The organism is Acidovorax sp. (assembly GCF_021287135.1).
In the GTDB taxonomy this organism is placed as follows: domain Bacteria; phylum Pseudomonadota; class Gammaproteobacteria; order Burkholderiales; family Burkholderiaceae_C; genus Acidovorax.
Map to the genome: position 1 here is coordinate 1 of NZ_JAJTBB010000026.1, position 54,753 is coordinate 54,753.

At 69.5% G+C, this 54,753-nt stretch carries 55 protein-coding genes; 34 read left to right on the forward strand and 21 right to left on the reverse strand.

Annotated elements, in window-relative coordinates; translation table 11 throughout:
* The 7 genes from LWW96_RS07120 to LWW96_RS07150 form a co-directional block, all read left to right on the forward strand.
* The coding region (locus LWW96_RS07120; protein ID WP_291485434.1) for an IPTL-CTERM sorting domain-containing protein at positions 1-444 on the forward strand (444 nt) is incomplete at its 5' end.
* A 198-nt stretch (positions 445-642) separates the two neighbouring features.
* Entirely contained in the window at positions 643-1,464 is an 822-nt protein-coding gene (locus tag LWW96_RS07125; RefSeq protein ID WP_291485435.1) for a SapC family protein, read from the forward strand.
* A gap of 75 nt (positions 1,465-1,539) precedes the next feature.
* Positions 1,540-2,160 carry a GNAT family protein gene (locus tag LWW96_RS07130; protein ID WP_291485436.1) on the forward strand — a complete coding sequence of 207 codons (621 nt, stop codon included), beginning with the start codon at positions 1,540-1,542 and terminating at the stop codon, positions 2,158-2,160.
* Complete coding sequence (locus LWW96_RS07135; protein WP_291485437.1) at positions 2,153-3,877, forward strand: AMP-binding protein; 1,725 nt, start codon at positions 2,153-2,155, stop codon at positions 3,875-3,877. The genes LWW96_RS07130 and LWW96_RS07135 overlap by 8 nt, the downstream gene beginning before the upstream one ends.
* Positions 3,878-3,897: 20 nt before the next feature.
* On the forward strand, positions 3,898-4,119 hold the full coding sequence (locus tag LWW96_RS07140; protein WP_291485438.1) for an acyl carrier protein: 222 nt from the start codon (positions 3,898-3,900) through the stop codon (positions 4,117-4,119).
* Complete coding sequence (locus tag LWW96_RS07145) at positions 4,119-4,910, forward strand: SDR family NAD(P)-dependent oxidoreductase (RefSeq protein ID WP_291485439.1); 792 nt, start codon at positions 4,119-4,121, stop codon at positions 4,908-4,910. Before LWW96_RS07140 ends, LWW96_RS07145 begins: the two co-directional genes overlap by 1 nt.
* 8 nt (positions 4,911-4,918) lie before the next feature.
* On the forward strand, positions 4,919-6,220 hold the full coding sequence (locus LWW96_RS07150) for a cytochrome P450 (protein WP_291485440.1): 1,302 nt from the start codon (positions 4,919-4,921) through the stop codon (positions 6,218-6,220).
* Positions 6,221-6,271: 51 nt separating this feature from the next.
* Here the strand turns inward: LWW96_RS07150 and LWW96_RS07155 are convergent, their stop codons facing one another.
* The 4 genes from LWW96_RS07155 to LWW96_RS07170 form a co-directional block, all read right to left on the reverse strand.
* Positions 6,272-6,559 carry a YkgJ family cysteine cluster protein gene (locus tag LWW96_RS07155; RefSeq protein WP_291485441.1) on the reverse strand — a complete coding sequence of 96 codons (288 nt, stop codon included), beginning with the start codon at positions 6,557-6,559 and terminating at the stop codon, positions 6,272-6,274.
* The gene (locus tag LWW96_RS07160; RefSeq protein ID WP_291485442.1) at positions 6,559-7,332 is read right to left on the reverse strand and encodes a thioredoxin domain-containing protein; all 774 of its coding nucleotides are present in this window, start codon (positions 7,330-7,332) and stop codon (positions 6,559-6,561) included. The genes LWW96_RS07155 and LWW96_RS07160 overlap by 1 nt, the downstream gene beginning before the upstream one ends.
* Positions 7,333-7,442: 110 nt before the next feature.
* Entirely contained in the window at positions 7,443-8,426 is a 984-nt protein-coding gene (locus LWW96_RS07165; RefSeq protein ID WP_291485443.1) for a hypothetical protein, read from the reverse strand.
* Positions 8,427-8,560: 134 nt separating this feature from the next.
* Complete coding sequence (locus LWW96_RS07170; protein WP_291485444.1) at positions 8,561-9,163, reverse strand: NAD(P)H-dependent oxidoreductase; 603 nt, start codon at positions 9,161-9,163, stop codon at positions 8,561-8,563.
* A gap of 174 nt (positions 9,164-9,337) precedes the next feature.
* Here LWW96_RS07170 and mnmG point away from each other — a divergent pair, with 174 nt between their 5' ends.
* The 13 genes from mnmG to LWW96_RS07235 all read left to right on the forward strand — a co-directional run bounded on the left by mnmG (position 9,338) and on the right by LWW96_RS07235 (position 23,023).
* Positions 9,338-11,311 (forward strand): tRNA uridine-5-carboxymethylaminomethyl(34) synthesis enzyme MnmG, encoded by a 1,974-nt coding sequence (gene mnmG, locus LWW96_RS07175; RefSeq protein ID WP_291485445.1) that lies wholly within the window; start codon positions 9,338-9,340, stop codon positions 11,309-11,311.
* A complete protein-coding gene (gene rsmG / locus LWW96_RS07180; RefSeq protein WP_291485446.1) occupies positions 11,308-11,988 on the forward strand; it encodes a 16S rRNA (guanine(527)-N(7))-methyltransferase RsmG in 681 nt (226 codons plus the stop codon). Before mnmG ends, rsmG begins: the two co-directional genes overlap by 4 nt.
* Positions 11,989-12,055: 67 nt before the next feature.
* A complete protein-coding gene (locus LWW96_RS07185; protein WP_291485447.1) occupies positions 12,056-12,670 on the forward strand; it encodes a LysE family transporter in 615 nt (204 codons plus the stop codon).
* Between the two features lie 23 nt (positions 12,671-12,693).
* The gene (locus LWW96_RS07190) at positions 12,694-13,506 is read left to right on the forward strand and encodes an AAA family ATPase (RefSeq protein ID WP_291485448.1); all 813 of its coding nucleotides are present in this window, start codon (positions 12,694-12,696) and stop codon (positions 13,504-13,506) included.
* A gap of 33 nt (positions 13,507-13,539) precedes the next feature.
* Complete coding sequence (locus LWW96_RS07195; protein ID WP_291485449.1) at positions 13,540-14,079, forward strand: alpha/beta fold hydrolase; 540 nt, start codon at positions 13,540-13,542, stop codon at positions 14,077-14,079.
* Positions 14,080-14,101: 22 nt separating this feature from the next.
* Positions 14,102-15,085 (forward strand): ParB/RepB/Spo0J family partition protein, encoded by a 984-nt coding sequence (locus LWW96_RS07200; protein ID WP_291485450.1) that lies wholly within the window; start codon positions 14,102-14,104, stop codon positions 15,083-15,085.
* Between the two features lie 238 nt (positions 15,086-15,323).
* Positions 15,324-16,685 (forward strand): hypothetical protein, encoded by a 1,362-nt coding sequence (locus LWW96_RS07205; RefSeq protein ID WP_291485451.1) that lies wholly within the window; start codon positions 15,324-15,326, stop codon positions 16,683-16,685.
* Positions 16,686-16,713: 28 nt separating this feature from the next.
* On the forward strand, positions 16,714-17,454 hold the full coding sequence (locus LWW96_RS07210) for a class I SAM-dependent methyltransferase (protein ID WP_291485452.1): 741 nt from the start codon (positions 16,714-16,716) through the stop codon (positions 17,452-17,454).
* A gap of 339 nt (positions 17,455-17,793) precedes the next feature.
* Positions 17,794-19,329 carry a hypothetical protein gene (locus LWW96_RS07215; protein ID WP_291485453.1) on the forward strand — a complete coding sequence of 512 codons (1,536 nt, stop codon included), beginning with the start codon at positions 17,794-17,796 and terminating at the stop codon, positions 19,327-19,329.
* Positions 19,330-19,390: 61 nt separating this feature from the next.
* Entirely contained in the window at positions 19,391-19,795 is a 405-nt protein-coding gene (locus LWW96_RS07220) for a YcfL family protein (protein ID WP_291485454.1), read from the forward strand.
* A gap of 179 nt (positions 19,796-19,974) precedes the next feature.
* Positions 19,975-20,589 carry a penicillin-binding protein activator LpoB gene (gene lpoB, locus LWW96_RS07225; protein ID WP_291485455.1) on the forward strand — a complete coding sequence of 205 codons (615 nt, stop codon included), beginning with the start codon at positions 19,975-19,977 and terminating at the stop codon, positions 20,587-20,589.
* Positions 20,590-20,797: 208 nt separating this feature from the next.
* On the forward strand, positions 20,798-21,760 hold the full coding sequence (locus LWW96_RS07230) for a hypothetical protein (protein WP_291485456.1): 963 nt from the start codon (positions 20,798-20,800) through the stop codon (positions 21,758-21,760).
* Between the two features lie 144 nt (positions 21,761-21,904).
* Complete coding sequence (locus tag LWW96_RS07235) at positions 21,905-23,023, forward strand: alpha/beta hydrolase (RefSeq protein WP_291485457.1); 1,119 nt, start codon at positions 21,905-21,907, stop codon at positions 23,021-23,023.
* A gap of 25 nt (positions 23,024-23,048) precedes the next feature.
* Here LWW96_RS07235 and LWW96_RS07240 read toward each other — a convergent pair whose 3' ends face one another.
* Complete coding sequence (locus LWW96_RS07240) at positions 23,049-24,011, reverse strand: helix-turn-helix transcriptional regulator (RefSeq protein WP_291485458.1); 963 nt, start codon at positions 24,009-24,011, stop codon at positions 23,049-23,051.
* 65 nt (positions 24,012-24,076) lie between these two features.
* Between LWW96_RS07240 and LWW96_RS07245 the strand changes: the two genes are divergently transcribed.
* The 4 genes from LWW96_RS07245 (at position 24,077) to LWW96_RS07260 (ending at position 27,626) form a co-directional block, all read left to right on the forward strand.
* Positions 24,077-25,345, forward strand: a complete 1,269-nt coding sequence (locus tag LWW96_RS07245; protein WP_291485459.1) for an MFS transporter — start codon at positions 24,077-24,079, stop codon at positions 25,343-25,345.
* A gap of 22 nt (positions 25,346-25,367) precedes the next feature.
* Positions 25,368-25,607: a helix-hairpin-helix domain-containing protein gene (locus LWW96_RS07250; RefSeq protein WP_291485460.1), complete on the forward strand. Its 240-nt coding sequence runs from the start codon at positions 25,368-25,370 to the stop codon at positions 25,605-25,607.
* A 101-nt stretch (positions 25,608-25,708) separates the two neighbouring features.
* Complete coding sequence (locus LWW96_RS07255; protein WP_291485462.1) at positions 25,709-26,221, forward strand: DUF1993 domain-containing protein; 513 nt, start codon at positions 25,709-25,711, stop codon at positions 26,219-26,221.
* Between the two features lie 13 nt (positions 26,222-26,234).
* The gene (locus LWW96_RS07260) at positions 26,235-27,626 is read left to right on the forward strand and encodes a hypothetical protein (RefSeq protein ID WP_291485464.1); all 1,392 of its coding nucleotides are present in this window, start codon (positions 26,235-26,237) and stop codon (positions 27,624-27,626) included.
* Between the two features lie 143 nt (positions 27,627-27,769).
* Here the strand turns inward: LWW96_RS07260 and LWW96_RS07265 are convergent, their stop codons facing one another.
* The 5 genes from LWW96_RS07265 to LWW96_RS07285 all read right to left on the reverse strand — a co-directional run bounded on the left by LWW96_RS07265 (position 27,770) and on the right by LWW96_RS07285 (position 36,454).
* Complete coding sequence (locus tag LWW96_RS07265) at positions 27,770-30,004, reverse strand: NADP-dependent isocitrate dehydrogenase (RefSeq protein WP_291485466.1); 2,235 nt, start codon at positions 30,002-30,004, stop codon at positions 27,770-27,772.
* A 204-nt stretch (positions 30,005-30,208) separates the two neighbouring features.
* Positions 30,209-30,937, reverse strand: coding sequence for a ligase-associated DNA damage response endonuclease PdeM (pdeM, locus tag LWW96_RS07270; protein WP_291485468.1), 729 nt, complete (start codon positions 30,935-30,937; stop codon positions 30,209-30,211).
* Positions 30,938-30,972: 35 nt separating this feature from the next.
* Positions 30,973-33,732: a ligase-associated DNA damage response DEXH box helicase gene (locus LWW96_RS07275; RefSeq protein WP_291485470.1), complete on the reverse strand. Its 2,760-nt coding sequence runs from the start codon at positions 33,730-33,732 to the stop codon at positions 30,973-30,975.
* Positions 33,729-35,420, reverse strand: a complete 1,692-nt coding sequence (locus LWW96_RS07280) for an ATP-dependent DNA ligase (RefSeq protein WP_291485472.1) — start codon at positions 35,418-35,420, stop codon at positions 33,729-33,731. Before LWW96_RS07280 ends, LWW96_RS07275 begins: the two co-directional genes overlap by 4 nt.
* On the reverse strand, positions 35,417-36,454 hold the full coding sequence (locus LWW96_RS07285; RefSeq protein ID WP_291485474.1) for a ligase-associated DNA damage response exonuclease: 1,038 nt from the start codon (positions 36,452-36,454) through the stop codon (positions 35,417-35,419). Before LWW96_RS07285 ends, LWW96_RS07280 begins: the two co-directional genes overlap by 4 nt.
* 222 nt (positions 36,455-36,676) lie before the next feature.
* On the opposite strand from LWW96_RS07285, the gene LWW96_RS07290 reads away from it, so the two are divergent.
* Positions 36,677-37,246, forward strand: a complete 570-nt coding sequence (locus tag LWW96_RS07290; protein WP_291485476.1) for a BON domain-containing protein — start codon at positions 36,677-36,679, stop codon at positions 37,244-37,246.
* Here the strand turns inward: LWW96_RS07290 and LWW96_RS07295 are convergent.
* Together LWW96_RS07295 and LWW96_RS07300 are read right to left on the reverse strand one after the other, a co-directional pair.
* Entirely contained in the window at positions 37,243-37,566 is a 324-nt protein-coding gene (locus tag LWW96_RS07295) for a YnfA family protein (protein WP_291485478.1), read from the reverse strand. The two genes, LWW96_RS07290 and LWW96_RS07295, sit on opposite strands and share 4 nt — an antisense overlap.
* Entirely contained in the window at positions 37,563-38,288 is a 726-nt protein-coding gene (locus LWW96_RS07300; RefSeq protein WP_291485480.1) for a winged helix-turn-helix domain-containing protein, read from the reverse strand. Before LWW96_RS07300 ends, LWW96_RS07295 begins: the two co-directional genes overlap by 4 nt.
* 92 nt (positions 38,289-38,380) lie before the next feature.
* Here LWW96_RS07300 and LWW96_RS07305 point away from each other — a divergent pair, with 92 nt between their 5' ends.
* Together LWW96_RS07305 and LWW96_RS07310 are read left to right on the forward strand one after the other, a co-directional pair.
* The gene (locus tag LWW96_RS07305; protein ID WP_291485482.1) at positions 38,381-38,725 is read left to right on the forward strand and encodes an NIPSNAP family protein; all 345 of its coding nucleotides are present in this window, start codon (positions 38,381-38,383) and stop codon (positions 38,723-38,725) included.
* Entirely contained in the window at positions 38,722-39,066 is a 345-nt protein-coding gene (locus tag LWW96_RS07310; protein ID WP_291485484.1) for an antibiotic biosynthesis monooxygenase, read from the forward strand. The genes LWW96_RS07305 and LWW96_RS07310 overlap by 4 nt, the downstream gene beginning before the upstream one ends.
* Before the next feature lie 66 nt (positions 39,067-39,132).
* Here the strand turns inward: LWW96_RS07310 and LWW96_RS07315 are convergent, their stop codons facing one another.
* The 4 genes from LWW96_RS07315 to LWW96_RS07330 all read right to left on the reverse strand — a co-directional run bounded on the left by LWW96_RS07315 (position 39,133) and on the right by LWW96_RS07330 (position 43,071).
* Positions 39,133-39,756: a hypothetical protein gene (locus tag LWW96_RS07315; RefSeq protein WP_291485486.1), complete on the reverse strand. Its 624-nt coding sequence runs from the start codon at positions 39,754-39,756 to the stop codon at positions 39,133-39,135.
* A gap of 296 nt (positions 39,757-40,052) precedes the next feature.
* A complete protein-coding gene (locus tag LWW96_RS07320; RefSeq protein ID WP_291485489.1) occupies positions 40,053-40,916 on the reverse strand; it encodes a class I SAM-dependent methyltransferase in 864 nt (287 codons plus the stop codon).
* Between the two features lie 88 nt (positions 40,917-41,004).
* The gene (locus tag LWW96_RS07325; RefSeq protein WP_291485491.1) at positions 41,005-41,550 is read right to left on the reverse strand and encodes a DUF4256 domain-containing protein; all 546 of its coding nucleotides are present in this window, start codon (positions 41,548-41,550) and stop codon (positions 41,005-41,007) included.
* A 96-nt stretch (positions 41,551-41,646) separates the two neighbouring features.
* Positions 41,647-43,071, reverse strand: coding sequence for an FAD-linked oxidase C-terminal domain-containing protein (locus tag LWW96_RS07330; protein ID WP_291485493.1), 1,425 nt, complete (start codon positions 43,069-43,071; stop codon positions 41,647-41,649).
* Between the two features lie 168 nt (positions 43,072-43,239).
* Between LWW96_RS07330 and LWW96_RS07335 the strand changes: the two genes are divergently transcribed.
* The 5 genes from LWW96_RS07335 to LWW96_RS07355 all read left to right on the forward strand — a co-directional run bounded on the left by LWW96_RS07335 (position 43,240) and on the right by LWW96_RS07355 (position 47,608).
* A complete protein-coding gene (locus tag LWW96_RS07335; RefSeq protein ID WP_291485495.1) occupies positions 43,240-43,914 on the forward strand; it encodes a TetR family transcriptional regulator in 675 nt (224 codons plus the stop codon).
* Positions 43,915-44,012: 98 nt separating this feature from the next.
* Positions 44,013-45,011, forward strand: a complete 999-nt coding sequence (locus LWW96_RS07340) for a tripartite tricarboxylate transporter substrate binding protein (RefSeq protein WP_291485497.1) — start codon at positions 44,013-44,015, stop codon at positions 45,009-45,011.
* Entirely contained in the window at positions 45,008-46,516 is a 1,509-nt protein-coding gene (locus LWW96_RS07345; protein ID WP_291485498.1) for a carboxylesterase family protein, read from the forward strand. Before LWW96_RS07340 ends, LWW96_RS07345 begins: the two co-directional genes overlap by 4 nt.
* A gap of 89 nt (positions 46,517-46,605) precedes the next feature.
* A complete protein-coding gene (locus tag LWW96_RS07350) occupies positions 46,606-47,178 on the forward strand; it encodes a hypothetical protein (protein ID WP_291485500.1) in 573 nt (190 codons plus the stop codon).
* Positions 47,150-47,608, forward strand: a complete 459-nt coding sequence (locus LWW96_RS07355) for a DUF2752 domain-containing protein (RefSeq protein WP_291485502.1) — start codon at positions 47,150-47,152, stop codon at positions 47,606-47,608. Before LWW96_RS07350 ends, LWW96_RS07355 begins: the two co-directional genes overlap by 29 nt.
* Positions 47,609-47,754: 146 nt before the next feature.
* On the opposite strand, the gene LWW96_RS07360 is transcribed toward LWW96_RS07355, so the two are convergent.
* Complete coding sequence (locus tag LWW96_RS07360; RefSeq protein ID WP_291485504.1) at positions 47,755-48,114, reverse strand: EF-hand domain-containing protein; 360 nt, start codon at positions 48,112-48,114, stop codon at positions 47,755-47,757.
* A gap of 361 nt (positions 48,115-48,475) precedes the next feature.
* Between LWW96_RS07360 and LWW96_RS07365 the strand changes: the two genes are divergently transcribed.
* Both LWW96_RS07365 and LWW96_RS07370 read left to right on the forward strand, forming a co-directional pair.
* The gene (locus tag LWW96_RS07365) at positions 48,476-48,919 is read left to right on the forward strand and encodes a hypothetical protein (protein WP_291485506.1); all 444 of its coding nucleotides are present in this window, start codon (positions 48,476-48,478) and stop codon (positions 48,917-48,919) included.
* 120 nt (positions 48,920-49,039) lie between these two features.
* The gene (locus LWW96_RS07370; RefSeq protein ID WP_291485508.1) at positions 49,040-49,609 is read left to right on the forward strand and encodes a cob(I)yrinic acid a,c-diamide adenosyltransferase; all 570 of its coding nucleotides are present in this window, start codon (positions 49,040-49,042) and stop codon (positions 49,607-49,609) included.
* A 286-nt stretch (positions 49,610-49,895) separates the two neighbouring features.
* Here LWW96_RS07370 and LWW96_RS07375 read toward each other — a convergent pair whose 3' ends face one another.
* The 4 genes from LWW96_RS07375 to LWW96_RS07390 form a co-directional block, all read right to left on the reverse strand.
* A complete protein-coding gene (locus tag LWW96_RS07375) occupies positions 49,896-50,318 on the reverse strand; it encodes a hotdog fold thioesterase (RefSeq protein ID WP_291485509.1) in 423 nt (140 codons plus the stop codon).
* Positions 50,319-50,378: 60 nt separating this feature from the next.
* Positions 50,379-51,530: an ABC transporter substrate-binding protein gene (locus LWW96_RS07380; protein ID WP_291485510.1), complete on the reverse strand. Its 1,152-nt coding sequence runs from the start codon at positions 51,528-51,530 to the stop codon at positions 50,379-50,381.
* A 184-nt stretch (positions 51,531-51,714) separates the two neighbouring features.
* Positions 51,715-53,244 carry an acetyl-CoA hydrolase/transferase family protein gene (locus LWW96_RS07385; protein ID WP_291485512.1) on the reverse strand — a complete coding sequence of 510 codons (1,530 nt, stop codon included), beginning with the start codon at positions 53,242-53,244 and terminating at the stop codon, positions 51,715-51,717.
* 138 nt (positions 53,245-53,382) lie between these two features.
* Positions 53,383-54,693, reverse strand: a complete 1,311-nt coding sequence (locus LWW96_RS07390; RefSeq protein WP_291485514.1) for a solute carrier family 23 protein — start codon at positions 54,691-54,693, stop codon at positions 53,383-53,385.
* Positions 54,694-54,753: the final 60 nt, after the last annotated feature.

Below are 54,753 nucleotides of genomic sequence, written 5' to 3' on the forward strand. Positions count from 1 at the left end.
GCCGGGGGAGCGGCGGCCTACAGCGGCAGCATCCCCTTCACGCTGAACTGCACCACGCCCAGCTACCAGTTCAGCGGCACCATCACCGTGACCAACAACACGGGCACGGCCGCGCCCATCACCGTGGCGGCGGGCAGCGTGTGCACCGTGAGCCAGGGCGCACTGCCGGGCGTGACGGGTGCCACCTGGGGCGCCCCGGTGTACGTGCAGCCCAGCGGGGCCATGCCCGGGGCGGGCTCGCAGACCATCACGATCACCAATACGCTGACCCTGAACGGTGGCGGCGGCAATGGCAATGGCAATGGGGGCAACGGCAACGGAGGCAATGGCCCCAACGGCAACGCCACGCCCGTGCCCACGCTGGGCGAGGGCGGGCTGGTGGCCCTGGTGGGGCTGATGCTGGCGGCGATGGCCGGGATGCGGCGGCGCGTGCTGCGGGCCTGAGCGGCTGGCCTGTGGACCGGCCCCGCCTTGGTGGCGCAATGCCTGCGTCAGCGTTGGGGCGGGTGCGGTGCAGCCGGCAGCACCCTCGCGCTGCCGGGGGCCGTGGCAGTGCGCCAAGCGCACAACGCTGGCGATGACGGGGTCGATGTTTTCCGGTCCGCCCTCCGAACGGGGGCACTTTCTATTTGCGAAAAGCGTATGCAAACTTCGTCCACCCAGGCTTCGACGCCGCCCCCGCTGCCCCTGTTTTACCGGGAGCTGCAGCCGCTGGACCCGCAGCGGTATCTGGGCCATGGCGTGCGCACGGGCCAGAACTTCACGGCCGCGGCCAAGGCCAATGCCGTGCCGCTGGGGGTGAGCGAGTTTCCGTGGGCCAGCAGACACTATCCGATCGTGTTCGGCCCCGAGGGCCCGGGCAGCATTCCAGTGGCGATCACGGCGGTGGTGGAGGGGCGCAATCTCTTCGTGGACGCGCACGGCGCCTGGGAGCCCGGCGTGTATGTGCCCGGCTACCTGCGCCGGTATCCGTTCTGGGCGCGGGTGGATGAAGGGGTGCAGCAGGCCCACCTGTGGTTCGACCCGCAGGCGGGATACGTGGTGCCGTTGCAGGACGACAGCGCCGCGCGGCCCTTGTTTGACTTTCGCGGGCAGCCCAACGCGGCACTGAACGAGATCGTGCAGTTCTGCCTGCAGTGCCTGCAGGATGAATTCGCGACGGCGCAGTTCATGGCCGCGCTCACCCGCGAGCGGCTGCTGGTGGACAGGCAGGCGCGCATCGAACTCTCGCCCGGCCGGTTCTATGAACTCGGTGGATTCCGCACGGTGGATGCCGAGGCGTTCCACCGCCTCCCGGAGGCCACGCTGGCGCAATGGGTGCGCAACGGCTGGGCGGCGCTGGTGGCGGTGCACCACTGGTCGCTTGCCCACAACTGGCAGCAGCTGCTGGCCCTGCACCATCGCATGGAGCAGCAGCAACAACAAGGCCCGGCCGTCGCGGGGCCTGCGCTGCACCATGCATAGCCTTTGCCGCGGCTTCCTGTGCCTTGTGGCACGGCACCGCACCCCCGCCAACCTTCTGTTCTGGACGGCACGACGATGAGTGGTTTCAGCTTTTCCCTCCGGCCTCCCGGCCTCCCGGCCCCCCGTGGCGTGCTGGTCCATGTGGAAACTGCCCAGTACGTGCTGCGCAGCATCACGGCCGCTGATGTGACGCCGGAGTTTGCGGCGTGGTTCGACGACCCCCTGATGCTGCAGGGCCTGAACCTGCCGGCGCTGCATTTCTCGGTGGAAGGGCTGCGGGCGTTTGTCGCGAGCTTCAACAACCTGGACAATTTTCTGATCGGTGCCTTTGCCCGGGACAGCGGCCAGCTGCGGGGGTTTTACAACTTCAGCGTCAACCCGGCCCACCGGCTGGCCACGCTGACGCTGGGGATGGAGCCGCGGTCCGGGCTGGGGCGCGCCATCTTGTGGGAGACGGCCGGACCGCTGTTCGACGAAATGTTTGCCAAGGCCGCCATCGACAAGATCTCCGGCCGCATCCTGGTGAGCAACCGCCGCGTGCTGTTTGCGTTGATGGACAACGACCATTTCGTCAGCGAAGGGCTGCTGCGCCAGGAGTGCATGGGCCGGGACGGCAAGCGGCTCGACGTTCTTGCCGTCGCCTGCTTCAAGGACGAGGCCCTGCGCCCCAAGAAGACGCCGCCCCACCATGGCTGACGCGGCAGTGCGCGCCGAGCGGCGCATGGGCGGCTTTTCGTCGCTGCCGCAGGCCTTGCGGTATGCGGCCACGGCGTTCCCGGAGCAGGGATTCAGCTACTTCGACGGCCAGGGGCAGTTGAGCGCCCGCATGGGGTATGGCGAGCTGTGGCGCCGCGCCTGCGCGGTGGCGGTCTGGATGCGCACGGGCATTGCCGCCCAGCGGGGCACCCGGATCGGGCTGCTGGCGCAGACGGGGCCGGACTTCATCGTGCATTTCTGTGCGTGCCAGCTGCTGGGGTGGGTTCCCTGCCCGCTGCCGCTGCCCGCCTCGTTGCAGGGCGCCAGCCGCTACCAGCAGGCCCTGGCCAACCTGCAGGCCGCGGCCGGCATTGAGCTGCTGATCGGCCCCCGGCAACTGTTGGCCTCGCTGCAGACAGGCCTGTCCGGGCTGGCGGGGCTGGACTACGAAGCAACGGCCCACCTGGGCGGCGACGAGGCCACCTGCGCTGCGGCCTGGCGGGCCGGTGGTACGCCCGAGCCGTCGGACGTGGCGTATGTGCAGTTTTCCTCGGGTTCGACGGCCCAGCCCAAGGGCATTGCGATTGCGCACCGGGCCTTGATGGCCAATGTGGATGACATCCTGCGCCACGGCCTGCGCGTGGTGCCGCAGGACCGGGCGTTTTCGTGGCTCCCGTACTACCACGACATGGGCTTGGTGGGCCTGCTGCTGGCGCCGATCTGCGGCCAGGTGAGCGTGGATTACCTGGCGCCGTCTTCCTTCGTGCGGCGTCCCCATGTGTGGCTGGCCCTGATGGAGCGGCAGGGCAGCACGATCACCTATGCGCCCGGCTTTGCCTACGCGTTGGCGGCCCGGCGGCTGCCGCCGGGAGCGCCGGTGCCCCGGCTGCACGCGCTGCGGATCGCGGGCGTGGGCGGCGACCAGGTCCACGCCGCCCAGCTGCAGGAATTTGGCCGCGCCCTGGCCCCCCACGGGTTCGACAGGAATGCGTTCAAGCCCAGCTATGGACTGGCGGAAGCTACCCTGGCCGTGACGATGTGCGATGCGCCGTTCGACCGGCTGCAGCGGCACTTTGCCATCGGCGATGACGGCGCGGTGCGGGAGGTGGACGCAGCCGAGCCCGCGGCGCGTGCGCTGGTGAGCTGCGGCAAGGCGCTGCCGGGCTGGACCGTGACCGTGGTGGATGCGCAGGGCCGGCCGCTGCCGCCCCTGCGGGTGGGGGGCATCGTGGTGAAGGGCGAGGCGCAAATGTCGGGCTTGCTGGAACACGGGCGCCTGGAGGCGGTGGACCGGTCGCGGGGCATCGAGACCGGCGACCTGGGCTTCAGGGCCGCCGATGGCGAATGGTTCGTCGTGGGGCGCGGCGCAGACCTGGTCATCGTCCGCGGGAGAAACCTCTGGCCCCTGGACCTGGAGCGGGTGGCTGCGCAAGTCCTGGGGGCCGACACCGACGACCTGATGCTGCTGCAAAAGGAAGGCCCCGGGGCGGAACTGGTGCTGCTGGTGCAGGAGAAGGCCGCGGCCCGTGTGCAGGGCGCGGAGCACCACGGCCATTTGGTGGCGGCGCTGGTGGCCGCCTGTGGCGCGGCCGTGCAGCCTTGCGTGGTGGCCAACGGGACCATTGAGCGGACGTCGTCCGGCAAGAAGGCCCGCGGCCCCACCCGCGCCCGGTTCCTGGGCGGCCGCATTGCGCACCGCCCCATTTTTCCCAGCTGATGATGAAGGACAAGGAAACCATGACCCACTTCGACACAATACAACGGCTGATTGCCGAGAGCCTGCTGATCCCTGCGGAGTCCATCCGCCCGGAGGACGGGATCGCGCAATTGAAGAACATCGACAGCCTGACGTTTGAAATGATTCTGGTCTCGATCGAATCAGAAACCGGCCGCACGATCGATCCCATGGATCTGATGCACGTGAGGACGGTGGGCGATCTGGCAAAGCTCCTGGACTGATGGAACGGCCTGCGCTGTACATCGTCACCGGCACCTCCCGGGGTTTTGGCGAGGCGCTGGCCGCCTTGCTGCTGGAGCAGCCGGGAACGCGGGTGCTGGCGCTGTCCCGGCAGGTCAGTCCGGCCCTGCAGGCGCGCGCCGATGCGCAGGGCGCGGCGCTGGAGCAATGGCCGGTGGACCTGCGCTATGGCGCGGCAGTGGCGCGCCGTCTGGCGCAGTGGCTTGCCGGGCAGCCGGCGCGCTGGCGCGAGGTGTGCCTGGTCAACAACGCCGCGCTGCTGCCCGCCAGGATTGCCCCCGTGTCCGAAAGCGCCGCGGACGACATCGACGACGTGCTGCGCGTGAACCTGCATACGCCCCTGCAGCTGACGGCGCAGTTCCTGCGCAGCACCGAGGCATGGCCGGTGCCGCGCAAGGTTCTCAACATCTCGTCCGGCCTGGCGCGCGCGCCCATGGCCTCCATGGCGCTGTACAGCGCTGCCAAGGCAGGCGTGGACCAGTTCACGCTGTGCCTGGCCCTGGAAGAAGCCCGCAAACCGTTTGGCGCCAAGGTCTGCGCCCTGGCGCCGGGCGTGGTGGACACGGGCATGCAGCAGCAGATGCGCGACACGGCCGAGGCGCAGTTTCCCGACGCGGCGCGGTTTCGCTTTCTGCACGCGTCAAAGCGGCTGATGCCTGCCGCGCAGGCGGCCCGCAAAGCACTCGACCTGCTGGAAAGCCCGGATTTCGGCGCGCGGCCGCTGGCCGAACTGCGCCAGGGGGCCGCAGCCGCCCCGCCCAAAGCGCCCTAGGAGAGCCCATGAAGCACATGAACACCGCGTCCGACTGCTGCACCTACCTGTACGAGCAGGCGCGCAGCGCCCCCGGGCGCAATTCCGTGATCGAATCCGACGGGCGGCGGGTGCTGGTGGTCCAGGACTGGGTCGATGCGGACCGCATCATGCGCCGCAACCTGGCCAACTACCCGAAGAACCTGCACTGGTTCGTGCAGGTGGCCGGCAACTCGCGCCTCACGGAGGAGGGCGAGGCGTGGAAGTTTCGCTGGGACCTGTCCCAGCCCTTCTTCAGCAAGTACGACCATGCCCGTGGCTGCGCGGTGAGCTTGCAGCACGCCCAGAACATGGCCCGGCATCTGGCGGCCTCCAGCGGGCGCGCGGTGCTCGACGAGGGTGTGATCCACGAGAGCATGCTGTCCATCTTCACGCAGATGTTTTTGGAGGTGGCGCTGCAGGACGTGCCCATGCCGCACGGCAATGCGTCCCGGCTGATTGAACTGGCCTCGGCGTTTGCGTTCAAGGCGCCTGGCAAGGAGCGGGGCGGGTACCCGCGCGAGCATCTGCGCGAGATCCTGGCGCTGAGAAAAGAGACCTTTGCCGCGCTGCAATCCCTGCGGGGGCTGCCCCAGCCGGCGCCCCTGCTGAAGAAATTGCTGGACGCCGAGCTGGTGGAAGGCGCGGATTTCCAGTTTGAAAAAGAGCTGGTCATGCTGTTTGGCGCCGGGACGGACACGGCCGCCTATTCCGTGGGCTGGGCGCTGCACCTGCTGGCCCAGTACCCCGAGGTCCAGGCGCGCCTGCAGCGCGCGGTGGATGCGGTGTATGCCGCGCACCCGCAGGGCCCGGCGCTGGCCGAAGCCCTGGCCTCGTGCCCCGAGCTGAAGTACTTCATCGCCGAACTGCTGCGGCTGTATCCGCCGTTGCCGTTCGTGACTCGCGTGGCCAAGGGGGCGGACCAGCTCTCGGACATGGCGGCGCAGCCGGGGGACGTGGTGATCGTGTCCCTGGTGGGGGTGAACCACAAAGGCCTGGCGCGCACCGACCCGTGGGTGCCCGATATCGACGCCGCCATGCGCGAGGGCATCGGGGCCGGCAGCGGCACCCATTCCAGCTTCATCTGGGGGCCGCGCGTCTGTGGCGGCCGGGATTTCGCGCTGCTGGAGCTCAGCGTCGTGCTGGGGGTGCTGGTGCACGAGCTTCAATGCACCGCCTCCTCGCAAGAGGCGCTGGCGTACGAATGGGTGGGGCAAATGCGCCGCAAGGGCGGGCACCGTGTGCGCGTTGCGCCGCGCAGCACGGTCGCGCCAGAGGCACATTTGCCATAAAGGGCCATGCCGGGCGGCGTTCCGCCAGGCCTCAGCCCGCGCCGGCGGTGGTCAGCCGGGCTGCGTCAGCTGCTCCAACCGCGCCAGGTAGTGCATGGCGTGCGCGGTGTCGGGCCCGCACATCTCCACCGACGGCATGAGTTCCGCGCACACGGCCGGGCGCTCGGGCTGCCCGAAGATGCGGCAGCGCGCGTCGTCCCCCAGCTGGATGCAGCGCACCCCCGCCGGCTTGCCCTGCGGCATGCCCGGGATGGGCGAGCTGATGGAGGGGGCGGTGCAGCAGGCGCCGCATCCCGGGCGGCAGGCAGGCGTGGCACGGGGTGCCCCGGTGCAGGGCATCAGGATTTGGACTTTGCCTTGGCCAGTTGTTCGTCGAGCCGGCGCTTGAGGGACTCGTAGGGCTGTACGCCCACCATTTTTTCCCCATCCAACGTGCCGGGCGCCGTGGCACCCAGCACGAACGTGGGGGTGCCGTTGAATCCCAGCCGCCGGGCCTCGGCCGCCGAGGCCTTGATCTTGGCCGTGTAGCGGCCTTCGGCTACGCAGGCGTCAATGCGGCTGCTGTCCAGCCCGGCCGCCTGCACCAGGCGCGCCATGACCGGGGGTGCCAGCGGTTCCGACACGGAGCCGAAGGCCTCCAGCAGCGGCCAGTGCTTGCCCTGTTCGCCAGCGCAGCGGGCGACCTCGGCCGCCCGCTGGGCGTTGGGGTGGATGTCCAGCGGAAGGTCGCGCAGGATGAGGCGGAGCTTGCCCGTATCGATGTAGTCCTGTCGCAGGCGCGACAGGGATTCCTGCAGGAAGCGCTTGCAGAACGGGCATTCGTGGTCGGTGAACATCACCAGCGTGAGCGGGGCGGTGGCCGCGCCCAGCGTGTGGCCTTCCTGGGACAAGTCCACCCGCACGGTGGTGGGGGCTGCCACCGGCGCAGCGGGCGCGGCAGCGGCCGCCCTGGGCTGCTGTTGTTGTTCCAGCAGCTGGCGGATGGCCCGCAGTTCCTGGAGGATGGCCGCGCCTTGTTCGCGGGACAGGGGTTCGGCGTGCGCGGTGCCGGCCAAGCCGGCCATCACCAGCGAGCAGGCCAGTGCGGTGTTGCGGAGGAAGAGGGAAGGCATGGACGTGTGAAGGAAAGGGCGAAGGGAAGCGGGTGGAGCGGGCCGGCCGTATTGTGCGCTGTGGCAGGTGCCGCCACCGCCGGGCTTGGCGGCGGCACCTCTGCGCGGGACTACTGGCAAATGCCGCTGTTGCAGGTGCCGCTCACGCAGTCAGCGGAGACGAGGCACGCATTGCCCGCGTTACAGGCTCCGCAGGTGCCGCCGCAGTCGGTATCGGTTTCGGTGCCGTTCTTGACCTGATCGGTGCAGCTGGCTGGCTGGCAGACGCCCGCGCCGCAGACGTTGCTTTGGCAGTCGGTGCCTGATGAACAGGTCTTGCCCGCTGCACAGGCGCCACAGACGCCGCCACAGTCGGTATCGGTTTCGCTGCCATTCTTGACCTGGTCATTGCAGGCGGCGGGCTGGCAGACGCCACCGGCGCCGCAGACGTTGCTTTGGCAGTCGGTGCCCACGGAGCAGGTTTTGCCGTCCCCACACGCGCCACAGGTGCCGCCGCAGTCCACATCGGTCTCGGTGCCGTTGCGTTGCTGGTCTGAGCAGGTGGGGCCCTGACAGGCGCCGTTGATGCAGGCGCTGCTGTCGCAGGTCTGGCAAATGCCGGGCTGGTAGGCCACGGTGATGGCGCAGTGGGCGCCGCTGCCCAGGAGGCTGCCGCAGCTGTTGGTCTGTGTGAAGCGGCCTTGGGTGCGGATGTCCTGGATATGGATGGGCTGGCCTGTCTGGTTGTCCAGCTGCAGTGTTTGTTGCGAACCGCTGCTGGCAAAGAGGGTGGGGGGCGTCAGGTGGAGTGGCCCCACAGCCTGTGCGTCTCCGTACCAGTGCAGGGCTGCCACCGTGGTGGCGAGAAGCGCGGCCGTCATCAGCGGCGTGGTGCTGCGAAGCCGCAGCAAGCGCTTGCGCGTGGCCAGCAGGATGAAAAGGGCAGCCGCCAGCAAGGTGGTCCAGGACGCGGCCGGCACTGCCATGGCCCCGGACGCCAGCGCCGCTGAGACGCTGCCAAAGCTGGTGTCGATGGTGAGAGAACCCGTTTCAGCGAAGGCGTGCGACGCGCCCCCCAGCGCTGCGAGGAGCGCGATCCCAAATTTTCGTTGCATGGTGTGTTGTGGTTGGTTTTGTAGAGAACGCGGTCCCTCCGGCCGCGCAAAACCATGCTAGCGAGGACTTGTTCGCACGCAACAAATTTATGACCAAGGCGATGGCCTGCAGTTGCCGGGCAAAAAATGCCGGGCTAGGCGGCGGGCGGTGCCAGCCGCTGGCTGGCCCAGAGCACCTGGTCCACCACGGCACGTACGCGGTCGCGGTGGGCTTGCTGCACCAGGGCGCCGCTGTCGTTGAACGCGTTGCCGGCCAGGCCGAGTGCAAACGCCTTGGGTGCGAGCCAGCACTCCGCGTTGATCAGCAGGGGCGCCAGATGGCTTTGCGACCGCAGGCCGCCCAGCGCGCCTGGCGATGCGCTGAGCATGCCCACCACCTTGCCGCGGAACGACTTCCCGCCATCTTCCCAGTCGGGATGGCCTTTGACGGGGCTGGAGGCCCAGTCGATGGTGTTCTTGAGCAGGGCCGTGTAGCTGCCGTTGTATTCGGGCGAGCAGATCACCCAGCCCGGGTGGCGCCACAGAATTTCCTTGAGGCGGATCACGTCGGCCGGCGTGCCCTGGGCTTCGAGGTCGGCGTTGTACAGCGGGATGTTGAAATCCGACAGCTCCAGCAGCGTGACAGCGGCACCCGCGTCGCGCGCGATGGCGGCCGTGGCGTGGGCCAGTTTGCGGTTGAACGACTGCTGGCGGGTGCTGCCGGCGAAAACGAGGAGGGAAGGGGCGGTGTGAGGCATGGTGCCCACGATTGGACCATGGCCGCACCACAGGAATCCTGCAAGCCTGTTTCACGTGGAACAACGGGGTTGCCGTCATGGCAAAACCCGCAAGGCGTGCAAAGTGGGAAAATTGCGGGTTGCCCGCTCAGCGGGCTTTTCACCAATGGGCCGCGAGGGCCCCGGAGCGTTTTCATGTTGTACCCCCAGGAATTTGATGTGATCGTGGTTGGCGGTGGCCATGCCGGCACCGAGGCCGCGCTAGCCGCTGCGCGCATGGGCAGCCGCACGCTGCTGCTCACCCACAACATCGAGACCCTGGGGCAGATGAGCTGCAACCCCAGCATCGGCGGCATCGGCAAGGGCCACCTGGTGAAGGAGGTGGACGCGCTGGGCGGTGCCATGGCCTTGGCCACGGACGAGGGCGGCATCCAGTTCCGCATCCTCAACAGCTCCAAGGGCCCGGCCGTGCGCGCCACGCGGGCGCAGGCCGACCGCATTCTGTACAAGGCCGCCATTCGCCGCATGCTGGAGAACCAGCCCAACCTGTGGCTGTTCCAGCAGGCGGTGGACGACCTGATGGTGGAGGGCGACCGCGTGGTGGGTGCCGTCACGCAGGTGGGCATCCGCTTCCGCTCGCGCACGGTGGTGCTCACGGCCGGCACCTTCCTGGACGGCAAGATTCATGTGGGGCTGAACAACTACGCGGCAGGTCGGGCAGGGGACCCGCCGGCGGTGTCGCTCTCGGCCCGCCTGAAGGAGCTGAAGCTGCCGCAGGGGCGCCTGAAGACCGGCACGCCGCCGCGCATCGATGGGCGCAGTATCGACTTCTCGAAGTGCACCGAACAACCCGGTGATGGCATGCCCGGCGGCGTGAACGAGGGCACGGTGCCCGTGTTCAGCTTCCTGGGCCATGCGCAGATGCACCCGAAGCAGGTGCCGTGCTGGATCACCCACACCAACGAGCGCACGCACGAGATCATCCGCAGCGGCTTTGACCGCAGCCCCATGTTCACCGGCAAGATCGAAGGCGTGGGCCCGCGCTACTGCCCCAGCGTGGAAGACAAGATCAACCGCTTTGCCGACAAGGACAGCCACCAGATCTTCCTGGAGCCGGAAGGGCTGACCACGCACGAGGTCTACCCCAACGGCATCAGCACCAGCCTGCCGTTCGACATCCAATACGCCCTGGTCCGCAGCATGCCCGGGCTGGAGAACGCCCACATCCTGCGCCCGGGCTACGCCATCGAGTACGACTACTTCGACCCGCGCTCGCTCAAGAGCAGTTTTGAAACCCGCCAGATCCAGGGCCTGTTCTTTGCCGGCCAGATCAACGGCACCACCGGCTACGAAGAGGCAGCAGCCCAGGGTTTGTTTGCGGGCATCAACGCCGCGCTGCAATGCCGGGGCGAGGCCCCTTGGCTGCCTGGCCGGGACGAGGCCTACCTGGGTGTGCTGGTGGATGACCTGATCACCAAGGGCGTGACCGAGCCCTACCGCATGTTCACCAGCCGCGCCGAGTTCCGCCTGCAGCTGCGCGAGGACAACGCCGACATGCGCCTCACGGAAGTGGGTCGCAAGATGGGCTTGGTGGACGACGTCCGCTGGGATGCTTTCAGCCGCAAGCGCGATGCTGTTTCACGTGAAACAGAGCGCCTCAAGGCCACCTGGGTGAATCCGCGCAACCTGCCTGCGGCCGAGTCCGAGCGCGTGCTGGGCAAGAGCATCGAGCACGAATACAACCTGTTTGAACTGCTGCGCCGGCCGAACGTGAGCTACGCCAGCCTGATGAGCCTGGACGGTGGCAAGTACGCCACCGCGGATGTTTCACGTGAAACGCTGGGCGAATTGACCGAACCCGTGCTGGAGCAGGTGGAGATTGCCGCCAAATACGCCGGCTACATCGACCGGCAAAAGGGCGAAGTAGAACGCGCCGCTCACTTCGAGAAGCTGCGCCTGCCGCCCGACCTGGACTACATGCAGGTGACGGCGCTGAGCATCGAGGCCCGACAGGTGCTCAACCGCCACCGGCCCGAAACCCTGGGCCATGCCTCGCGCATCACGGGTATCACACCGGCGTCGATCTCGCTGCTGATGGTGCACTTGAAGAAGGGCGGGTTCAAGGAGTTTGCCGCAATGCCCGCCAAGGCGGAGGGCGAAACGGCATGAGCACTGCACCCAACCACGACACCCTGCGAGCGCAGCTGGAGGCTGGCGTCCAGGCCCTCGGGCTGAACCTGAGCGCAGCCCAGGTGGACCGGCTGATGGACTTTTTGTCCCTGCTGCAAAAGTGGAACAAGGTCTACAACCTCACGGCCGTGCGTGACCCGCAGGAGATGCTGACCCACCACCTGCTCGACAGTCTGGCCGCGGTGGCGCCGCTGCGCAGGCAGGCGGCGCGGGTGGGGGAGGGGGGCGCCGCACCGGTCAAGCTGCTGGACGTGGGCTCCGGGGGCGGTCTGCCTGGCGTGGTGTTTGCCGTCTGCTGTCCGGACGTCGATGTGAGCTGCGTGGACACCGTGGGCAAGAAGGCGGCGTTCATCCAGCAGGCGGCGGTGGCGTTGAAACTTCCCAACCTGCACGGCGTGCATGCCCGTGTAGAGACGCTGGCGGGTCCGTTTGACGTCATCAGCTGCCGGGCGTTTGCCTCGTTGCCGGACTTCGTGGCCTGGTCGCGCAGCGCCCTGGCCGTGCCCCATGGCGTGTGGCTGGCCATGAAGGGCAAGCGGCCCGACGACGAAATCGCGGCGTTGCCGCCCGGGGTGACAATGTTTCACGTGGAACCGCTGGTGGTTCCGGGCCTGGAGGCCGAGCGCTGCATCGTCTGGATGCGACCGGTCGCGTAAACTCGGCCTCTCGTTTCTTGGGCGGGCGTTGCGGTGCAGCGCCGCCCGTCCACTGCCCGGGGGGTTCATGTTCGGCATTGCAGACTACGGCGCGTTCGTCGCCGCCATCGTGTTGTTCCTGGCCATTCCCGGCCCCGGCAATCTGGCGCTCATCACCTCCACCAGCAAGGGCGGCGTGCGCGGCGGGATGGCCGCCACCATGGGCGTGATTGCCGGCGACCAGGTGCTCATGTGGGCGGCCGTGGCCGGCGTGGCGGCACTGCTGGCAACCTATCCGGCAGCCTTCAACGCCGTGCAGTGGCTGGGCGCAGCCTACCTGGCTTGGCTGGGTTTCAAGATGCTCACGGCCAAGCCCGGCGCCAAGCCCATCCTGAACATCCAGCCGCGGCATTATTTCCGGCAGGCCGGGCTCATCACGCTGCTCAACCCCAAGGCCATCGTGTTCTACATGGCTTTCTTCCCGTTGTTCGTGGATCCCGCCCGCCACCAGGGTCTCGTCACCTTTGGCGTGATGGCCGCCACCATTGCCGTGCTGACCTTTGCCTATGGCCTCACGGTGGTGCTGCTCACCCACCATCTGGCCGAGCGCATGCGCGCCAACCCGCGCATCGGCCGCACCCTGGAGAAGCTGGCCGGTGTGTTCCTGGTTGGCTTCGGCATCAAGCTGGCCCTTTCCAAATAAACCCCACCGAGCGCTGAAACCACATGGCCAAGATCTTTTGCGTTGCCAACCAGAAGGGCGGGGTCGGCAAGACCACCACCACCGTCAACCTCGCCGCCGGCCTGGCCAAGATCGGCCAGCGCGTGCTGATGGTGGACCTGGACCCGCAGGGCAACGCCACCATGGGCTCGGGCGTGGACAAGCGCAGCCTCGACCTCACGGTGTACGACGTGCTGCTCGAATCCGCCTCGGTGAAGGAGGCGGCCGTGCTGTCCGACAAATGCGGCTACTGGGTGCTGGGCGCCAACCGCGAGCTGGCTGGGGCCGAGGTGGAGCTGGTGACGCTGGAGCACCGCGAGAAGCGCCTGAAGGCCGCGCTGGCGGAGGCCGATGGTGACTTCGACTTCGTGCTCATCGACTGCCCGCCGTCCCTCAGCATGCTCACCCTCAACGGCCTGTGCAGCGCGCACGGCGTGATCGTGCCCATGCAGTGCGAGTACTTCGCGCTGGAAGGGCTCACGGACCTGGTCAACACCATCAAGCAGGTGCATGCCAACCTCAACCCCGACCTGCAGATCATCGGCTTGCTGCGCGTGATGTTCGACCCGCGCATCACGCTGCAGCAGCAGGTGAGCGACCAGCTCAAGGGCCACTTCGGCGACAAGGTGTTCAACACCGTGATCCCGCGCAACGTGCGCCTGGCCGAAGCGCCCAGCTACGGCCTGCCCGGCGTGGTGTTCGACCCCAGCGCCAAGGGCAGCCAGTCGTTTGTCGAATTTGCGCACGAGATGGTGCAGCGCGTGCAGACCATGCCCGCCGCCGCAACATCCATGGCAAAAATGGCCTCCAGCGCTTGATGGATAAGCGCAAGCAGCTATTTATTTCATAGCATGAAGCCTGTTCAGATCCTGCTGCTGCCCGGCTGGCAGAACTCCGGCCCCGGCCACTGGCAAAGCCGCTGGGAGGCACTGCACGGCGACCAGCGCGTGGAGCAACACGACTGGATGCGCCCCCTGCGCGGCGACTGGTCGGCCCGCCTGGAGGAAACCGTGGCCGACGCCGACGGCCCCGTGGTGCTGGCCGCGCACAGCCTGGGCTGCATCCTCACCGCCTGGTGGGCGGCGCACACCCGCCACGCCGCCAAGGTGCGCGGCGCGCTGCTGGTGGCGCCGGGCGACGTGGAGCGGCCCGACCTGGCCGAAGTGATCCCGGGCTGGGCGCCCATCGCCCGCCAGCCCCTGCCGTTCCCCGCCGTACTCGTGGGGAGCCGCAATGACCCGTACTGCAGCTTTGACCGCGTGCGGTCCCTGGGCGACGCCTGGGGCGCGCGGTTCGTCGACTACGGCGAGCGCGGGCATATCAATGCCGAATCCGGGCTGGGCGACTGGGAAGAGGGGCGGGCCTGGCTGCGCACCGAGTTCAACATCTGACGTGAGAGAAAACGACAACACCATGGTCACCAAAAAACCCAAGGGCCTCGGCCGCGGCCTCGAAGCGCTGCTCGGCCCCAAGGTCGAAGACAAAGTGGAGCAGGCCCAGGCCGCTGAAGCCGGCCTGCCCAGCACCTTGCCGCTCTCCGCGCTGGTGCCCGGCGTGTACCAGCCGCGCACGCGCATGGACGAGGGCGCGCTGTACGAGCTGGCCGAATCCATCAAGGCCCAAGGCATCATGCAGCCGATACTTGTTCGCCGTCTCGACGACGAACAAGCTCGGCTGCGCCGACAAGAACGAGCATCGCAGGGGCCCTCCCCTGCGATGGGCGCCCTCAGCGCAACAGGGCCGTTGTACGAAATCATCGCGGGCGAGCGGCGCTTTCGCGCTTCGCGCCTGGCCGGCCTGGCCGAGGTGCCGGTGCTGGTGCGCGACGTGCCCAACGAGTCCGCCGCCGCCATGGCGCTCATCGAGAACATCCAGCGCGAAGACCTCAACCCGCTGGAAGAAGCCCAGGGCCTGCAGCGCCTGGTGCGCGAATTCGGCCTCACGCACGAGCAGGCCGCGCAGGCCGTGGGCCGCTCGCGCAGCGCCGCCAGCAACCTGCTGCGCCTCTTGAACCTGGCCGATCCGGTGCAGACCATGCTCATGGCTGGCGACATCGACATGGGCCACGCGCGCGCGCTCTTGGCGCTGGACCGCGCCGCGCAGATCACGGCGGGCAACCAGATCGCGGCCAAGAAGCTGTCGGTGCGCGAGGCCGAGGCGCTGGTGAAGAAGCTCAGCGCCGAGTTCAGCCTGGTGCCGCAAAAGCCCCAAAAGGAAAAGTCGCGCGACCTGAAGCGCGTGGAAGAAGAGCTGTCCGACCTGCTCATGGCCGAGGTCGAGGTGCGCGTGAAAAAGCGCGTCAAGCGCAACGGCCGGGTGGAGGACATGGGCGAGCTGGCCATCCAGTTCGGCTCGCTCGAAGCGTTGAACGGCCTCATCGATCGCCTGCGCGGCTGAAGGGGGGTCTTCTCCGGCGGCGCGGTTCTTGTCGCCGCGCTGGGCGGCGTGAAATAGCGCACGGAAACGGTTTCCAGCCGTAACTTGGGCGGGCAAAATGCGTTCGCGCGGGGCCTACACTGCGCTGCGTTCAACACACCCGGGTTGACCGCAAGGCCTCACCCCAGGGCGGCGACGGTGCCGCCCTGCGGCCCACGTTGGTTTGCCGGGTGATCCCCGCATCTCCTGGAGCAGACCCATGACCCCTTCGCGCTTGTCCCCCGTGTGCCTGGCTTTACTGGCTGCGGGCCTGGGCCTCGCCAGCCTGGGCGCCCAGGCCCAGAACACCAAAGCCCCCAAGGTCCAGCTGTGGATGGACCTGTCCACCGGCACCATGGCGGGCATGCCCGAGATGGACAGCCTGCCCGGCGGCGGCATGCTCGGCGGCCTCATGGGGGGCATGGGCGGCGGCGCGCTGGGCAGGGGGGCGGGCAGCGGCAACACGGCGTATGGCAACGCGCGCGCCATGTCGGTCATGCCGCCGCGCGTCATCGACATCGCCCTGCACAACAGCCTGCGCCCGGGCGTGGAGGCCAGCCAGGCCATTCCGCCCGGCATGCGCATGGGCGAGTCCCTGCCGCTGGTGCCGCCCCGCGCGCAGCCCACGCAGACGGAACCGGGCGAGGTGCCGCAGGAGTACCAGCAGCACCAGCCCAAGGGCCGCATCCTGCTGTACTGGGGCTGCGGCAGCACCGTGCGCGCAGGCCAGCCCCGGGTGATCGACCTGGCACGCGCCAAGCCCACGGACTACGCCCAGGCCTTTGCCGGCCGGGCCGTGCCCGACCGCGGCCCGCGCGTGGGGCCGGCCTATGCGCTGTACCCCAACGAGCGCAACCAGGTGAACCTGTCGCGGGACAGCTCGGTGGTGGGCGAGCACCAGGTGCGCGGGGAGGGCATCCCCGCGTCCATGAAATTCACGCTGGGCGCGGCGCAGGACCTGATGCCTGCCATCGACCTGCGCACCACCGGCAAGCCGCAGGACAGCATGGGCACGAGCTGGCAGCCCGTGCGCAATGCGCGAGCCTACTACCTGCACGCCCTGTCGCAGAACGGGGACGACCTGGTGATGTGGTCCAGCGCCGAGACACCGGACACCGGCATGGGCCTGTTCGACTACTTGGCGCCCGCCACCATCGACCGCTGGCTCAAGGAGCGCGTGCTGCTGTCGCCCGAAACTACGCAGTGCGCGATCCCGCAGGGCATCTTTGCCGGCGGCGGGCGCGACGCCACGCCCATGCTGCGCATGATGGCCTATGGCGGCGAGAGCACCATCGTGCACCCGCCGCGCCCCGCCGACCCCAAGGCCGCGTGGGAGCCTGAGTGGTCCGTGCGTGTGCGCGTGAAGTCGCACACCATGGCGATGCTGGGCGAGGAAATGGCGCAGGGCGCACGCGGCGGCATGGGCTCGGCAGCGCCGGGCGCAGCGGCCGGCGGGGCGTATACGAGCGGCATGGGCGGCGGCTCGGCGCCCGCAGGCCAGCCGCCTGCGGGTGAAGGCGGCGCGGACCCCGGCAGCGTGGTCAACCCGGTGAACCTGTTGCGCGGCATTTTTGGCCGCTGAGGGGGGCTGCAGGGTGTCGTCGCTGCGCATGCCCTGGCCGTTGCCCGCGCTCGCCGCGTGGGCGGGCGCGTGGCTTGTCTTCGCGGCCCTGCAGCGGGCCGCCGTGCCGCCGGCCGCGGCCCTGGTGGTGGCCTGCCTGCTGGGCACGGCCGCCAGCGTCCTCGGGTCCACCTGGTGGCGCCGCGGCCTGATTGCGGCGGGGTTTCCGCTCTCGCTGGCGCTGCTGGGCGGTGCCAGCCTGCCGCACTGGGCGTGGCTGGTGCCCCTGGCGCTGCTGCTGTGCGTGTACCCCCTCAATGCCTGGCGCGATGCGCCCCTGTTCCCCACGCCCCCGGGCGCGTTGCAGGCATTGCCTGCGCACGCGCCGCTGCCGGCCGGTGCGCGGGTGCTGGACGCTGGCTGCGGCCTGGGCGATGGGCTCAAGGCGCTGCGCCGGGCGTACCCGCAGGCGGCGCTGGAAGGCGTGGAATGGAGCTGGCCGCTGCGGCTGCTGTGCGCGCTGCGCTGCCCGTGGGCGCAGGTGCGGCAGGGCGACATGTGGGCAGCCGACTGGCGGCCCTTCCAGATGGTCTACCTGTTCCAGCGGCCCGAGAGCATGGAGCGGGCCCTGGCCAAGGCGCAGGCGGAACTGGCGCCGGGCGCCTGGCTGGCCAGCCTGGAGTTCGCGGTGCCCGGCGTGGTGCCCAGTGCCCGGTGCGGCGTGCCGGGCGGGCGCGTGGTCTGGCTGTACCGCCTGCCGCTGGACCGCCGCACCGGCACCGGGGATTGACATGCCGCAACCTGGGGGCTGCAAGGGCCGTTGCCGCGCCTGGCGGTTACACAAAAGATACAAGCATTTGCTACATTGCGCGCCGGGCTACAAGTCCACACAAAATTACCTAAAAACTCACAGCCAGAAGAGGGGCTGTACGCAGCACGCGCATGCGCCGGGAGGGGGCGCACCGGCTGGCGACGCCCCCGTGGCCCGAGGCATTCCTTTTTCCAGTTCCTGCCCATCCTGCGGGTGCGCCGCCCTGAGCGCTGCGCCGGCAAGGCCGTGCGGGCCCGCGGGGGGACGGTGTTCGGGTGTTCTGGCGTGAAGCCGCCGACCGATTTGCAAGGAGCATTGATGACGACCACCGCCTTCCCGCCCCGTTTCCGCCCGCGCCTCGTCTGGGCACTGGCCCTGAGCGCCGCCCTGACCGGCTGCGCCACCATGCAGAGCCACGACAAGCTGGCCACCGACATGCAGTCGGCCGGCCGCTCGGGCGGCATTCCGGCCGCGCTGGCCAGCCTGGAGAGCACGGCCAAGACGGAAGAGGAAAAGACCGCGCTGCTCTACAACATGGAACGTGGCGAGCTGCTGCGCATGGACCGCCGCTACCCCGACAGCACCAACGCCTTCCTGCTGGCCGACAACAAGGTCAAGGAATGGGAGGAAACCGCCAAGACCAATCCAGCCAAGCTGATGGGCACCGTGGGCGCAGCCATCGTTAGCGAGCGGCTGAAGGTCTATGAAGGCCAGGACTACGAAAAGGTGTGGCTGACCACGCGCCTGGCCCTGAACCGCATGGCCGTGGGTGACTTCGAGAACGCCCGCGTGGACATCAAGCGCACGCACGAGCGCGAGGCCATCATTGCCGAGTTCCGCGCCAAGGAAACCCTGGCGGCCGAAGAAGAGGCCAAGTCCAAGGGCGCCACCTCGGGCGGCAAGGAGCTCAACGGCTACCCGGTGGAAACGCTCAACGACCCCGAGGTGCTGGCCCTCAAGAACGGCTACTCCAACGCCCTCAGCCACTACCTCGCCGGCTTCCTGTATGAAATGCTCAATGAGCCCGGCCTGGCGGCGCCCGGCTACCGCAAGGCCATCGAGCTCAAGCCCGACACCCCCATCCTGGAAGAAGGCCTGCGCGGCCTGGACCAGCGCACCGGCTTCACCTGGAAGCGCCGCCAGCGCATGACCGACGTGCTCTTCCTGGTCGAGGCGGGCGACGCCCCGGCGCGCAAGCCCAAGGCCTTCACCGTGCCCGTGCCCACGGGCCGCGGCCTGGTCACGGCCAGCATTTCCTATCCGGTGATCGAGCCGTCCAAGGACGCTCCCCTCACGGTGATCTCTGCCGCCGGCACGGACCTCAAGCTGGAAAAGGTGGTGGACGTGAACGTGATGGCCCGCCGCGCGCTCAAGGACGAAATGCCGGGCATGGTGCTGCGCGGCTTCACCCGCGCCGTGGCCAAGGGCGTGCTGCAGAACGAGCTGCAAAAGCGCGGCGGCCTGATCGGCGGCATCATCGGTGCGGCCGCCTCGGTGGCCACCGAAGGGGCCGACGACCGCATGTGGCGCATGCTGCCCGGCCGCGTGTACGTGGCCCGCGGCTACCTGCCGCCCGGCGAACATGTGGTGAGCGTGAACGGCCGCCAGTTGCCCCAGCCCATCAAGATCGACGGCCAGTACGCCCTGGTGCCCCTGCGCATGTACGACAACAGCGTGCTGACCGGCGACGTGGCCATGCTGGGCCAGCTGCCCACCGTGGCGGCCGCCCCGCAGCCTGCCGCCGCGGAGACCACCACGACCGTGCGCACGACGACCACCACCACCACCCGCACGCGTTCGGCGCCCAAGGGCGCGGTCAAGTCCACGTCCACTGCGCCGGCCGCCAAGAACTGAGCGCGATTGCGCTGTGACGAACCCCCACCGATTGTTGTCCCCCTTCCAAGGAGCCCCAGGCATGAGAACCCGCCTTGCTGTACCCGCTGCCGCTCTGTGCGCAGCCTTGATGATGACCCTGGCCGGCCCTGCCCAGGCCCAGCTGCATGACCCTGCCACCCCGCTGGCCGTGGCCTCCAAGATCGCCCTGCGCGGCGAGGCCAACAGCATCGCCGTGCGCGAGATGCGCATCGTGCGCAAGAACGACATCCTGGTCGTGCAGGCCGACATGGCCAACATGGGCCGCACCGACCGCACCGTGTTCTACCGCTTCAAGTGGCTGGACAACGTGGGCAACCAGGTGGGCGACGGCGAATCGTGGAAACAGATGACCGTGCTGGGCCTGGGGCAGCAGACCGTGAAGAGCGTGGCGCCGACGAACGCTGCCGTGGATCTGCGCCTTGAAATGAATGTGGAGCCGCGCTGAAGACATGAAGCACCCCCTGAGTCGCTTCGCGCCTTCCCCCTCTCTCACGCTGCGCGTGGGAGGGGGACGCAGCCAGGGCGGCGGGGCGGCCCTTGCCCGGCTGCCCGCGCCTGCGTCGCGCCGGTTTCAACCGTTAGCTGCAGTGTGAACTGCTATGTCTTACTAAGGAACACCAAACCATGACCCAAAATCCCATCCAGCGCACTGCGCTCATCCTGGCCTTTGCCGCCAGCACCCTGGCCCTGTCGGCCTGCCAGAACCTGTCCTCGCCCACCGTGCGTTTCGACCGCCAGGTCAACTACGGCGACGCCAAGGCCGTCGAGCTGGTCACCAACGAATTCGGCTCCACCGACCTGCAGATGATTGCCGAGAAGATGACCGGCGGCCTGCTCGAAACCGGCATCTTCCAGGGCCGTCCCACGGTGACGATCTCCACGGTGAAGAACAAGACCAGCGAGTACATCGACACCACCAACGTGATGAACTCCATCCAGACCGCGCTGGTCAAGTCGGGCAAGGTGCGCTTCGTGCGTTCCATCAACGAGATGCAGGCCGGCGTGGACGAGCTGCAGCGCCAAAACCAGAGCGGCCTGTACAAGCAGGGCACCACCGCCAAGGTCGGCCAGATGACCGCGGCCAAGTACAGCATGGAGGGCGAGCTGACCAGCATCGTCAAGCAGAACAACACGACCAAGGACGTGTACTACAAGTTCACGCTGAAGCTGTTTGATGTGCAGGAAGGCACGATCGAGTGGCAGGACGAAAAGGAAATCCGCAAAACGAGTAAGCGCTGAAGCAGGACATCCCCCTGAGGCGCTGCGCGCCTTCCCCCTTCTCTCGAACTGCTGCGCAGTTCGGGAAGGGGGACGCCGCCAGCGCTGCGGGGCGGCCCTTGCGCGGCGGCCGCTGGTCTGGGCCGCGCCAGTTTCGAAGGATGTCGGTGCTATTGCTCGCATCCCTCGATAAATCCATGAATTCCTGTTAGCTCACAAGGAGCATCACATGCAACGCAGAACCACCTTGCACACGGCCCTGGCCGTGATCGCGGCCACCACGCTGGCCTGGGGCGCGGGCGCGCAGGCGCAGCAGCCGGGCGCGGCGCCCAAGATCGCCGTGACCGACCTGGCCTACGCCCAGCGCGTGTCCGAATACTTCGTGGCCGGCACCTACCAGCGCAGCAGCCAGATGAGCGCGCAGGGCAGCCAGGGCGGCGGCTACAGCCACGGCATGTACGGCGGCGGTGGCTCGTACTCGGGCCAGCAGTCCATGCAGGCGTCCGAGCAGGCCAGCGGCACCTATGTGGCCGGGCGCTACAGCTACATCGAGCAGCGCGAGCTGGGCGGCTACACCAACGACATCAAGGGCGCCATCCTGCAGGGCACCTATTTCAAGCTGGTGCAGGGCAAGGGTTTTGACGCCGGCAAGCCCCAGCCCAGCAAGGCGGAGCAGGTGCTCAACCAGGTGCAGGGCGGCAAGATGGCCACGCCGCAGGTGCAGCCCCAGGTCAACGACGTGATCGCCCGCATCAAGAAGGGCGAGTTCAACGGCGCCGACTACGTGCTCTTCGGCGTGGTGTCGAGCATCGAGTTCACCGACGCGCTTTCCCCCCTGCAAGGCACCACCAGCGCCACGCGCCAGTACGGCCTGCAGCTGCTGGCGGACTTCTCGCTCATCAACACCAAGACGTACGAGATCAAGGCCGCGTTCTCCGCCCAGGGCGAGGGCAACGACACCAAGATCCTGTCCAACCGCGGCGACATCGCGCCGCCCAACCGTGCCAAGGTGATGCGCGAGACCTCGCTGTCGCTGGCGCAGGACGTGTACCAGCAGCTCGCCATGCAGCTGGGCTACTCCGACCCGAACCTGGCCCGCGGCGTGCGCCCGGCGCCCATGTACCCCCAGGGCGGCCAGCCCATGCCCGTGCCGGTGCCCCAGCAGCCGGAGCAGGTCATCATCCTGAAGTAACGGGCGGGCAGCGCGCCCCTGAAGGGGCTGGCGGGTTTCCGGTGAGGTTCGCCGGCCTGCCAGCGCCCTGCGTTGCAGCCCCCGGCCCCGGGGCTTGCGCAGTCGTGCCAGACTTCAGGGGTGCGTAATCTCAAAAACCTTCTTGTGGGTGCCGCAGCCCGGCTGCGGTGTCCGGGCCGCGCGCCGCTGGCCCTTGCCGTCTCGCTGGCGGCCGTTCTGGCCCTGGGCGGGTGCGCCGCGCCGCCGCCGTTCTATGCGGCTGCGGCCTCCGAATCGCTGGCGGATGTGTACGGCAAGGAGGCCTCTTCGGGGGCTTCCACCGGGGCCTCTCCCGGAGCCTCTTCTGCGCCCGCCCAGGCGCCTGCGGCGCCGGCCCCTAGCCCTTCCGAACCCGTCTTCGTCCGCCACCCGCTTCCCGGGGTGGGCGGCGCCACGCTGCAAGCCCTGGTGCGCGATGCGCGTACGGCGCCGCGGCGCTACCGGGTCATCGTCATCCCCGGCTCGGGTTGCGCCGGGATGGGCAGCATTGCCGACCGCTATTTCGCCGGCCTGCTGCATGCGCAAGTGCTGGTGCTGCACAAGCCGGGCGTGGACCCGCAGGCGCGCACCGCACCGGGCGACTGTGGCCGCGACTTCGTGCAGCAGGACCGCTTGTCCACCTGGCTTGCGCATGCCCGGGCGGCCCTGCAGGCCGATGCACGGGAGCGTGCCCAGGCGGGCGCCCCCGAGCTGCCCCAGCTGCTGGTAGGAATCTCCGAAGGCGCCGAGCTGCTGCCGGCGCTGGCGCCCGAGGTGCCGCAGCTGGCGGGCCTGGTGGTGCTGTCCTCCAGTGGCCTGGACCCCCAGGAGGCCGGAGCCCTGCAGGCGCAACGCCTGGAGGCACAGGCCGACTGGCAGGCCCTGGGCGAAGCCCAGGCGGGCGGGCGGGCCGACAGCGCCGTGCTGCAGGGCCGCAGCCTGGGGTATTGGCGCGATCTGTGGAACTGGCCCCTGACCCTGCCGCTGGTGCAAAGCCCCTGGCCGCTCCTGCAGGTGTGGGGCAGCGACGATGCCCTGGTACCCGCTGCGGCGTACGAGCGCTTTGCGCGCCTGGCCGCCGTGCGGGCGGTGCCGTACTGCGGCCGCCGCCTGGACGGAGCCGACCACGGCCTGCAGCGCCGCGCGGAAGGCATGGATGCGGTGCAGTTGGTGTGGTCCTGGGTCGAGCAATGGGCCCGCACCCCGTCGGGGGGGCTGTGCGGGCCGCTGCTGCTGCAGCCCTGACGGATGTGACGGGCGGCGGCCCGGATCAGGCCACGGATTCCGCAGCGCCCGCCTGCTGGCCGAAGAACCGCCCCGGCGGCAGGCCCACCGTGCGGCGCACCATCGCGCTGAATGCGCTCGGGCTGTAGCCCAGCTCTGCAGCAATCTGGCCCATGGGCATGCGGCCGGCGGCCAGCGCCACGGCCTTGGCCAGGATCACCTGCTGGCGCCACTGGGTGAAGGTGCTGCCCAGCTCCGCACGAAACAGCCTTGCCACGGTGCGCGGGCTGGCGCCGGTGTCCTGCGCCCAGTCGGCGAGGGTCTCGTGGCGCGTGGGGTCGGCCAGCACGGCTTCGCACAGGTGCAGCAGGCGCTTGTCCTGCGGCAGGTCCACGCCCAGCTTCACGGCGGCGGCGCGGGCCAGTTCGTCCTGGATGAGGGCGCTCAGGTGCTGCTCGCGCAGCCGCTCGGCCGGCGTCGGTGCGGGGCCGCCGTCGGGGGTGGTGGGCATCTCGCGCACCAGGGCCCGCAGCAGGTCCGACACCTCCAGCACGCGGCACTGGCGCCAGTCGGGTAGGCCCGTGTCCGGCGCGGCATCGTGCGGCCGGCCACGGCCTGGCGCACCTTCGGCGCCCAGTGCGCCCGGCCCGCACCGGCCGCGTGGCTGGTGGAAGTACAGCGTGCGCAAGTCCGCGTCCTCCACCATGGTCACGGCGTGCCGCACACCGGGCGGGATCCACAGCGCCCGCGAGGGCGGCACGATGTAGGTGCCGTGGCTTACTGTCAGGCGGATCACGCCGGTGGTCGAGATCGCCACCTGGGCCCAGGGGTGGCTGTGCGGCATCACCTGCGTGTCGGCGGCCAGCCAGCGCAGCTTGGCGCGCACGGGGCGCGCGCTGGTGGGCACGAACAGCTCGGGCGTGAGCGAGTCCACATAGGCGATCCCCCGCCGTTCCCGGGGCAGCACGGCGGCGGCGGGGTGCGGGGGCCGTAAGGCGGGTGTTGGCATGTTTGCGACAGAAGTTGTCCGTCTATCGTAAACCTGCCGCGGTCGGCCTGCCTAAGATCAAGTCCATGACCCAGCCTTCCGCCCCCCACGCCTCCGCCCCGGTGCCCCTGCGCCAGGATGCCCGCACGATCGGACTGATCGGCCTGGCCCACGGCAGCTCCCACTTCTTCCACATGCTGCTGCCGCCGCTGTTCCCCTGGCTGATCGGCGAATTCGGTTTCAGCTATTCCGAGCTGGGGCTCCTGGTCTCCGTGTTTTTCGTCATCTCGGGCGTGGGCCAGGCGCTGTCGGGTTTTCTGGTGGACCGGGTGGGTGCCCGGCCGGTGATGTTCTTTGCGCTGTCGAGTTTCGCGGCCGCCGGCCTCGTGGCGGGCACCGCGCAGGGCTACACCGGGCTGCTGGTGGCCGCTGCGCTGGCGGGCCTGGGCAACGCGCCGTTTCACCCGGTGGACTTCACCATCCTGAACAAGCGGGTGTCGCCGCAGCGGCTGGGCCACGGCTTCTCGGTGCACGGCATCAGCGGCAACCTCGGCTGGGCCACGGCGCCCGTCTTCATGGCCGGCATTGCCACGGCCACGGGCTCGTGGCGCACGGCCTGCCTGTGCGGCGGCCTGCTGGCCCTCACGGTGCTGGCCATCATGGTGTGGAACCGCGACGCTCTCGACGACCGCCAGGGCGCCTGGGCGCACCAGGCCAAGGGCGGGGCAGGGGCTGCCAAGCCCGAACACCCCATGGCCTTCCTCAAGCTGCCCTCGGTGTGGCTGTGCTTCTCGTTCTTCTTCTGGAGCACCTGCGCATTGAGCGCCATCCAGAGCTTTGCCAGCCCCGCGCTCAAGAGCATGTACGGCCTGCCGCTGAGCGTGACGGCCATGGTGGTCACCGGCTACATGCTGTGCGGCGCGGCGGGCATGCTGGTGGGCGGCTTCCTGGTGGGGCGCGTGCAGCGGCTGGAGAAGATCATCTCGGTGTGCCTGCTGGGCTCGGCCGCCCTGCTGGTGGTGGTGGCTTCGGGGCTGCTGCCGGGCATGGCGGCGCTGGTCGTGGCCTCGGTGGCCGGGTTGGGCACAGGTCTGGCCGGCCCCTCGCGCGACATGCTCATCAAGCGCGCCGCGCCCCCCGGGGCCACGGGCCGCGTGTATGGCACGGTGTACTCGGGCCTGGACCTGGGCTTTTGCCTGGCGGCGCCGGTGTTCGGCGCCATGCTGGACCACGGCATGACGGCGGGCATCTTCTATGGCTCGGCCGTGACCCTGGCGCTGAGCGTGGTGTCGGCGGCGCTCGTGGGCGTGGGCGTGGCGGCGCGGGCTGCGCGGCCCCTGGCGGCGGCGGCCTGAGGGCGCCGGGTATCCTCGGGCCATGCCATTTCCCCTCGAAGAACGCCGCGCCTTGCTCGGTGTGAAGGGCGTGGGCCCCACGGTGGTTGCCCGGCTGGAGCAGATGGGCTTTGAATCGCTGGCGCATCTGGGCAAGGCCAATGCCCTGGACATTGTTTCCACGGCCTCGGCCATGGTGGGCTCCACCTGCTGGAAGAACAGTCCCCAGGCCCGTGCTGCCATCCAGGCGGCCATTGCACTGGCCCAGTCGCGGGCGGCTTGACCTTCGGGCTGCACGCCGGGCCGTCGTGTGTTGCAATGCGGCCCGGCGCGGGGCATCCGGTGCCCCGGCCGTTGCTTCACATCCTTTCAGGAATCCCCTCCATGACTTCGCCGCTGTACAACGCCAGTGTTCCCGTGTTCCGCCAGATGCTCGGTTCGCTCAAAGACATCCTGGCCAAGACCGAAGCCCACGCCACGGCCCGCAAGATCGAGCCGGACGCCCTGCTGCAGGACCGGCTCTTCCCCGACATGTTCCCCATGGCCCGGCAGGTGCTGATCGCCTGTGATTTTGCGAAGGGGGTGGCAGCACGCCTGGCGGGCGTGGCGGTGCCGTCGTTTCCCGACCCTGAGCGCCCCGGTTTTGCCGACCTGCGCGAGCGCATCGAGACCGTGCTGGCGTTTATCGACGGCCTGCCGCAGGAGGCGTTTGCCGACGCGGCCACGCGCCAGATCACCGTCCAGCCCGGCACGCCGCGCGAACGGCAGTTCGTGGGAGAGCAATACCTGCTGCACTACGGCCTGCCGCAGTTTTTCTTCCATGTGACCACCGCCTATGCCCTGGCCCGCCACAACGGTGTGGAGCTGGGCAAGCGCGATTACATGGGCCAGTTCTGAGGCTGGGACTGCCGTGGCCCCCCGCACTCCCTCGGTCTTGATCGCACGGTTGGCCTTTGCCGGGCTGGCCTCCCTGGTGGGCGCCTGCGCGCCCGTGCGCCCGCTGTCGCCGGCAGCCCTTCCGCAGGCGGCCGCTGGTGCCGAGGCCGCGCCCGCAGCCACCGCCTGTCCCCAGGACCTGGCGCCCATCGCGCGCTGCCTGTCGGGCCAGGACTCCGCGGGCGCCTACTACCTGATCGCCCTGCCGAACTCATGGAACGGCCACCTGGTGTTGCACGCCCACGGCGGCCCGGCATTGGGCGCGCCCAAGAGGGAACGGTCGGTGGAAGACCTGGAGCGCTGGTCCATCATGGTCCGTGCGGGCTATGCCTGGGCGGGCAGCACCTTCCGCCAGGGCGGCGTGGCGGTGCGCGCTGCGGCCGAGGACACCGAGCGCCTGCGCCAGATCTTCGTGCGCCATGTGGGCCAGCCCCAGCGCACCATCCTGCACGGCCAGTCGTGGGGCGCCAGCGTGGCGGCCAAGGGGGCCGAGATGTTCACCACCACCGCTGACGGCAGGCGCCCCTACGACGCCGTGCTGCTCACCAGCGGCGTGCTGGCGGGCGGCACGCGCTCGTACGACTTCCGCACCGACCTGCGAGTGGTCTACCAGTCCCTGTGCCACAACCATCCCCGGCCCGACGAGGCGCAGTACCCGCTGAACATCGGCCTGCCTGCCGATGCGGCGATGACCCCGGCGGACCTCGCCGCGCGCGTGAACGAATGCCTGGCGCTGAACCAGCCCGCGGCCGAGCGCACGCCGGAGCAGCAGCGCAAGGTCCAAACCATCGTGGACGTGATCCGCATCCCGGCCAGCTCCCTCCAGAGCCACCTGAACTGGGCCACCTTCCACTTCCGCGACGTGGTGCAGCACCGCACGGGGGGCGCCAGCCCGTTTGGCAACATGGGCGCGCAATACCGCGGCTCGCCCGACGACGCGGCGCTGAACGCCGGCGTGCTGCGCTACCGCGCCGACCCTGCGGCCGTGGCGCGCTTTGCCGAGGACACCGATCCCACGGGCCGCATCCCCGTGCCCGTGCTCACCGTGAAGGGGGTGGACGACCCCACGGCCTTTGTCGAGCTGGATGCGGCCTTCAAGCAGACCATGGAGCGCGGCGGCAGCGCAGCGCGCCTGGTGCAGACCTTCACCCGGCACGCCACGCACAGCTACCTGAGCGACCCGACCTACCCCACGCTGATGGCTGCGCTGCTGCGCTGGGTGGAGGCGGGCGAAAAGCCCACGCCCGAGGGCATTGCCCGTGCATGCCCGGCGTTCGAGGCCACGTTCGGCAAGGGCTGCGCCTTTGTGCCCGCGTATGTGCCCGCGCCCCTGGAAAGCCGGGTTGTGGAGCGCACGCGCCCGTAAGCGTCTGCGGCGCACCCCCAAAGCACAAAGGCCCCGCTCGAAAGCGGGGCCTTTGTGTTCTGATGCTACTATTTTGGTAGCTGCCAGCGCTTACTGGGTAAGCGCTGGAGCCTGATTTGGCTTGAATCCGCCGAGCGGCGAGGTTACTTCACCGTTTCCAGGGCGGCGTTCAGCGTCTTGCTGGGGCGCATCACGGCATCCAGCTTGGCCAGGTCGGGCATGTAGTAGCCGCCGATGTCGGCTGCATGGCCTTGCACGGCGTTCAGCTCGTCGACGATCTTCTGCTCGTTCTCGGTCAGCTGCTTGGCCAGGGGTGCGAACTTGGCGGCCAGTTCGGCATCCTCGGTCTGCGCTGCCAGCTCCTGGGCCCAGTACATGGCCAGGTAGAACTGGCTGCCGCGGTTGTCCAGCTGGCCGGTCTTGGGGCTGGGGTTCTTGTTGTTGTCCAGGAGCTTGCCCGTGGCGGCGTCCAGCGTCTTGGCCAGCAGCTTGGCGCGGGGGTTGTTGTTCTTCAGGCCCAGGTCTTCCAGCGACACGGCCAGCGCCAGGAACTCGCCCAGGCTGTCCCAGCGCAGGTGGTTTTCCTCCACCAGCTGCTGCACGTGCTTGGGCGCAGAGCCGCCGGCACCCGTTTCGTACATGCCGCCGCCGGCCATCAGCGGCACGATGGACAGCATCTTGGCCGAGGTGCCCAGCTCCATGATGGGGAACAGGTCGGTCAGGTAGTCGCGCAGGATGTTGCCGGTGGCGCTGATGGTGTCCAGGCCGCGGATCACGCGCTCCAGCGTGTAGCGCATGGCACGCACCTGGCTCATGATCTGGATGTCCAGGCCGGTGGTGTTGTGCTCGTGCAGGTACATCTTGACCTTGGTGATCAGCTGCGCTTCGTGCGGGCGGTACGAGTCGAGCCAGAACACCACGGGCATGCCGGAGTTGCGGGCGCGGTTCACGGCCAGCTTCACCCAGTCGCGGATGGCGGCGTCCTTCACCTGGCACATGCGCCAGATGTCGCCGGCTTCCACGTTTTGCGACAGCAGCACTTCGCCCGTGGCCAGGTCGGTGATGTTGGCCACGCCGTCTTCGGGGATCTCGAAGGTCTTGTCGTGGCTGCCGTATTCCTCGGCCTGCTGGGCCATCAGGCCCACGTTGGGCACCGTGCCCATGGTCTTGGGGTCGAACGCGCCGTGCCACTTGCAGAAGTTGATGATCTCCTGGTAGATGCGGGCGAAGGTCGACTCGGGCATCACGGCCTTCACGTCCTTCAGGCGGCCGTTGGCGTCCCACATCTTGCCGCCGTTGCGGATCATGGCGGGCATGGAGGCGTCCACGATGATGTCGTTGGGCGAGTGGAAGTTGGTGATGCCCTTGGCGGAATCGACCATGGCCAGCTCGGGGCGGTTCTCGTGGCAGGCGTGCAGGTCGCGCTTGATCTCGTCGCGCTGGCTTTGCGGCAGGGCCTCGATCTTGTTGTACAGGTCGACCATGCCGTTGTTCACGTTCACGCCCAGCTCTTCAAAGGTCTTGGCGTGCTTGGCGAACGCGTCCTTGTAGAAGATCTTCACGCAGTGGCCGAACACGATGGGGTGCGACACCTTCATCATCGTGGCCTTCACGTGCAGCGAGAACATCACGCCGGTCTTGCGCGCGTCTTCGATTTCCTTTTCGTAGAAGGCCAGCAGGGCCTTCTTGCTCATGAACATGCTGTCGATCACTTCGCGGTCGAGCAGGCTGACCTTGGGCTTCAGGATGATGGTCTTGCCGCTCTTGGTGATCAGCTCCATCTTCACGTCGCGGGCGCGGTCCAGCGTCATGGACTTTTCGCCGTGGTAGAAGTCGCCGGCGTGCATGTGCGAGACGTGCGAGCGCGAGGCCTGGCTCCACTCGGCCATGCTGTGCGGGTTCTTGCGCGCGTATTCCTTCACGGCCTTGGGCGCGCGGCGGTCGGAGTTGCCTTCGCGCAGCACGGGGTTCACGGCCGAGCCGATGCACTTGCCGTAGCGGGCCTTGATTTCCTTTTCCTTGTCGTCCTTGGGCTGGTCGGGGTAGTCCGGCAGCGCGTAGCCCTTGGCTTGCAGCTCGGCAATGGCGGCCTTGAGCTGCGAGACGGAGGCGGAGATGTTGGGCAGCTTGATGATGTTCACATCGGGCTGCAGCGTCTTCTTGCCCAGGTCGGCCAGGTTGTTGGGAACGCGCTGTTCCTCGGTCAGGTAGTCGGGGAACTCGCCCAGCACGCGGGCGGCCACCGAGATGTCGCTCTCCAGCACGCTGATGCCCGCCGGCGCCGCGAACGTGCGGACGATGGGCAGGAAGGAGGCCGTAGCGAGGCGCGGGGCCTCGTCGGTCAGGGTGTAGATGATGGATGGTTGCTGGGTCGTCATGGCTTGTCTCTCGAAACGGAGTAAGTAGATGCCCCGCCGGCGGCGCGCGCAACGGGTCAAATGCGGATGCTCGGTGATTCTCCTTGCTCAGGCCTGTCGGGCCCCCTCATTTTTGCAATCGAATCTCATAATGCAAAATTTTCATGGGCGGGAGGGACTTTTTTTCACCAAAAAGGTGGTAGCAGCCCGGCGCGCCAGTGCCGTTCAGCCCCCGGCCGGCACACGGACGACCTGGCCGGGCGTGACCGCGAACGGCTGCCAGTGACCGGGCAGTGCCACCGGCGACGCCCCCGTGAAGGCCCCGAACGCCGGCAGCACCAGTTGCCCGTCGCCCCAGCCAAAGCAGGGCGCGCTGAGCGCATCGCGCGCCCGGCCGCGCAGGCGCACCACCGGGTGCCAGTGCCCCGCCAGCACGGTGTGGCCCGCCACGGCCTGCGGGTGGTGGCCGGCCAGCACCGGGGCGCCCGGCAGGGGTGGCCACGGCTCGTCCGCCAGCGCCATGGCGAGCTGCGCCGGTGGATCGCCGGCGTGGCGGTCATGGTTGCCGCGCACCAGCGTCATCTGCACGGCGGCGTGGCGTTGGCGCCAGGGCAGCAGCTGCTGCCACAGCGGCTCTTGCGCACCGCCGCGCGCGTGCAGGAAGTCGCCCAGAAACACCAGGTGCTGTGCGTCCGTGGCGGCCAGCACCGCATCCAGCCGTGCCAGGTTGTCGGCCGTGGTGCCCTGCGGTACGGGCTGGCCCGCACGGCGAAATGCCGCCGCCTTGCCAAAGTGCACATCGGCCACGAACACCGTGTCTGCGCTTGGCCACCACACGGCGCGGTGGGGCAGCAGCCAGAGCAGGGTGCCGGAAGGCAGGGCGAGGGGGCAGGCGCCCGCGGGCGGTGTGTGCTTCGGGGACGTGGTGGTGAAGAAGTGGTCGAGCGCGTTCACCGGCGGCATTGTCGGGCGCGCTGACTCTGGAGGCTTCAAAACCCGTGTCGGCCGCGGGGGTGCCGCACGGGGCCGCGCTCGCCTGTGTCGCGCCGGGCACGCCGCCGTGGGTTGGGTTTGTCGGGCTCATCCCAGGCCAGGTCTGCAGCCTGGACGGCTGGCGGGGCCAGGTGGGTGCCGGTGGTTTTGTCCGCCGCCTGCTCCAGCGCCTGCACCATGCGGGCCAGGCGGTCGGCCAGGGTCTCGGTGCTCAGGCGCTCGCGAAAGCGCTCCACCATCAGCGGCAGCGCGAACGGGGTGGGGCGCTCGATGGCATGCACGGTCAGAGCCTTTGCTTGCATGCCGCGCAGGGTGCGGGCCAGGCGCTCCATGTCCAGCTCGTTGGCCAGCAGCTCGGCGCGGGCCTGGGCCAGCAGCAGGTTGTCGGGGTCGTACTGCGCGAACACGTCGTAGTACAGCGACGACGAGGCCTGCAGCTGCCGGCTGCTGCGCTGCTCGCCCGGGTGGCTCTGGAAGATCAGGCCCGCGATGCGCGCGATCTCGCGAAAGCGCCGGCGTGCCATCTCGGTGGCGTTCAGGCTGCTAAGCACCTCGTCTTCCAGCCCGCTGCCCACGGTGGTGGGCGTGCCCTCGCCGATCAGGCGCGGCAGCAGCGCGGCCCAGTCGATGGGCTTGGCCGACAGCAGCTCCAGCCCGTAGTCGTTGACGGCAATGGAAAACGTGTTGGCCACCTGCTGCGATGCGCGCCAAGCCAGCAGCCCGGCCAGCCCCAGGTGCACCAGGCGGCCGGCCAGCGGGTACAGGTACAGGTGCCAGCCCTCGCGCGTGTGCAGCGTCTCGGCCACCAGGCGGCCGGGCGTGGGCAGGGCCGACCAGGCGTGCTGCAGCTCCAGCAGCGGCCGGGCGCGGCGCATCTCGGGCGTCGCGTACACGCCGCGCTCGGCCTGCTCCAGCACCTCCAGCATGGCGTCGGCCAGGGTGTTGGACAGTGGCATGCGCCCGCCATTCCAGCGCGGCAGCGCGGCGCTGCCCTTGGGGGCCACGCGCACATAGGCTGTCATCTGCTGGGTGCGCACCAACTCCAGCAGGCGGCCCGCGAACATGAACACGTCGCCGGGCCTGAGGCGCGCGATGAAGCTCTCTTCCACCGAGCCCAGGCGCCCGCCGCTCACAAACTGCACCTGCATGCTGGCGTCGCTCACGATGGTGCCGATGTTGCTGCGGTGGCGGCGCGCCAGCCGCGCATCGGGCACGCGCCAGACGCCGTCTTCATCGGGCACCACCCGGTGGAAGTCCGGGTAGGTGGCCAGCGATGCCCCGCCCTGGCGCACGAACTGCAGCGCCCACTGCCAGTCGTTGTCGGCCAGTTGCGCATAGGCGGGTGCGCGCCGCACCTCGGCCCGCAGCGCATCGGGCACAAAGCCGCCGCCCAGCGCAATCGTCACCAGGTGCTGCACCAGCACATCCAGCGGCGCGCGCGGCGTGTGCCGGTCTTCCACGCGGCCCTGGGCCAGCGCGTGGCGCGCGGCCGCGGCCTCCACCAGCTCCAGGCTGTGCGTGGGCACCAGCGTGATGCTGGAGCTGCGCCCCGGCGCGTGGCCCGAGCGGCCCGCGCGCTGCAGCAGCCGCCCCACGCCCTTGGCTGAGCCGATCTGCAGCACCCGCTCCACCGGCAAGAAGTCCACGCCCAGGTCCAGGCTGGAGGTGCAGACCACGGCCTTGAGCTGCCCGGCCTTCAGCCCCTGTTCCACCCAGTCGCGCACCTCGTGCCCCAGCGAGCCGTGGTGCAGCGCCAGCACGCCCGCCCAGTCGGGCCGCGCTTCCAGCAGCGCTTGGTACCAGCGCTCCGCCTGCGAGCGCGTGTTGGTGAACACCAAGGTGGACGCCGCAGCTTCGATCGACTGCACCACCTGCGGCAGCAGGCTCAGCCCCATGTGGCCGGCCCAGGCAAAGCGCTCGGCGCGCGCGGGCAGCAGCACCTGCACCTGCAGCCGCTTGTCGATGCGGCCCTGCACCAGCGCGGGCGCCGGCCGTGCGGGCGCCTCGGGCACGGGCGTGGGCAGCAGCGTGGCCAAGGCTTCCTGCAGGTTGCCCAGCGTGGCCGACATGCCCCACACCTGCAGGGCCGGGTTCCAGCCCGACAGGCGCGCCAGCGCCAGCTGCGCCTGCACGCCGCGCTTGTTGCCCAGCAGCTCATGCCACTCGTCCACCACCACCAGGCGCACGCTGGCCAGGCGCTCGCGCGCATCGGCGCGGGCCAGCAGCAGGGACACGCTTTCGGGTGTGGTGACCAGCAGCGTGGGCAGGCGGCGGTCCTGCGCGGCGCGCTCGCCGCTGGCGGTGTCGCCTGTGCGCAGGCCGCTGGTCCAGCGGGGCGCCAGGCCGGGCAGCGGGGCTTGCAGCGCGCGCAGCGTGTCGGCGGCCAGGGCGCGCATGGGGGTGATCCACAGCACGGTGAGGGGCGGGGCAGCGGCGCGGTGGGCGCGCAGGGCTGCGGCTTCGACAAGCTCAGCCCGAACGGGCGGGGGTGGCGCTTGGTGCTCCCCGGCTTCGACGGGCTCAGCCCGAGCGGTCGGCGGCGCAGCCAGGTGCTGCAACGCGCCCAGCCACACGGCATAGGTCTTGCCCGCGCCGGTGGTGGCATGCAGCAGGCCCGAGCGGCCCTCGCCCAGGGCCTGCCACACCTCGCGCTGAAAGCCAAAGGGCTGCCAGCCGCGGGCGGCCATCCAGGCCTCGGCCGCGCCGGGCGCCGGGGCGGGGGAAGCCTGCTTGCGGGGGCGGCGCGCCGTGCTCATGGGGGGTGGTCCGGCAGCAGGGCGGCCAGGGTCTGCAGCGTGTCCGCCTCGGCCACGGGCTTGTCCTGGCGCCAGCGCAGCATGCGCGGAAACCGCACCGCAATGCCGCTCTTGTGGCGCGGGCTCTTCGCGATGCCTTCAAAGCCCAGCTCGAAGACCTGCGTGGCCTCCACGCTGCGCACAGGGCCAAAGGTCTCGCGCGTGGTCTTGCGAATGATGGCGTCCACCTGTGCGATCTCGGCGTCCGTCAGGCCCGAATACGCCTTGGCAAACGGCACGAGCTGGCGTTCCGGGTCGTCCGGCGGCCCGCTCCATACGGCAAAGGTGTAGTCGGTGTACAGGCTCGCGCGGCGGCCGTGGCCGCGCTGGGCGTAGATCAGCACGGCGTCCACGCTCATGGGGTCGATCTTCCACTTCCACCACACGCCCACGTCCTTGGTGCGGCCCACGCCGTAGTGCGCGTCGCGGTGCTTGAGCATGAAGCCCTCGGTGCCCATGGCGCGCGCGGCCTCGCGCTGGCGGGCCAGGTCCGGCCAGTCCGCGCCCTGCAGCAGGGGGCTCAGGCGCAGAGTGCGTTGGTCATCGGGGGCGATGGCGGCGGGGGCGGGCTGCAGCACCGCGTCCAGCAGCGCACGCCGCGCGTGCTGGGGCGTCTGGCGCAGATCCTGCCCCGCATGTTCCAGCAGGTCGTAGCAGACCAGCACCACGGGCAGCTCGCGCAGCAGCTTCGGCGTCAGCGTCTTGCGGCCCAGGCGCTTTTGCAGGTCGGCAAACGGGCGCGGGCCGGGTTCGTCAGGCAGCCACACCAGAATCTCGCCATCGACGACGGTGCCCTCCGGCCACTGCGCCAGCGCGGCCTCGGCGAGCTCGGGAAAGCGGTCGGTCACCAGCTCTTCGCCGCGCGACCACACCCAGGCCGCCCCGCCGCGCCGCACGATCTGCGCGCGGATGCCGTCCCACTTCCACTCCACCTGCCAGTCCTGCACCGCGCCCAGCAAAGCGGGCATGTCGGCCACGGGCTGGTTGAACGGATGCGCCAGGAAAAACGGGTAGGGGTGCCCGGCCGCGCTGTCGTCCGGCGCGCTGTCCTCCGCGCCCCCGGCAGGCGCCACCAGCGCCGCGTAGTCGCCGGCCTGCGGCTGCCGCCCGATCTGCGTGTAGCCCATCAGCCGGTGCGCAATGCGCTTGGCGTCCACGCCGCTCACAGCGGCCAGGGCCTGCGTCACCTGCAGGCGCGACACGCCCACGCGGAAGTTGCCGGTGATGAGCTTGAAGTACACAAAGCGCTGCTCCGCCGCCAGCATGCCCCACTGCGCGCGCAGCCGGGCGTCGGCCTCATCGGGCGGCAGGGCGCGCAGCGGCAGTAGCTGCGCCATCCACTCGGCCAGCGGCAGGTCTACCGCCTGCGTGGGCGGGGGCAGCAGCAGGGCCAGGGTCTCGGCCAGGTCGCCCACGGCCTCGTAGCTTTCGTCAAACAACCATTCGGGCAGGCCCGCGGCCTGCTGCGCCAGGGCCTTCAGGCGCTTGGTGGGCACCATCTGGCGCGGCTTGCCGCCCGCGAGGAAGTACACGGCCCAGGCCGCGTCGGCCGCTGGCGCCACGCGCAGATAGGCGACCAGCGCCGCCTGCTTGGCCGACTGCGCGGTGGTGGCGTCGAGCGCCTGGAAGAGGGCGGCGAACTGCTTCATGGCGCGGCCTCGGGCGCCGCGGCCGCGTCGTCCTCGTTGTCGTCGTCCGAGCCATATTCGGTGGCAAACACCTGGGCGTCCAGCCCCTGTTCGCACAGCCAGCGCACCATCACCGCCGTGCTGCCGTGGGTGACGATGACGCGCTCGGCCCCGGTGGCGCCAATGGCCTGCAGCAGGCCCGGCCAGTCGGCGTGGTCGCTCATCACAAAGCCCCGGTCCACGCCCCGGCGGCGGCGCGCGCCGCGCACCAGCATCCAGCCGCTGGCGAACGCGTCAGAGTGCTCGCCAAAGCGCTTGAGCCACGGCGTGCCAGCGGCCGAGGGCGGGGCGATCACCAGGGCGCGGCGCAGCAGGTCTTTGGTCACGCCAGGGTCCGTCACGCGCAGCGTGGGCGGCAGGGCGATGCCGGCCGCGCGGTACACGGCGTTCAGCGGCTCCACCGCGCCATGCACGACGATGGGCCCGATGCCGGCGTCCACCCCGTGCAGCAGGCGCTGGGCCTTGCCAAACGCGTAGGCAAACAGCACGCTGGCCCGTCCCGCCGCCGCGTTGGCGGCCCACCAGGCGTTGATGTCGGCAAACAGCGCGGGCTGCGCCGGCCAGCGGTAGATGGGCAGGCCGAAAGTGGATTCGGTGATGAAGGTGTGGCAGCGCACCGGCTCGAACGGCGGGCAGGTGCCATCGCGCTCCAGCTTGTAGTCGCCCGAGGCCACCCACACCTGGCCGCCGTGCTCGACGCGCACCTGGGCCGAGCCCAGCACATGCCCCGCCGGGTGCAGCGACAGCTTCACGCCCTGGTGGTCGATGGTTTCACCATACGCCAGCGTCTGCAGCGCAATGCCGGCGCCCAGCCGGTTGCGCAGCGTGCCCGCGCTGCCCTCGTGCGCCAGGTAGTGGGCCGAGCCCATGCGCGCGTGGTCGGAATGCGCGTGCGTGATCACGGCCCGCTCCACCGGCCGCCAGGGGTCGATGTAGAAGTCCCCGGGCGGGCAGTACAGGCCTTCGGGGCGGTGGACGATCAGGTCGCTGGGCATGGCGTGAAGGGGCCGGCGGTGCGTGCGGATTATGAATAAAAAACGGCTCCGGCGCTTTGCTGGCAAGCGCTGACAGCTATCAATAAAAGAGCAAACATCGAAAGCCCCGGTTGTGTTGTGGCCGAAACCCTTGCCATCATGGCGGCCCGTGAAACCGGGCTCTGCAGTCCAACGCCGCGTTTGGTGGTGCGCAGCAGGCCCACTCCGCCGGAGCCTGTGCCCATGAAAAAGCCCTCACTCCCGTCCCCGCAGCACAGCGCCGCGCGGCCGCTGCTGCGCCCCGTGCTCGGCGCGGTGGCCGCGGGGCTGGTCGCTGCGTTGCCCTGGGCCGGGTGGGCACAGCAGGGCGCGGCTGCGGCCGCTGTAGCGCGCACCAACGCCTTCAACGACCCCTTCGTGCAGGTCACCAACGCCCTGCCTGCGTGCCCCGTGCCCGAGGGGCCGCTGTACACCGCATCCGAGGTGCGCGAGCTGGCCCACGTGCGCGCGCAGCACGGCGGCAGCTGCTACCGCGTGGGCCGTTGCCGGCTGCCCAACTCGTACCTTTACGACGCCGAGATCATCCCGCGCGTGCAGCTGTACCTGCGCGAGGACGGGCGGTTTGGCGACACCAGCGTGTGGGTGCTGGGCGAGCGCCGGCTGGTCACGCTGATGGGCTGCGTGCAGTCGCCGGAGCAGGCCGAGGCGATGGAGAAGGCCGTGGGGCTGGTCGACGATGTGATGGGCGTGGTCAACCTGCTGCAGGTGGGCACGGCACGCGAAGGGGTGCGGTACCGCCTCGCAGTGCCTTAGCGCCCCGGCTGCAGCATGATGATCGCCATGCCGGCGAGCGCGACCAGCACGCCCGCCACATCCCATGCGGTGGGCCGAATGCCATCCACCACCCACAGCCACGCCAGCGCCACGCCGATGTAGACCCCGCCATAGGCCGCGTACACGCGGCCCGCGCCGGCCGTGTCGTGCAAGGTGAGCAGCCACGCAAACAGCGCCAGGCTCAGCGCTGCGGGCAGCAGCAGCCACAGGGGCTTGCCGTGCCGCAGATACAGCCAGGGCAGGTAGCACCCCACGATTTCGGCCACTGCGGTCGCAATGAACAGCAGCAAGGTCTTCATGCTGCGCGCGTGCCTTGCGGGGTGGATGCGGCGGCCGGGGCAGTGCCAGCCAGCCATTCGCGCAGCGCCAGTTCGCCCCGGGGTGTGAACTGGACCACGCGCGAGTCCCCGGCGCGGTGCGCCCACCCACCGTCGAATAGCCGCTGCAGCAACGCCGCGCCCAGTGCGCCGCCCAGGTGGTGACGCCGCTCGCTCCAGTCCAGGCAGGGGCGGCACAGCGCGCGCCGCTGGTGGGCGAGGGCGTTGGTGTCGATCCCCACCTGTTCAAACCACTGCGCGCCCGCATCGGTGACTGCCGCGCCCTGGGGCGTGGCCTGCAGCAGCCCTTGCCGCACTAGCGACTCGTAGAACTGCACGCCCACCTCGCCGGCCAGGTGGTCGTAGCACATGCGCGCGCGGCGCAGGGCCGGCTCGCGCGGGCTGGCGCGCAGGCGCACCGCACCGGCGCGGAAGGCCACGTTCATCAGCGATTCCAGCAGGGCCGCCACGTCGCGGTCGGCCAGGCGGAAGTAGCGGTGCCGGCCCTGGCTTTCCACGGCCACCAGGCCCGCGTCCGTCAGCTTGGCCAGGTGGGCGCTGATGGTCTGCTTGGTCACGCCGGCCACATCGGCCAGCTCGGTGGCGGTGAGGGCGCGGTCGGCCATCAGCGCGGTGAGGACTTCGGCGCGCGCGCTGTCGCCGATGAGCGCGGCAATGCGCGCGATGTGGGGGCCATCTTTCATGGTTCGATCTTGGGCGAACCATCGGTGCCCGTCAACAGCCTATCGTGAAGCCCTTGCCAACCCAAGAGCCTGTCCAAAAACTTCGGAACACCATGATCACCTGCTTTATCCGCTACGAAATCGACCCTTTCCAGCGCGAGTTGTTCGCCGAGTACGCGCGCCGCTGGGGCCAGATCATTCCCCGCTGCGGCGGCCACCTGCTGGGCTACTTCCTGCCGCACGAGGGCAGCAACTACGAGGCCTGGGGCCTGATCGGCTTTGACTCGCTGGCCGCCTACGAGGCCTACCGCGCCCGCCTGCGGGCCGACCCCGAGGGCCGCGCCAACTTTGCGATGGCCCAGGAAAAGCGCTTCATCCTGCGCGAGGAACGCACGTTCACGCAGGGCGTGCAGGGCACGCTGGGCCTGCCGGCGCACCCGCAGGAGGCAGGCGCATGATGGCCGTGATCTTCGAGGTCCAGCCCGCGCCGGGCCAGCGCGGCGCCTACCTGGACGCCGCCGCCGCGCTGCGGCCGATGCTGGAGCAGATCGACGGATTCATCGCCATCGAGCGGTTCGAGAGCCTCAGCGTTCCCGGCAAGCTGCTGTCGCTGTCCTTCTGGCGCGATGAGGCCGCCGTGGCGCGCTGGCGCCAGCAGGAGGCGCACCGCGCCACCCAAAGCGCGGGCCGGGCCGGCATCTTTGACGACTACCGCCTGCGCGTGGCCGCCGTGGTGCGCGACTACGGCCTGCATGAGCGGGCGCAAGCGCCGGCGGATTCGCGCGCCGTGCATGGGTAGCCGGCTGAGCTGGGCCGACGGCCCGTGCGCAAGCAGGGTCCCCGCACAGAGGCTGCGGCGGTGACCTCAATCCAGCCGCTGCACGGACTCCAGCGCGCGCCGTTTGCGTTCCTCCAGCGCCTGTGCCAGTTCTGCCCAACGACCCCCGTGCTGCGCACCCGCGATGAGCGCACTTCCAATCGCCATGCCGACCATGGACAGGAAACCCAGCACGATCCATGCGATGAGCGACTCCAGCGGCCGGAAGTCGCCCGCCTTCCACGCTAGATCGCCCCGGTGCCACATGATCGCGCCAAGCCAGAGCGGCGTTGCCAGGAAGATCCAGCCAAAAATCTGGGCGGGCACGGGCGCGGCTTTGCCGATCACTGTGGCGAGGGTGGGGAGCGATACGGAGATGATCAGCAGGATCGCAACCGCCCTGGGCAGAACGGCCCAGATGATGGCGCTGAAGAGCAGCGTTCCGGCGATCAGTGCCACCAGCTTGGCGCCATAGCCATCGTTGTCGTCCTCGGTGCCTTCCCACAGCGCCGCCGCTGCCGGCACCGGTTCCGTGCGCCGGGCCACAAGCACCGCTGCGGCGACCTCGCGCGCGATGTCGGTCAAATCCTGACCGGCCAGGCGTCGCTCGATTTCCTCCGTCTCCATCGACTGGTACAAGGCCTCCAACGAGCGCTTCTTCCTGCTGTCCATGGTTCCTCCCTCTGTGAGTTGCGCGTGGCGGCCATCGTGGGTGTGGGGCGAACGCATGCGCAGTGCACTCTGCAAGACACGTCCGCGCAAGGCGCACCGCCGCAGCAAAGACGCTGGCGCGCCTGCGCTACGGCCCACTGCCCAGCCCCGTGACGTCTGCGCATCGCTCGTGCAGGACCCTCGCTTCGGCTTCGCAGGTCGCAGCAGCAAGAATACCGCCCGGGCGCTCAAGCGGCGAGGGCCTGGATTGGCTCCCGCAACGTGGGCATGAGAAAAATCAACGCTCTGGCGTCTGCCTACCGCGGCAGCTTCAGCGCCACCACCTCCATGCACACGCGGTAACGCTGGCTGATGCCGTAGCGCACGGGCTCAAAGCCGCATTCGGCCAGCAGCGCATACAGCCGCTCGCGGTCGAAGTTATGGTAGTGCTCGATCTCGCCCCAGTACGGGTTGGCGTTCGCGGCGTCCAGCGCCTTCCACACGGTCGAACCCCGGTTGGGCATGGAAACCAGCAGCACGCCCCCGGGCTGCAGCAGCCGGTGGGCGGCGCCCAGGCCGACCTTGGGGAACGGCATGTGCTCCAGCACATCCGCCATGCTGACCACGCTGGCAGGCCGGGGCAGTTCGAGTTGCGCCACGTCCTGGCAGTGCGCGCTGACGCCCCATTTGCGCAGCTCGTCCACCGTCTGCTGGCGCAGGTCCAGCCCCACCGGCTCAAACCCGTATTCCTGCGCCGTGAACAGCAGCGACGCGTTGCCAAAGCCCACATCCACCCAGGTGCCGTGGCTCTGGTAGGGCAGCACCTTCTCGATCATCTGCGCCGACACATAGCGCTGGCGCTCCAGGTCGTAGCCCACCACCTGCGATTCGTTGGTCCCGCGAAACACCACCTTCAGCGCCGCATCGGTGTAGTAGCCGCTGCGAAACACATGGCCGCAGGCCGCGCAGCGGCTCCAGTGCATCGTGCGCGACAGCTCCGGGCTGTAGCGGGGGTGGTGCGAGCAGTCCGCGCTGCACAGCGGCGCCAGGGCCTGGCTGGCGCACAAGGGGCAGGCCTGGTAGTCGATCAACTCGCCCGGCAAGGGCGACGCAGGCGCGGCGGCCGGGGCCGGCGGGCGGGCCACCTGCGTGGCGCTGGTGGCAAAGGAGTACTTGATCATGGTCCCATCCTCAAAAACGCCTGCCGCACATCACCGCAGTGCGTGACCGCACGCCACCGCGGCCTTCTCGCATCGCGCACCGCCCCGCTCACACGGCAAGCCAGCCGCGAAATCCCCGGGCCGCGTAGTACGACGATGCCCCGTTGTGGTACACGAACACCCTGCCGTAGCGGCGGTCGCCAAACAGCGCGCCGCCCAGTGCCCGAACGTCGCCGGGCGTCTGCACCCAGCTCGACGTCTTGGTATCGAATTCGCCCAGCGCCTGCAGGGCGCGGTAGCGCGCTTCCGTCAGCAGCTCCACGCCCATGTCCGCCGCCATGGCCACCGCGCTGCCCTGCGGCTTGTGCTCCTTGCGCGCGTCCAGCGCCTGCGCGTCGTAACACAGGCTGCGGCGGCCGCCCGGGCTTTCGCGGGAGCAATCGCAAAAGTGGATCTCCGCCGTGCCGTCGGCACGCCCCACCACATCGGGTTCTCCCCCGGTGGCCTCCATGGCGTGCAGCGACTGCAGCGCATCGGGCTTGCCCTCCAGCCGCGCCAGCACTTCCGCCCAGGCAATGCCCGGGTGGCGCTGCATGTGTGCGTCGAATCGCGCCTTCAGCACGGCCAGCAGTTCGTGGCGTTCGGGTGCCTTCATGGGGTGCAACCTGCGGGAATGGTGTTGCGGGATACCCGCATTCGCGGGGCGTGCCTGATGCGTCGTTTCGGCTTGCGGGGCGCTCAAGGCGCCGGCCTACAGCGCAAAAATCTTCCCCGGATTCAGGATGTTCTTCGGGTCCAGCGCGCGCTTGATGGCGCGCATCATGTCCACCGCGCCGGTGCCGGTCTCGTCCAGCAGGAAACCCATCTTGTGCACGCCCACGCCGTGTTCGCCGGTGCAGGTGCCGCCCATGCTGAGGGCGCGGGCGACCAGGGTGTGGTTCAGGGTTTCGGCCTGGGTGCGTTCTTCGGCGCTGTGGGGGTCGATGAGGTAGCCAAAGTGGAAGTTGCCGTCGCCCACATGGCCGACGAGGAAGTAGGGGATGCCGCTGGCTTCGACTTCGTCCACCGATTCGAGCAGGCAGTCGGCCAGGCGGCTGATGGGCACGCAGGTGTCGGTGCTGATGGCGCGGCAGCCGGGGCGGCTTTGCACGGCGGCAAAGTAGGCGTTGTGCCGCGCGGTCCACAGGCGGGTGCGCTCCTCGGGGGTGCTGGCCCACTCAAAGGCCTGGCCGCCAAATTCGCTGGCAAGGTCCTGCACCATCTCGGCCTGTTCCTTCACGCTGGCGGGCGAACCGTGGAACTCCATCAGCAGCATGGGTTCCTCGCGCAGATTGAGCTTGCTGTGCGCATTCACCATCCGCACGGTGTGGCGGTCGATCAACTCCACGCGCGCAATCGGCACGCCGATCTGGATGGTCTGGATCACGGTGCGCACGGCCGCCTCGATGCTCGGGAAGGAGCAGATGGCGGCGCTCACGGCCTCGGGCAGCGGGTACAGGCGCACGGTGATCTCGGTCATGATGCCCAGCGTGCCTTCGCTGCCCACCAGCAGGCGGGTGAGGTCGTAGCCCGCGCTGCTTTTCTTGGCGCGGGTGCCGGTGCGGATGACCTCGCCGCTGGCCGTCACCACCTCCAGCGCCAGCACGTTCTCGCGCATGGTGCCGTAGCGCACGGCGTTGGTGCCGCTGGCGCGCGTGGCGGCCATGCCGCCGATGCTGGCGTCGGCGCCCGGGTCGATGGGGAAGAACAGGCCGGTGTCCTTGATGGCGTCGTTCAACTGCTTGCGCGTGATGCCGGGCTGCACGGTCACCGTCAGGTCTTCGGCATTGATGCTGAGCACCCGGTTCATGCGGCTCACGTCGATGCTGATGCCGCCCTGCACGGCCAGCAGGTGGCCCTCCAGCGACGAGCCGGCGCCGTACGGGATCACGGGCACTTCGTACTGGCTGGCGAGCTTGACCAGGTCGGCCACGTCCTGCGTGCTTTCGGCAAACACCACAGCGCTGGGCGGCGGGGCCTGCAGCGAGCCTTCGTCGCGCCCGTGCTGCTCGCGCACGGCCTGGGCCAGCGAGCACTGCGCGCCAAAGCGGGCCTGCAGCGCATCGATCAGGGCCTGGGGCACGTCGCGCAGCTGGATTTCAGGCAGCAGGTGGGCGGCAGCGGTGGGGGCGTTCATGGTGGGTGTCTCCGGTGAGGGCGGTCAATGAGAAGCATTCTAGGTTCGGCCCGCGGGCAGCTCGGGGTGATCCACCTTGGGCCCGCTGAGGGGTGCGGGTATTCACGGGCTTGCTGGTCAGCATCCGCCTAAATACATTACGTTTGAAATGTATATTGTGAAAGCGCCATGAACCACCGTGTTTCCCCCAAGGCCGGGGCGCGCCGCACCCATGCCGAGCGCAGCGCCGCCACGCGCCAGCACCTGATTGCCACGGCCATCGACGTGATCCAGCGCCGCAGCCTGGAGGAGATGTCCATCCACGAGCTGGCCAAGTCGGCGGGCATGACCTCCGGAGCGGTGCAGCACCACTTTGCGTCCAAGGCGGTGCTGATGATGAACGTGCTGAGCGAGCTGATCGAGTCCACCGTGCGCTCGGGCGAGCTGTGGCCCAGCCCCGCGCTGCCGGCGCGCGAGCGGGCTGCGAAATTTGTGCAGGCGGTGTGGAGCCTGGTGTATGCGCAGCCGCGCTTCATCGTGGCGTGGAACATCTACCTGGGCTGCCGCAATCAGCCGGAGGTGCTGGGCCACATCGCCGAGCTGCGCCGGAGCGTGCAGGCGCGCATGCACGACGGCTTCTTCAACGCCTTCCCTGAGCTGGCGGCCATGCCCGACCGTGACGGCCTGCTGGGCCTGGTGCTGTCGTCGCTGCGCGGCCTGGGCCTGCTGCAGCTCTTTGCACCCGCACCGCCCACCGTGCCCGATGCTGCCCAGGAGGCACAACTGGACTGCTTGGCCGACTGGATTGCCGCCCGGTGCGAAGCCTCTGCTACGCCTACAAAGGCGCACACACGCCGCCGCTGACGCCCTTCTTTGTCTGCCCGTGGGGTGCGCGGCATCTCCCGCCTGCACGTTACTCAACCCGAGCGCCCCTCGCATAAAACACCAACAGGAGACACACCATGACCTCAGCCTCTACGCGCGCTCCGCGCCTCCTCGCGCTCGCCGCGCTGGCCTGCGCTGCTGGCAGCGCCCAGGCGCAGCAGCCTGCGGCCTACCCGGCCAAACCCATCCAGCTCATCGCGCAGCAGCCGCCCGGCAGCGGCTCGGACGCGATGACCCGCGTGTGGGCCGACTGCGCTGCGCGTGAACTGGGCCAGCCCGTGGTGGTGCAGAACAAGCCCGGGGCCAACGGCATCCTGGCCGTCAACTACCTCAAGGCCCAGCCTGCAGATGGCTACAACCTGCTGAGCATCGGCATGTCGCAGATGAGCATCACGCCCTACGTCTACAAGCAGCAGCCCTATGACCCGCTGCGCGACTTCGACGGCGTGGCCGTGCTGGGCACGTCGCCGCTGGTGCTGGCGGTGCCCGCGGGGCAGGGCATTGCCACCCTGGCGGACCTGCAGAAGCTGGCCCGGTCCACGCCCGGCGGCATCAACTTCGGCTCGCCGGGCCGGGGCAGCCCCGCCCACCTGCTGACCTCGGCGCTCATCGAGCGGCTGGGCGTGCCGGGCACCCATGTGCCCTTTGTGGGCGAGGGCGCGGGGCTCACCGCCCTCATGGGCCAGCAGATCCATGCGATGACACTGGTCATCGGCACAGCCGCTGCGCAGGTCAAGGCCGGCAAGCTGGTGCCGCTGGCTCTGTTTGGCACCCAGCGCTCGGCGTTGCTGCCCGAGGTGCCCACCATTGCCGAGGCGCTGCCCAGCGCCAGCGACCTGGCGCGCCCCGCGTGGATTGCCGTGGTCGCCAAGGCCGGCACGCCGCCCGAGCTGCTGAACCGGCTCAACGCCGCCACCGAAAAATGCCGCACGGGCGACGCGCACTACAAGTCCCGACTGGAGGCCATGAACGTCACGCTCACGCCGTCGGTGCCGGGCGACGCGCGCACCTGGGCGGCGCGTGATGCGGCCGTCTGGCGCCCGCTGATCGACAAGCTGGGCCTGGCGACGGAATGACGGGCGGAACAGCGGTACCCACCGTCACGCTGCCGCATGGTGGGCAACTGCAGGGCGTGTGGGACCAGGGCGTGCGGGTGTTTCGCGGCGTGCGGTATGCCCAGGCGCCGCACGGTGCGCTGCGCTTTGCGGCGCCCGTGCCGGTGCTGCCCTGGTCCGGCCTGCGGGATGCCACGGCCTTTGCGCCCATGGCGCCGCAGCTGGCCCGCACCGCGCGCGCGGATGCGCCCCCGCTGGGCGCCGCGGACTGCCTGGCCGCCAACGTGTGGGCACCGCCCGCCGGGCCTGGCGCGGGTCTGCCCGTCATGGTGTGGGTGCATGGCGGCGGCTTCTTTCGCGGGGCGGCCAGCGAGCCGCTGTACGACGGGGCCGCGTTTGCGCTGCAGGGCGTGGTGTTCGTGTCGCTGCAGTACCGGCTGGGCATCGACGGCTTTCTGCATTTCGAGGGTGAGGAGCACGCCGCGCCGGCCAACCGGGGGCTGCTGGACCTGCTGGCCGGGCTGCAGTGGGTGCGCGACCACGTCGCGGCCTGGGGCGGCGACCCGGCCCGCATCACCGTGTTCGGCCAGTCGGCCGGGGCGGGCGCGCTGGCTTGCCTGCTGGGCCTGCCCGCTGCGCGCGGGCTGGTGCAGCGCGCCATCCTGCAAAGCCCCAGCGTGGCCTGCCAGACCTTGCAGGAGGCCGCCGCTGCGCGGCACGCCGTGGCCGCACTGGCGGGCGTGGAGCCCAGCCTCGCGGCGCTGGGCGCCGCGCCGCAGTCAGCGGTGCTGCACGCGGTGCACCGGCTGGCGTCCGACCCCGCCCTGCGGCTGCAGCACGGGCTGGGCGGGCGCAACTTCTTCCCCCTGCGGCCGGTCGTGGACGGGCAGGTGCTGGCCGCACCGCCGCTGCAGGCGCTCGCGCAGCAGTGGGCCGCCCAACCGCCGGACCTGCAGGTGCTGGCGGGGTGCAACGCCGACGAGATGCGCCTGTACCACGTGCCCGGCGGCGCCATCGACCGCGTGACCGAAGCGCAGGTGGAATCCTTCGCGCACGAAGTGGGCTTGCAAGGCAGCGCCGTCGAGGCCTTGCGCGGCATGCTGCCGCCCGCGCAGCGCACGCCCGGCGAGGTGCTGTGCGCGCTCCAGTCCGATTACTACTACCGCGTGCCCGCCCAGCGCATCGCCGCGCTGGCCCAGCGCTGGGCCCGCAGCGCGCATGGCTACGAGTTCGCCTGGCCATCCCCCCAGTGGCGCGGGCGGCTGGGTGCGGCGCACGGGGTGGAGTTGCCGTTCGTGTTGGGCAACCTCCACACCACGGCGGGGCAGGAACTCACCGGAGCCACGCCGCCCGCGGCGCTGTCGCAGGCCATGCAACTGGCCTGGGTGGCGTTTGCCCGCGGCGGAGACCCCGGCTGGGCGCCGTATGGGGCTGCGCCGCCAGCGGTTCAGCATTTTGGTGACACGGGCCTGTACGCGCCGCACCCGCAGCCCGCGCGCTTTCAGCTCTGGGACGGCCTTCTCTGACGCGTGCCACGCCGGGGTAGCAGCCGCGCGATGCGCTCGCTACACTGCCCGGGCAGTGTTTGCTGCACATCCAAGAGAGGGGGATTGCCATGGCTTCAGCCAGTGTGGGAGATTGTCTGTCCGGTGCCTGGGGCACCTTCAAGAAAAACGTCCTCACCCACGTGGTGTGCACCTTGCTGGTGATGGTGGTGGCCGGCATCAGTGCCGGCCTGCTGGCCGGGCCCATGGTGGTGGGCTACATGCGCATGATCGAGCGCGAGGCGCGCGGCGAGGCGGTGCAGATCGGCGACGTGTTCCGGGGCTTTGACGATTTCGTGCCCGCCTTTGTGGCCGGCCTCATCAGCTCGCTGGTCGTGTCGCTGGGCTTCATGCTGTGCTTCATTCCGGGCCTGCTGGTCATGGCGCTGCCGCCCGTGGCCCTGTACCTGGTGGCGCGCGGCGAGCGCGACGGGGTGGCGGCTTTCAGCCAGGCCTGGAGCATCGTGACGAAGAACCTGGGCTCGGCCTTGGTCTGCTCGCTGGTGCTGGGCATCGTGGGGTCGCTGGGTTTTCTGTTGTGCTGGGTGGGCGCGCTGCTGACGCTGCCGCTGTCCACCATCGGCTCGTACTACATGGCACGCCAGCTGGTGGGCGATGAACCCGTCGCACTTCCCCCGCTCTGACGACGTTCGCGCTGGCGCGGCAACCGCCGGGCCACCGCTGCAGCGGGCTGATCGTGCGCTGCGGCTGGCGCTGGGCCTGGGCGTGCCGCTGGCCATGGCGGCCACGCCGTGGTGGCTGCGCCAGGCGGGTGGAGACCGGGGCTGGGGCTGCGGGTTCCGGGCGCTGACGGGCCTGCCCTGCCCGCTGTGCGGCGGCACGCACGCCTGCGCGGCGCTGGTGCAGGGGGACGTGGCGGGCGCGTGGGCGGCCAACCCGGGGGCGCTGGTGCTGCTGGTGTGGCTGCTGCTGGCCGCCAGCCAGGCAGGGGCCGAGGGCCTCGGTGGCCGCCGCCGCGCGGCACGCTGGCCCGGGTGGCACCCGGCGGTGCTGGCGGTGGTCGGGGGCGGGCTGCTGGTGTCCTGGCTGGCGCGCCTGGCCGGGCTGGCATAGCGCGGCGCTGCGGCGCCGGGTTGCCGCGCGCCCCACGCCAAAGGGCCCGCTGCTCGCGGGCCGTGGGCCGCGGACCCCAATGGCCCGCTGGCGGCTTCCATTCCAACGGCACTCCCGGGCTGCAGCGCGCGGGGGTGGGCGGGGCGTCAGCTCAAAAGACCTTTCTCGAATTCGGTGGGCGACAGCGATCCGTTGCGGTCGGTGTCCAGTTCCTTGAAACGCTGGCTGATGGCGGGTAGCTGCGTGGCTTCCTGCTCGCTGAGCTTTCCGTCCTTGTCGGCGTCTGCGCGGTTGAAGGCGTTGGTGGCGGCGCGCGACGGGTTGCCGGTGCCCGGGCCGTAGGAGTAGGGCGCGTCCGACCCTTGCGCTGCGGGGCTTTTGCTGCCACCGCTGGCGGCGCCTTGCGCCTGGGCTTGCAGTGCCCCGGCGCCACCCAGCGCCAGGGCGGCGAAGAGCATCACGCTGCGGCTGTCAAACGAGGAAATGCGTCGTTGCTGTGCTTTCATGGAAGCGGGGCTCCTTTGAAGTTGAACAGGCGTTCATTGCACTGCAGCAGTGGCCGCAAGACCAGCACTCTTGCCGGCTGTTGCGCACGCCAACAAATGCCAGCGCCATGTAACCGCAGGCGCCGCTTGTGTAGAGCAATGCTGCAAATCTGTACCCCAACGTAAGTCTGCACGGGCAGGGTGCGCAGGCGCGGCGGCGGCACGCCGGCTGGCCCCCGGACGACCGGCACCGCGGCGGATGTCCTACAGCCCGGGGCCTGCGCGGCTCCAACAATGGGTGTTCAGCCTTCCGCTTCGGGAGGTTTTTTCATCCATTTTTTGGTTGTCGTTCTTCGTGAACTGAAACGGAAAGGAGCCTTTTATGAACAAGCAAACCGCCCTGGCCGCGCTGGCCGCTCTCGCCTGCACCGCCGCCCTGGCCCAGGCACCCGCCGGCAACGCGTCGCGCCCGCCGTCGGAGGTCAGCCCCACCGCGTCGGGCGGGCCCGCCGCCGCCAATGCGCAAAACCGCGTGGACCAGCGTGCCGCGAACAACTCGGCAGCCCCCATGGACCCGGCCAAGGGTGACGGCCGCGGTGCCCCGGTGGCCGAGATCAACCCCAGCGCCTCGGGCGGCAAGGCCGCTGCCAAGGCCGATGCCCGGGTGAACGCCAGGCTGATGGACAGCAACGGCGACGGCATGGTGTCGCGCCAGGAATGGGACACCTACCACGCCAACGCGTGGAACAGCATGAAGCCCGGCGCCGCCGGCGTGTCCACGGCGGACCTGGACAAGTACAACCGCAACCCCTCGATGGTTCACTAAACAGCAAGCCCTGTGGCAGGGCCCACCGCCCGCCGCAGCCCCGCCGTGCACCCACCGCCGGCGGGGCTTTTTTCCGGGGGGCTGGACGACAATGGCGCCCTTCCATCTCGCAAGCAGACCATGGGCAACCGACTCACACAGATCGCCACGCGCACGGGCGACGCCGGCACCACCGGCCTGGGCAACAACCAGCGCGTATCCAAGAACAGCCTGCGCATCCACGCGCTGGGCGACGTGGACGAGTTGAACTCGCACATCGGCCTGCTGCTGTGCGAGCGGCTGCCCGACGGTGTGCGCGCGCTGCTGGTCGAAATCCAGCACCAGCTGTTCAACCTGGGAGGCGAGCTGTCCATCCCCGGCTATGAGCTGCTCAAGCCCGAAGCCGTCCTGGCCCTGGACGAGGCGCTGGCCCAGCACAACGCCGCGCTGCCGCGGCTGCAGGAGTTCATCCTGCCCGCCGGCACCCGCGCCGCCGCGCAGGCCCATGTCTGCCGCACCGTCGCCCGCCGCGCCGAGCGCGCCGTGGTGGCCCTGGGCAACGAAGAGGCGCTGAACGACGCCCCACGCCAGTACCTCAACCGCCTCTCCGACCTGATGTTCGTCCTCGCCCGCGTGCTCAACCGCATGGACGGCGGCGACGACGTGTACTGGAAAAGCGAGCGCCTGGCGCAGCAGGATGCTACTGAATAGATAGCTGCTAGCGCTTATCCAGCAAGCGCTGGAGGGCGATTTGGCTTGGGGTTTTGCCGTGCCCTGGCTTCAACAGGCTCAGCCCGAACGGATGGGGAGGGGGGCTCCTCTTGCGTTGGGCTGGCAACCATCGGCCACGTTGCCCCCGCCTTTGGCGCAGGGCGCGGGCCAGACCAGGGCAGCCAAGCAAGGGCCGCCCCGCAGCGAGGGCTGCGTCCCCCTTCCCGAATCGCGCCAGCGATTCGAGAGAAGGGGGAAGGCACGAAGTGCCTCAGGGGGATGCCCCCTACCTCGGCGCCAGGATCGCCATCGTCAGCCGCGACACGCACGTCAGCTCCCCGGCTTCGTTGTGCAGGTCGATGTGCCAGACGTGCGTGGTGCGCCCGATGTGCACCGGCCGGGCCGTGCCCGTCACCCAGCCGCTGGTGGCCGAGCGCAGGTGGTTGGCGTTGATGTCCAGGCCCACGGCGCGGTAGCCCTCGGGCAGGGCGTAGTAGGCGCCGGTGGAGCCCATCGATTCGGCCAGCACCACGCTGACCCCGCCGTGCAGCAGGCCGAACGGCTGGATGGTGCGATGGTCCACGGGCACCCGGGCCCGCAGGAAATCGTCGCCCACCTCGGTGAACTCAATGCCAAGGTGCTCGACGGCGGTGTTGCGGTTGGCGGCCTTCAGCAGGGCCAGGTCGATGGGTTTTTTCCAGAGGGGCATGGTGGTGGTGTCGGTCGCAACGGAGGAAACCGGCCATTGTGCCGCCGCCCGGCGGGGCGGTCAGCCCACCATGCGACCGTTGGCGCCCAGCACGCCCAGGTCCAGGAAGCGCGACCCTACGTAGGGAGCGCCGCCGGCATAGTCGATGAGCAGGCCGCCCAGGTCGTTGCCGCGGATGCCGGCCAGCGCGTTGCGCAGCTTGGCGCGCGTGAGGTCGCGGCCGGCGCGCTCCAGGCCTTCGGTGAGCACGCGGGCGTTCACGTAGCCCTCGAAACTGCGCGCCGAGAACTCCTGGAAGCCTGCCGCCTTCATGGCCCGCTGGTAGTCGCGCACCAGCGCCACGCTGGTGCGTCCGGCGTCGGGCAGCACCATCGACAGGGCAATGCCGGCCGCCTTGCCGCCCAGCTGGCGCAGGTTGTCCCCGGACAGGGCCACGCTGGTGGCGGCCAGCGGCGTGCTGGGCGACACCTTCTTGAACTCGTTCACCAGCGCCGCCGAGACATCGCCGGCCGTGCCCAGCAGCACCGCCATGGGCTTGGCGGCGACCGCCTGGCGCACCACGTCGGCCACCTGCGCGCCCTGGTTGTCGAGCTTGAACGCCTTGGGCGCCTGCAGGCTGGCCGCCTTGAGCGCGGCGTTCACGTCGGCCAGGAACTCGCGGCCGAAGGCCGTGTCCTGGTACACGATGGCCAGGTCGGTGATGCCCATGGCCACCAGCTTCTGCGCCAGGCGCTGCGCCTCGTCGGAATAGCTGGCGCGCACGTGGAACACCGAGCGGTACTCCGCCTTGCGCAGCGAATTGGCGCCGCTCTGGGGTGCCACGTAGGGGATCTGCGCCTCGTCCACCAGGGGCAGGATGCGCTGGTTGTTGGCCGTGCCCATGCAGGAGATCAGGGCCACCACGCTGCCGTCGGCAATCAGCTTGCGGGCGTTGTCTTCCGACCGGGCGGCGTCGTACCCGTCGTCCAGGGCCAGCAGCTTCAGCTCGCGGCCATGGACGCCGCGCGCGTTGGCCTGGGCAATGCCCGCGTCCAGCCCTTGCTTGAGCTCCTTGCCCAGGCTGGCCAGCGCGCCCGACAGGCCAAGCGAGCAGCCGATGCTCACGGTCTTGGCGTCCATCGGGTCCTGCACGCCCACGGCGCGGGAGGCATTGGCAAGCAGCAGGCCGGCGCTGGCGGCCACAAGGGATTGGGTGAACTGGCGTCGTTGCATGGTGGAACAGAAAAAAGCGGGCAGACAAAAAACAACCAGCCCCGTCGGGGCTGGTTGGGAGGACTCGAAAAAGGGAACCCCGGGAATGTGAACCTAGGGTTAACCCTTATTCTAGCCAGGGCTTGTGAACCTTGCAGAGCCCCTTTGGCGCCTGGGGAATCTGCGGGATGGCCGGGCGCCGCTGTCAGGCCGGCTGGTTCTGGCGCATGCTGCCCGTCTCGACGTAGCGCTGGTGCCACGACAGGGCCTCGCCCAGCACGTGGGGCGTGTGCTGGCCCACGGCGGTCTTGCGGGCGCGGGCCACGTAGTCATGCAGGGCGGGGCGAAAGTCCGGGTGCGCGCACTGGTTGATGATGATCTCGGCGCGCTGCGTGGGGGAGTGGCCGCGCAGGTCGGCCAGGCCCTGTTCGGTGACGAGGATCTGCACGTCGTGCTCGGTGTGGTCCACGTGCGAGGCCATGGGCACGATGCACGAGATGGCGCCGTTCTTGGCGAGCGACGGCGTCATGAAGATCGACAGGTAGGCGTTGCGCGCGAAGTCGCCCGAGCCGCCGATGCCGTTCATGATGGCCGAGCCCATCACGTGGGTGCTGTTCACGTTACCGTAGATGTCGGCCTCGATCATGCCGTTCATCGCGATCAGGCCCATGCGGCGGATCAGCTCGGGGTGGTTGCTGATCTCCTGCGGGCGCAGCACCAGGCGCTCCTTGTAGAAGTCGATGCGGTCATTGAAGTCCTGCATGGCCGCGGGGCTCAGCGACAGCGCGGTGGCCGAGGCGCTGGCCAGCGTGCCCGAGCGCAGCATGTCCAGCATGCCGTCCTGCAGCACCTCGGTGTAGGCCGTCAGGTTCTTGAACGGCCCGCTGTTCAGCCCGGCCAGCACGGCGTTGGCAATGTTGCCCACGCCCGACTGCAGCGGCAGCAGGTCCTTGGGCAGGCGGCCCTTTTTCACCTCGTGCTGCAGGAAGTCGATGATGTGGGCCGCGATGCGGTTGGACGTTTCGTCCGGCGCGGCGTAGACCGAATTGCGGTCGGGCTTGTCGGTCATCACCACGGCGATCACCTTGGACGGGTCGCAGCGCAGGTAGGGCTCGCCGATGCGCTGGTTCGGCTCCGTCATCGGGATGGGCTTGCGGTGCGGCGGCACGTCGGTGCCGTAGTAGATGTCGTGCATGCCCTCCAGCTTGGGGTTGTGCCAGGTGTTCACCTCCAGGATGACCTTGTCGGCCTGGTCCAGCCACGTCTTGTTGTTGCCCACGGAGGACGAGGGGATCAGCCGCCCGTCGGGCAGCACGCCCGCCACTTCGACCACCGCCACATCCAGCTTGCCCAGGAAGCCGAACCACACGAACTGCGCCACGTGCGAGAGGTGGATGTCCACATACTGCATCTGCCCGGCGTTGATCTGGCGCCGCACCGTGGGGTCGGACTGGTAGGGCAGGCGCATCTCCACGCCGTCCACCTGGGCCAGCGCGCCGTCCAGCTCGGGCGCCGTGGAGGCGCCGGTCCACAGGCCAATCTTGAACCCCTTGCCCTGCGCGTTCAGGCTTTCGATGCGCCGCGCCAGCGCGCCGGGCACCGCCTTCGGGTAGCCAGCCCCCGTGAATCCGCTCATGCCCACGTGGGCGCCGGCGGGGATCAGGGCGGCTGCCTCGTCGGCAGACATGATGCGGGAGAGAAAGTCGGGGTACAGCACCCGATCGGCCAGGGACATGTGAAAAACTCCGCTCTAGTGGCAGGCCGCGCACCCGCGGCCCTTGGCAAAACCAGCGATCCTAGCGACCGTTTCTTACAAATACCGGGGTTAACCCTTACACCGCCCCGTGCCCGGGGCGGGGGCCGTGCGTACCGTTCAATGCCCGCCGGGCGCCGTGGCGCGGCTGTCGCGGTTCAGCAGGGCGTAGAGCAGGATGGCGCCGAACGTCGCCGTGCCGATGCCGCCCAGCGCAAACTGGCCGAACTTGAGCGTGAAGTCGCCCGTGCCCAGGATCAGCGTGACGGCCGCGACGATCAGGTTCTTGTTCTGCGAGAAGTCCACCCGGTTGTCCACCCAGATCTTGGCCCCGGCCACCGCGATCAGGCCGAACACCACGATGGACACCCCGCCCATCACCGGCAGGGGAATGGTCTGGATTAGTGCCCCGAACTTGGGGCTGAAGCCCAGCACCAGCGCAAACACCCCCGCCAGCAGGAAGACCGCGGTGGAGTAGATCTTGGTGGCGGCCATCACGCCGATGTTCTCGGCATAGGTGGTCACGCCCGTGCCGCCCGCGCTGCCGCTGACCATGGTGGCAATGCCGTCGCCCATGAACGCGCGGCCCATGTAGCGGTCCAGGTCGCGGCCGGTCATGGCCGTCACGGCCTTGATGTGGCCCAGGTTCTCGGCCACGAGGATGATGGCCACGGGCGCGATCAGCAGCAGCGCGTTGCCGTCGAACACCGGCGCCGCAAAGTTGGGCACGCCCACCCAGGAGGCGTTGGCCAGCGCCGAGAGGTCGATGGGCTTGCCCAGGCCCAGGCCGTTGGTGAACACCGCGTAGAGCAGGCTCGCGACGATCAGACCCACGAGGATCAGCAGGCGCTGCACCATGCCGCGCGTGAGCACGGCCACCAGGCCCACGCTCACGAAGGTGACCAGCTGCATCCAGCTGTCGAAGTTGCTGGCCGCCATGTTCTTGACGGGGATGCCCGCCAGGTTCAGGCCGATGACCGCGACCACGGACCCGGTGACCACCGGCGGCATGAAGCGCTCAATCCAGCCCGTGCCGACGGCCTGCACCAGCACCCCGATCAGCGTGTAGACCAGGCCGCAGGCGATGATGCCGCCCAGCGCCACCGCGATGTTGGCGTTGGCCCCCTTGCCCGCATACCCCGTGGCCGCGATCACCACGCCGATGAACGCAAAGCTCGAGCCCAGGTAGCTGGGCACCTTGCCGCCCGTGACCAGGAAGAAGATCAGCGTGCCGATGCCGCTCATCAGGATCGCCACGTTGGGGTCAAAGCCCATCAGGATGGGCGCCAGCACCGTGGCGCCAAACATCGCAATCACGTGCTGCACGCCCATCACAGCCGTCTGCGGCCACGGCAGCCGCTCGTCCGGCGCAATCACGCCCCCCTGCTGCAGCACTTCGGCGCTCTTCACGCGCCAGTTCATCAATCCCATGTTGTCGGTTCCTTGTGGTTGAGGCGTGGATGCTACCGTCCCCCACAGGCCGCCCGCGGG

Coding starts and splice junctions, on each gene's coding strand:
- LWW96_RS07125 (WP_291485435.1), top strand. CDS start 643: ATGCAAACTTCGTCCACCCAGGCTTCGACGCCGCCCCCGCTGCCCCTG.
- LWW96_RS07130 (WP_291485436.1), top strand. CDS start 1,540: ATGAGTGGTTTCAGCTTTTCCCTCCGGCCTCCCGGCCTCCCGGCCCCC.
- LWW96_RS07135 (WP_291485437.1), top strand. CDS start 2,153: ATGGCTGACGCGGCAGTGCGCGCCGAGCGGCGCATGGGCGGCTTTTCG.
- LWW96_RS07140 (WP_291485438.1), top strand. CDS start 3,898: ATGACCCACTTCGACACAATACAACGGCTGATTGCCGAGAGCCTGCTG.
- LWW96_RS07145 (WP_291485439.1), top strand. CDS start 4,119: ATGGAACGGCCTGCGCTGTACATCGTCACCGGCACCTCCCGGGGTTTT.
- LWW96_RS07150 (WP_291485440.1), top strand. CDS start 4,919: ATGAAGCACATGAACACCGCGTCCGACTGCTGCACCTACCTGTACGAG.
- LWW96_RS07155 (WP_291485441.1), bottom strand. CDS start 6,559: ATGCCCTGCACCGGGGCACCCCGTGCCACGCCTGCCTGCCGCCCGGGA.
- LWW96_RS07160 (WP_291485442.1), bottom strand. CDS start 7,332: ATGCCTTCCCTCTTCCTCCGCAACACCGCACTGGCCTGCTCGCTGGTG.
- LWW96_RS07165 (WP_291485443.1), bottom strand. CDS start 8,426: ATGCAACGAAAATTTGGGATCGCGCTCCTCGCAGCGCTGGGGGGCGCG.
- LWW96_RS07170 (WP_291485444.1), bottom strand. CDS start 9,163: ATGCCTCACACCGCCCCTTCCCTCCTCGTTTTCGCCGGCAGCACCCGC.
- mnmG (WP_291485445.1), top strand. CDS start 9,338: ATGTTGTACCCCCAGGAATTTGATGTGATCGTGGTTGGCGGTGGCCAT.
- rsmG (WP_291485446.1), top strand. CDS start 11,308: ATGAGCACTGCACCCAACCACGACACCCTGCGAGCGCAGCTGGAGGCT.
- LWW96_RS07185 (WP_291485447.1), top strand. CDS start 12,056: ATGTTCGGCATTGCAGACTACGGCGCGTTCGTCGCCGCCATCGTGTTG.
- LWW96_RS07190 (WP_291485448.1), top strand. CDS start 12,694: ATGGCCAAGATCTTTTGCGTTGCCAACCAGAAGGGCGGGGTCGGCAAG.
- LWW96_RS07195 (WP_291485449.1), top strand. CDS start 13,540: ATGAAGCCTGTTCAGATCCTGCTGCTGCCCGGCTGGCAGAACTCCGGC.
- LWW96_RS07200 (WP_291485450.1), top strand. CDS start 14,102: ATGGTCACCAAAAAACCCAAGGGCCTCGGCCGCGGCCTCGAAGCGCTG.
- LWW96_RS07205 (WP_291485451.1), top strand. CDS start 15,324: ATGACCCCTTCGCGCTTGTCCCCCGTGTGCCTGGCTTTACTGGCTGCG.
- LWW96_RS07210 (WP_291485452.1), top strand. CDS start 16,714: ATGCCCTGGCCGTTGCCCGCGCTCGCCGCGTGGGCGGGCGCGTGGCTT.
- LWW96_RS07215 (WP_291485453.1), top strand. CDS start 17,794: ATGACGACCACCGCCTTCCCGCCCCGTTTCCGCCCGCGCCTCGTCTGG.
- LWW96_RS07220 (WP_291485454.1), top strand. CDS start 19,391: ATGAGAACCCGCCTTGCTGTACCCGCTGCCGCTCTGTGCGCAGCCTTG.
- lpoB (WP_291485455.1), top strand. CDS start 19,975: ATGACCCAAAATCCCATCCAGCGCACTGCGCTCATCCTGGCCTTTGCC.
- LWW96_RS07230 (WP_291485456.1), top strand. CDS start 20,798: ATGCAACGCAGAACCACCTTGCACACGGCCCTGGCCGTGATCGCGGCC.
- LWW96_RS07240 (WP_291485458.1), bottom strand. CDS start 24,011: ATGCCAACACCCGCCTTACGGCCCCCGCACCCCGCCGCCGCCGTGCTG.
- LWW96_RS07245 (WP_291485459.1), top strand. CDS start 24,077: ATGACCCAGCCTTCCGCCCCCCACGCCTCCGCCCCGGTGCCCCTGCGC.
- LWW96_RS07250 (WP_291485460.1), top strand. CDS start 25,368: ATGCCATTTCCCCTCGAAGAACGCCGCGCCTTGCTCGGTGTGAAGGGC.
- LWW96_RS07255 (WP_291485462.1), top strand. CDS start 25,709: ATGACTTCGCCGCTGTACAACGCCAGTGTTCCCGTGTTCCGCCAGATG.
- LWW96_RS07265 (WP_291485466.1), bottom strand. CDS start 30,004: ATGACGACCCAGCAACCATCCATCATCTACACCCTGACCGACGAGGCC.
- LWW96_RS07275 (WP_291485470.1), bottom strand. CDS start 33,732: ATGAGCACGGCGCGCCGCCCCCGCAAGCAGGCTTCCCCCGCCCCGGCG.
- LWW96_RS07280 (WP_291485472.1), bottom strand. CDS start 35,420: ATGAAGCAGTTCGCCGCCCTCTTCCAGGCGCTCGACGCCACCACCGCG.
- LWW96_RS07285 (WP_291485474.1), bottom strand. CDS start 36,454: ATGCCCAGCGACCTGATCGTCCACCGCCCCGAAGGCCTGTACTGCCCG.
- LWW96_RS07290 (WP_291485476.1), top strand. CDS start 36,677: ATGAAAAAGCCCTCACTCCCGTCCCCGCAGCACAGCGCCGCGCGGCCG.
- LWW96_RS07295 (WP_291485478.1), bottom strand. CDS start 37,566: ATGAAGACCTTGCTGCTGTTCATTGCGACCGCAGTGGCCGAAATCGTG.
- LWW96_RS07300 (WP_291485480.1), bottom strand. CDS start 38,288: ATGAAAGATGGCCCCCACATCGCGCGCATTGCCGCGCTCATCGGCGAC.
- LWW96_RS07305 (WP_291485482.1), top strand. CDS start 38,381: ATGATCACCTGCTTTATCCGCTACGAAATCGACCCTTTCCAGCGCGAG.
- LWW96_RS07310 (WP_291485484.1), top strand. CDS start 38,722: ATGATGGCCGTGATCTTCGAGGTCCAGCCCGCGCCGGGCCAGCGCGGC.
- LWW96_RS07315 (WP_291485486.1), bottom strand. CDS start 39,756: ATGGACAGCAGGAAGAAGCGCTCGTTGGAGGCCTTGTACCAGTCGATG.
- LWW96_RS07320 (WP_291485489.1), bottom strand. CDS start 40,916: ATGATCAAGTACTCCTTTGCCACCAGCGCCACGCAGGTGGCCCGCCCG.
- LWW96_RS07325 (WP_291485491.1), bottom strand. CDS start 41,550: ATGAAGGCACCCGAACGCCACGAACTGCTGGCCGTGCTGAAGGCGCGA.
- LWW96_RS07330 (WP_291485493.1), bottom strand. CDS start 43,071: ATGAACGCCCCCACCGCTGCCGCCCACCTGCTGCCTGAAATCCAGCTG.
- LWW96_RS07335 (WP_291485495.1), top strand. CDS start 43,240: ATGAACCACCGTGTTTCCCCCAAGGCCGGGGCGCGCCGCACCCATGCC.
- LWW96_RS07340 (WP_291485497.1), top strand. CDS start 44,013: ATGACCTCAGCCTCTACGCGCGCTCCGCGCCTCCTCGCGCTCGCCGCG.
- LWW96_RS07345 (WP_291485498.1), top strand. CDS start 45,008: ATGACGGGCGGAACAGCGGTACCCACCGTCACGCTGCCGCATGGTGGG.
- LWW96_RS07350 (WP_291485500.1), top strand. CDS start 46,606: ATGGCTTCAGCCAGTGTGGGAGATTGTCTGTCCGGTGCCTGGGGCACC.
- LWW96_RS07355 (WP_291485502.1), top strand. CDS start 47,150: ATGAACCCGTCGCACTTCCCCCGCTCTGACGACGTTCGCGCTGGCGCG.
- LWW96_RS07360 (WP_291485504.1), bottom strand. CDS start 48,114: ATGAAAGCACAGCAACGACGCATTTCCTCGTTTGACAGCCGCAGCGTG.
- LWW96_RS07365 (WP_291485506.1), top strand. CDS start 48,476: ATGAACAAGCAAACCGCCCTGGCCGCGCTGGCCGCTCTCGCCTGCACC.
- LWW96_RS07370 (WP_291485508.1), top strand. CDS start 49,040: ATGGGCAACCGACTCACACAGATCGCCACGCGCACGGGCGACGCCGGC.
- LWW96_RS07375 (WP_291485509.1), bottom strand. CDS start 50,318: ATGCCCCTCTGGAAAAAACCCATCGACCTGGCCCTGCTGAAGGCCGCC.
- LWW96_RS07380 (WP_291485510.1), bottom strand. CDS start 51,530: ATGCAACGACGCCAGTTCACCCAATCCCTTGTGGCCGCCAGCGCCGGC.
- LWW96_RS07385 (WP_291485512.1), bottom strand. CDS start 53,244: ATGTCCCTGGCCGATCGGGTGCTGTACCCCGACTTTCTCTCCCGCATC.
- LWW96_RS07390 (WP_291485514.1), bottom strand. CDS start 54,693: ATGGGATTGATGAACTGGCGCGTGAAGAGCGCCGAAGTGCTGCAGCAG.